We start from the raw sequence: 55,933 nt of genomic DNA, 5'->3' as shown, positions 1-55,933 counted from the left end.
ACCTGTATCTCGGGCGGGCACCCTTCGTCGACGTCACTCCCTTCAGCGTCGACCGCTTCACGGCCGGCGCCGGCATCCGACCCGAAGCCCACGTGGTGTGAACACCCCGACCGGAAAGGCAGGCCGGCAATGATCAGCCCATGGCAACTGCGAGCCTCCTTCGCACAGCGCCTCTCGGACATGTACGGAAAGGAAGTGCCCGCCTACACCACGCTGGTGGAGGTCTCCCGGGAGGTCAACGAACACGTCCTGTGCACGCGGGGCGCCGACGCGGAACGCCTGGGATCCATCGGCCGCGTCACCGCTGAACGGCACGGCGCCATTCGCGTCGGCACGCCCGGCGAACTGCGGCAGGTCGCGCGGATCTTCGGAGCCCTGGGCATGTACCCGGTCGGCTTCTACGATCTGAGGGAAGCGGCCGCCAGCGCCGTCCCCGTCGTTTCCACCGCCTTCCGCCCCGTCGAGAGCGAGGAGCTGGCACGCAACCCCTTCCGGGTCTTCACCTCCTTGCTCACTCCCGCGGACCCGAGGTTCTTCGACCCCGAACTCCGCGCCCGCCTGGAAACCTTCCTCGCCGGGCGGGAGTTGTTCCCCGCCGAGCTGCTGACACTCGCCGACCGTGCGGAGGCGGACAAGGGGCTGTCCGACACCGACGCCGAACGCTTCCTCCAACTCGCCGTGCGTGCCTTCGAGCTGTCCTCCGAGCCGGTCGACCAGGAGTGGTACGAAACCCTTGAGGAGGTGTCCGCCGTCGCGGCCGACATCGGCGGCGTCCGCAGCACACACGTCAACCACCTCACCCCACGCGTTCTCGACATCGACGACCTCTACCGGCGCATGACCGACCGGGGCATCGAGATGATCGACGCCATCCAGGGCCCGCCCCGGTGGCAGGGCCCCGACGTGCTGCTGCGCCAGACGTCCTTCCGCGCGCTCGCCGAGACCCGCCCCCTGCGGACCCGGGACGGCAGTGTCACCAGCGGGGCGCTGCGGGTGCGCTTCGGTGAGGTCGAGGCCCGGGGTATCGCCCTCACCCGCCGGGGCCGCGCTCTCCACGACGACCTGCTCACCCGTCTCGACGAACAGGCGAGTTCACAGCCGCACGCCGACCGCGCCGAACTCGCCGGCGCCCTGTGGGACGAGCACTTCCCGGACAGCGAACAGGAACTGGCCCTTCAGGGCCTGGCCTACTTCACCTACCACCTCGCGCCCGACCGGCCAGGTGACGGAAGCAGGCCGCCGACCGATATCGGCGATCTCCTGCGGCAGGGATGGGTCCGGGCCGAACCCATCGTCTACGAGGACTTCCTGCCCCGCTCCGCCGCAGGCATCTTCCAGTCGAACCTCAGTGGCGAGGGATCGAGGAACACCGCACACGAGGGCGCCGCCTACGACAGCGCATGGCTCTCGCGGGCCATCGGCCGTGAGGTCCTGGACCCCTTCGCCCTCTACGAGCAGCAGCAGAACCGCTCCATCGCCGAGGTCGCCCGTGAGCTGCACCTCGCCGACGGACGTGACTGACCCCCCATCCGCCTCCTGAACAGCCAAGGAGCATCATGACCGACACCGCCCTGCCCACCACCGAGGAACTTCGTGCCCGTGCCCGGGCCGGCCTGGAGCGCATCGGCGTCACCGTCGAAGACGGCACCGACTTCCAGGCCCGTACCCCCCTCACCGGCGAAGACCTCTTCGGCCTGCGCGCCGCCACCGCCACCGACACCGAGGAAGCCCTCGACGCCGCCCGTACGGCCTTCCTCGCCTGGCGCACCACCCCCGCGCCCCGTCGGGGTGAACTGGTCCGCAGGCTGGGCGAGTTGCTGCGCGACCACAAGAGCGACCTGGCCGACCTCATCACCATCGAGGCGGGCAAGATCCGCTCCGAGGCGCTCGGTGAGGTCCAGGAGATGATCGACATCTGCGATTTCGCCGTGGGCCTGTCGCGCCAGCTGTACGGCCGCACGATCGCCTCCGAGCGCCCCGGCCACCGCCTCGCCGAGACCTGGCATCCGCTCGGCGTGGTCGGCGTCATCTCCGCCTTCAACTTCCCCGCCGCCGTCTGGTCGTGGAACACCGCTGTCGCCCTCGCCTGCGGCGACACCGTGGTCTGGAAGCCCTCCGAACTCACCCCGCTGATCTCGCTGGCCTGCGACCGGCTCCTGGCCCGGGCAGCAGAAGAGGTCGGCGCCCCCCGGGACGTGCACCGTCTGCTGCTCGGGGACCGCACGGTCGGCGAGAAGCTCGTCGACGACCCGCGCGTCGCCCTGATCAGCGCGACCGGCTCCACCCGGATGGGGCGGGAGGTCGACCCCCGCGTCGCCGCGAGGTTCGGACGCACCCTGCTGGAGCTCGGCGGGAACAACGCTGCCGTCGTCGCGCCTTCGGCCGACCTCGACCTGGCCGTCCAGGGCATCGTCTTCGCCGCGGCCGGTACGGCCGGCCAGCGCTGCACCACCCTGCGCCGCCTCATCGTCCACCGCGACATCGCCGACACCCTCGTCGCACGGCTTACCGCCGCCTACCGGAAGCTCCCCATCGGCGACCCGTTCGACGAGGGCACCCTCGTCGGCCCGCTCATCTCGCCGAAGGCCCTCGACGCCATGCAGGACGCCCTGACCCGCGTCCAGGCCGAGGGCGGCAAGATCCTCGTCGGCGGCAACCGCCGCCTGGCCGACGCCGCCCCGCAGGCCGGCTACGTCGAGCCGGCCCTCGTGCGGGTCGATTCACAGAACGACGTCGTCCGCGAGGAGACCTTCGCTCCCATCCTGTACGTACAGACCTACGACACGTGGGAGGAGGCCATCGCCCTGCACAACGACGTCCCGCAGGGTCTGTCCTCCAGCATCTTCACCCGCGACCAGCAGGAGGCCGAACGCTTCCTTTCCGCGGAGGGTTCCGACTGCGGAATCGCCAACGTCAACATCGGCACCTCCGGCGCCGAGATCGGTGGCGCGTTCGGCGGCGAGAAGGAGACCGGCGGCGGCCGTGAATCCGGCTCGGACGCCTGGCGCGCCTACATGCGGCCGGCCACCAACACCATCAACTACTCCAGCAACCTGGCACTCGCCCAGAACGTCAGTTTCCTGTGAGGCGCGTCCGCACTCGTACCGGCGGCTGAAAGGACCGGCCCCCGCCCCGGCATCGGCCCGGGGGGGGGCTGGACGCCCTCATCCCCCTGCTTCACGGTGCGGCGGCCACGCGGGGCCGCCGCAGTGACGGAGCAGCCGTCACTCGACGCAGACCAGCCCCAGCAGGCACAGGTGCGCCGGCGACGTGGGCTCGGTCGTCGACGGCGATGTCGTCGACGGCGATGTCGTCGACGGCGAGGAGGGCGCCGGCTGCGTCGTGTCCTGGCCCCCGGACGGGGTGCTCGCGTCGGAGGGCTCCGACGCGGTGGGCGCGCTCGTCGTCGGCGTCGCTTCGGGGCGTGCGCTCGCGGTGTGCGTCTTCTTGGACATCGTGGACGCGGTGTGCGGCGCCGTGCTCGGGGCCGCCTGGGGACGTCCGGTGGCCGCTGTGGACGGCCGGCCGCTCGTTGTCGCCGGGGGCGTCGTGGCGACGTCGGTGTGCTGCGCACGGTCGTCGGACGTGGGCTTGCGGGTATCGCTGTGCCGCGAGGCCCGGGAGTCCGGCCGCTCCGGCATCGAGTCGGCGACCGTGCGCTCCGGGTCCGGCGACGCCGCGGCCGCCTGGGTGTGGCCGGCGGACGGCTTGCCCGGCAGCAGGGAGGCGGTCAGGGCGCCACCGGCGATCGCGAAGGTCGCCGCGGCAGCGGCCCGACGCCGGTGCTTCTTCCAGCGCGCCAGCTGCCGGCGCCGGGCCGCGCGGCCCTGGCCGGTGGAGGAGGGAGTGGTGAAGCCGTCGGCCGAGCTGCCACCCGCGATGGCGGGCGCTTCCGCCGTGTCGGCAATGGCGTCCGTGGAACTGCCGCTGACGCCGACCGGCGCGAAATCGAAGCCGAACGGGTCGTGCTGCGGCCTCGAAACCGCCGTCTCCTGGGCGTCCCATGCCTCCCATGTCGCCGTGGTGGCGTCCGACGGGGCATCGGGACGGTAGCCGGGCGGTGCTATGTCCGGTGCGTAAGCACCACATCCCGGGCACATGAGCGCCCCGTTGAGGTTCCGGCGGCACGACGAGCAGTAGTCCATCGGTGATCTTTCTGCTGACTGCGCCGCCAGGGACGCCGGAGACCTGTTCACATTCGCACGCAATACCGAGCGGCCAGTAACGCTAACGACACACACCGCAGGCGGAGGGAAAATCTTGTGATGCTTCCGTGAAGAGTTTTCCGGTCAAGACCCCACTCCGGACATGTCAGCACGAATCCCGGGACGGCTGCCGGACTTGGCGGCATCCCTGTGCCGTCGGCAGCTCCGATGTGAACGACAGCGGTGGTCACGTCCTGCGGATTCCGTCCTACGGCGCGGTGGTTCAGGATGGTGGATATGGCCGATCCCGGTAGAAGAGCCGAAATGTTCGTCGGTGCCGAGCGCGACCCTCGGTTCACCGGTCCCGCGACCGGCGGCGAGCGACGCATGCTCGTCGACTTCCTGGGCGCCCAGCGCGCGACGCTCCAGCGGAAGTGCACGGGCCTGGAAGCGGAGCTGTCCCGCCGGTCGGTCAAGCCCTCCACGCTCTCCCTGCTCGGCCTGATCCGGCACCTCGCCGATGTGGAGCGACGCTGGTTCCGGAAGGTGCTGGCCGGGCAGGACGCGCCGTCGCTGTTCGCGTCGAAGACGCAGCCCGACGGTGACTTCGACGGTGCGGTGCCCGACCCCTCCGTCATCGCCGCGGCGTGGACGGCCTGGCACGCCGAGGTGGCCTTCGCCGAGCACTTCGTCGCCGGGGCACCCGACCTCGACATCGAGGGCGACGACTCGTGGCGCGGGACGGTGTCGCTGCGCTGGGTGCTCCTGCACATGGTCGAGGAGTACGCCCGGCACAACGGACACGCGGACCTGCTCCGTGAGCGGATCGACGGGGCGATCGGTCTCTGAAGGCGTACGACCGGGGCGCTCCGGGGCCGGCTGCCGTGCAACGACGAGCCCGCCACCTCCGATAGCCACCGGCTATCGCCCGCATTCACAATCAGTGGATGGTGCCCGCCGACGGCCTGGGCGAGCCTGGCCGGGACCGAGTCGACCGGCGAAGGGGCAGGACATGGCCTACGTTCCGCAGCGGCCACCAGTGGCGCCGCACCATCTGCTGAACTTCATCGACGGCCGGTGGACGCCGGCCGAGTCGGGGCAGACCCGGACCAACATCAACCCGGCCGATGTCCGCGACCACCTCGGGGAGTTCGCCGAGTCAGGAGGGGAGGACGCCGACCGCGCGGTGTCGGCCGCCTCGGCCGCCCTGCCCGGCTGGCGGGCACTGGGGCCGATCCGCAGGGCCGCCTACCTCACCGAGATCGGCCGTCAACTCGCCGAACGCAGCGAGGAGTTCGCCACTGCGATCACACGCGAGCAGGGCAAACTGCTGAGCGAGGCGCGTGGCGAGGTGGCCCGCGCCCGAGCGGTGCTCGACTTCACCGCGGGCCAGGCCCGGCTCCTCGGCGGGGTCACCGCGCCCGCCGAGGAGGACCGTACCTTCGCCTACACTTTCCGCCGCCCGATCGGCGTCGTCGGACTGGTATCGCCGTGGAACTTCCCGCTCGCCATTCCGGTGTGGAAGGTCGCACCGGCCCTGCTCTCCGGCTGCACCGCGGTCCTCAAGCCGTCCCCGCTCACGCCGCTGACCTCGGCGCTGCTCGTCGATGCCGCACGGCGGACGGGCCTCCCCGACGGCGTGCTCAACCTCGTCCAGGGCGACGCGGCGGCAGGTGAGGCGCTGGTCGCGCACCCGGACGTGGCGGGCATCAGCTTCACCGGATCGCTCGCCGTCGGTACCGCCATCCACACCGGCGGAGCCCCTCGCCTGTTGCGCACCCAGCTCGAACTCGGCGGCAAGAACGCGGTCATCGTGCTCGACGACGCCGATCTGGACCGGGCGGCGGACGCGGTGGTGGCCGGTGCCTTCGGTCAGGCCGGGCAGCGCTGCAGTGCCACCAGCCGCGCGGTCGTCGATCACCGGGTGCGGGACGCCTTCCTCGACCGGCTGGTCGACCGGGTGGCGCCGATGCGCGTGGGGCCGGGCGACGATCCCGCTTCGCAGATCTGCCCGGTGGTCGACACCGCGCGTATGGAGGCGGCGCTGCACGCCGTCGCCGGTGCGCGGCGGGACGGCGGCAAGGTGCTGTGCGGCGGGGAACGGGCGGACGACCCCGGGCTGCCGGAGGGCTGTTACGTCCGGCCGACCGTCATCCGCGATGTGCCCTGGGACAGCGAGCTGGCACAGGAAGAGGTCTTCGGTCCGGTCCTCGCCGTCGTGGACGCGGACGGCTTCGACGACGCCATGCGGATCGCGAACTCCGTCAAGTACGGGATGTCCGGCACCGTCTTCACCGCCTCCCAGGCTCGCGCGTTCGAGGCCGTGGACCGCTTCGAGGCGGGCATGCTGCACGTCAACCGCCCAGGAGTGGGGGCGTACGCCCATCTGCCGCACGTCGGCGCCAAGGCATCCCAGTACGGCCCGCCCGAATGCTCCCCGCAGGTCTGGGACTTCTACACCCAATGGCACTCGGCCTGCATCAGCTACTGACCACGCAAGTGAAAGGGCCCCGGCTGCCGAACGGCGGCCGGGGCCCGTTGCACGGGACCGGTCAGCGTGCGAGCACCTCCTCCGCCAGCCCGAACGACAGGGTCATGCCCGCGCCTCCCACGCCGTTGACGACCGTCACACCGGGCTCCGGATCGACGACGAGTTCGGTGCGGCCGTCCGGCAGCGACGGGTAGCAGCCCGTCCACCGCTCGGTGATCCGCGGGGCGGGCAGCCGCGCGAAGGTCCGCAGATAGTCGAGGATCGCCTCGTTGATGTCCTCCCCGGCGAACGGGTCGTGAGTGGCGGCGTAGGCGTGGCTGTCGCCGATGGTCAGACGGCCGTCCGCGGTCTGCGACAGCAGGACATGGATCCCGTGCTCGCGGTGGAACGGCAGCTCCGCACGCATCCGGGCCTCCAGAGCGGCCCGCGCCGTACAGTCCGCGAACGCGGCGTAGTGCAGCAGCGTCAGCCCGCCGCACAGCATCGGCCCGAGCTGCCAGCCGTCCGGCTGCACCCCGGTCCGCAGCATCTGCAGCTTGCAGCGCACCAGTCCGCTCTCCGCGAAGACCTGCGGATACAGCGTCGCGAAGTCGTTGCCGCTGCACACCAGGATGCGATCCGCGCGCCACTGCCCTGCGGTGGTGGACAGGTGCGGCGCCGCGATGTCGCGCACGGTCGTGCCGAACCGGACGTCCACGCCGTACTCCTCGACGAGGTGGCCGGCAACCGCCGGGATCGCCCGCCGCGGATCGACATTGATCTCGGTGGGACTCCACATCGCCCCGAGCAGGCCCTCCTCGCGCACCGCGGGGCCACGCCGGGCCGCCTCCGCAGCGGTGATCATGGCGGTGCCGCGGTCGCGGGCCGGTGCGGTCGTGGCGACGAACTCCTCCAGGACCGCCAACTCGTCGGACCGATGGGCCAGATGCAGGGAGCCGGTGGGCGCCGCCCACAGCCCCGTCTTGGCGCTGATCTCCTGCCAGATCTCGCGGCTGCGCAGCGCCCGCCGGTAGATCGCGCCGCGCTGCTGCCCGACCGCCCAGATCATGCCGAAGTTGCGGATCGACGCGCCGACGGCATGCTCGTCGCGTTCGAAAAGTACGACCCGGTCGCCGCGCCGGGCGGCGGCCAGGGCATGCGCCAGTCCGACGATGCCGCCGCCGACGACGGCGGTGTCCACATGGGTGATCGCCATGGGAAGTACCCCTCTCTGAAACACGGGCAGGTGGTCACGAAGAGATGCCACTCCGGGAGCGAGGGGTGGCACGGAAATGGCCGCCGGGCGTCAGGCGGTGGACGGCACGCGGTTCCACTGCGGGAGCATCAGCAGACCGGCCAGGAAGGCGGCGGCGGCGAAGCCGTGGAAGAGGGTGGTGCCGGAGAGGAAGCCGGGCAGCAGGCCGCCGAGGATCGCGCCGACGGAGCCGCAGCCGTTGACCAGCCCGGCGGCCGTCCCGGCACCACCGGCGCTGCCGAAGTCGACGGCGGCGACGCAGGAGATCATCGCGTCGGCGGCGTAGACGGACAGACCGATCACGGCGAGCACGGCGATCATCACGCCCGCACTGCCGGTCGACGTCAGCGGCATGAACAGGATGAGCGCCGCGGTCAGCAGCCCGAGCGCCAGCACACACGGTGGCACCCGCCGCGATCGGAAGACGGTGTCGGAGAGCCATCCGATCAGGACCGGGGCCAGCACTCCGGCCACGCCGAAGGCGATGGGGATGAGGGTGGCGCCCAGATTGCCGACCTCGGGCAGCCGGCGGCTGACGATCACCGGGCCCCACAGCAGAATCGCGTAACGGGCCGGTTTGAGCAGGAAGTAGGCGGCGCCGAGGGTCAGTACCATCCGGTCCTGGAGCGTCTCCCGGTAGAGGGCGAGCGGCGACCGCTTCGCATCCGGTCGCCCCGCAGCGGCCTTCTCGGTGGGACGCGTCGGGCCCGTGGGGTCGGTTTCGGCAGGGCCTGGCTCCGCGAGTCCGGCATGCGCGTCCCCGGGCCGGCCTTCCGCGTCCGCCGGACGGGGATGCGCGGGACCGGCGTCCGGTGGCGTATCGCGCTGGAAGACGAGGAAGGCTGCGAGCACCACGGCCAGCGTCGCCGCCCCGGCCAGGAACGCGGCATGCCAGCTGTCGAAGACCGAGTAGGCCCACCAGCCGAGGAAGGGCGGCGCGGCCAGGCCGCCGAAGGCGTAGTTGCTGCTCCAGATGCCGAGCACCCGGCCGCGTTCGCGCACCGGGAAGAAGTTGCCCATGTTCTTGCACAAGGGCGCCCACCCCGCCGACTGAGCGAGCCCCTGGACGGCCATGGCGCCGCCGAACACCAGCAGGGCGCTGCTGACGCCCATCAGGCAGGAGGCGGCGATCGCGCCGATCATGCCGCCGACCACCACCACCCGCGGTCCGAAACGGTCTGCCCACATGCCCCACAGGAACTGCCCGACGGCGTAAGCGGCGAGATACACCGCGTCGATCACCCCGAGCACCTGCTCGGTCAGCACGCCATGGACTGCGGGGTCGTCAAGGATCCCGAGTTTGGCGACGGAGAACGCCTGTCGGACGAAGTAGAAGCCGGCATACGCGAGCCAGGTGATCGCGAAGATTCGGCGTCGCCAGTGGAGGGTTTTTCGCAGGGCGTCGCGGGTGCTGGTAGGCGGCGGTGGGCCGTGCGGAACGGGCTGCTGTGCGAGGTCGGCCATCGTGGCGTCCTGTCCTCGGCGTGAAGGGTCGGGGAGGCAGCGCGGGGGGTTGGGCGGAGCGGTTCAGCGGTACTGCGGCCAGTGGGGAAGCAGACATGGGTCGGCCCCGGCGCGCGCCTCGGCGGCACGCCGGGGCCGGGGGAGCGGGGAATGCAGGAGGGGGAAAGCGCGGGAAGGAGCTGCCGAACGGAAACGTCAGCCGGTCAGCGGCCGTCCCGCCGCCAGCGCCGTCCCCACCCAGTAGCTGTCGAAGTTGCGCAGCCGGTGCCCGTCGGGCAGCGGCCCGGTCGGCTCGTTCACCAGGAACGGCACCCGTTGCTCGGTCAGCCCGCCGTGCGAGCGCAGCGGCTCGGTGAAGCCGGAGATGTCGTGCCGGTCGGGGGTGGTGCCCAGTGCGGTGTTCCGCTCGGAGATCACGACGAGTTCGCCGATCCGGTCGCCCGGCAGCTCGAAGCGTGCGCACGCCTCCTCCCGGGTCAGCACCGTCGCCACGCCCGCTACGGCGGTCAGCTCTGCGATCAGCGCGGCGGTGGCCGCGGCGTCGGTCGCCGCCGGCAGATGCACCGTGGCGTATGAGCCCAGTGCCCCGTGGTGGACCGTGTACGGGTCGGTGATCGGCAGCACCACCCGCGCGGCGCCCGCGCCCAGCGCACGGTCCAACCGGTCCTGCAAGAACACCACTTGGGCCTCGCCCGCGCCGTCGCTCTTGGCGTTCATCCCGTGGTCGGCGGTGACCACCAGGACGGCGCCGAGCGCGTCGATCCGCGCGAAGTAGCGGTCGAGCATGGCGTAGAAGTCGTTGGCGACGGGCGATCCGGGCGCGTGCTTGTGCTGGATGTAGTCCGTCAGCGACAGATACATCAGCTCCGGGCGGTCCCGCTCCAGGACGTCGACGCCGGCGGCCAGCACCAGTTCGCTCAGCTCGGCGCTGTAGACCGAGGGCAGCTCCATCCCGACGCGTTCCAGGACCTTGTCGATGCCGTGCTCGGCCTCCGTGACCTGGTCGGCCTTCTCCGCCGAGAAGCAGATCCCGCCCTCAAGACCCTGGCCGAGCAGCCGCCGCAGCTTGTCCTTCGCGGTGATGACCGCGACCCGTGCGCCCTGCTGGGAGAACGCCGAGAAAAGGGTCGGGGCGCGCAGCAGCGCGGGGTCGTTCATCATGACCTCGGCGTCCGCCGCCGGGTCGTAGAAGTAGTTGCCGCAGATACCGTGCACGGACGGCGGCACGCCCGTCGCGATCGAGAGGTTGTTGGGGTTGGTGAAGGACGGCATGGTGCAGTCCGCGCGCAGATCGCTGCCCTCGTCGAGCATCCGCTCCAGGAAGGGCATCCGGCCGTCCGCGACGGCCCGTTCGTGATAGGCGTCCTCGCTGCCGTCGATGCACACCACGACGACCGGGCGCCGCGGCCAGGCGTAGTCGCGGCCGTTCACCCGCAGTTGCTCGGCACCGGCTCGGTTCATGTACGGATCCACCCCTGAGGTCGATGTCGCCGGGCGGTCCGATCCGCCCTGCCCCTCATGGGTAGCACCGGCCGTCAGCGCCGTAGAACCACCGAAATCGCTATACCGGCCATAGCCTTTTGCGCGCGGCCCGGCTCCCTGTCCGCGCCCCGGCAGGGGGCTACGCTCGCCGTGTCGGCCGGGTCGGCCGTGTCGGCGCGGCGTGCCTCCGGCGTGAGTGTGCGCGGATGGGCCGGAGCGCCGCCGGTGCTCCGGCCCCTCGGGCAGGCTGGGGCGTCGGGAGTTCCCCTAGGCGGTCGGCCCGCTCCCGTGCCCGGCGTCGAGCCGTCGGCGCCGGTGCTGCGTGAGATAGCCGACCGCGCCGACGGCCAGCAGCAGGATGACGGTGCCGAGCGTGAACGATTCGAAGGCCGTCCGGGAGACGCCCCAGGTGTCCCGGAAGTCGTACTCGATGCCGACCAGCGGTTCCAGGGTGCCGGGGAACAGCGCCACCCAGGAGCCGAGCAGGATCCAGGCGTAGGCCAGCAGGGTGGCGATCGTGAACCCCCCTGAGCCGAAGGGGACACGGTAGGGCCGGTGCACCTCCGGGCGCCGCAGCCGCAGTGCGAGGAGCGACGGCACGACGGCGAGGTAGGACAGCAGCAGCGTGGTGATCGCGACGGTCAGCACCACACCGAAGATGGCGCCGGTGTCCCCGCTCGCCAGCTGCATCGCGGCGACCATGAAGACGGTCGCGGTGACGCCGGAGAGGAGATTCATCAGCACCGGCGTGCCCAGCCGGGCATGGAACTCGCCGAGCCGCCGGCTGAAGAATCCGCCGTCCGCGGCGGCCATCGCCTGCATCCGGTCGGCGACGATCATCCAGGCGCTGCCCTGGGTCAGCAGGCCGAAGACGAAGAGCACCGCGACGGTGGTCAGCAGCGGCCCCCGCCAGTCCCCGTACACCCCGAAGACCAGCCGGGAGGCATCCAGGAAGCCGCCGATGCCGGTGACCCGACCGGCCGGCGCGGCGGACAGGATCGCGAGCACCGGCAGCAGGTAGCAGCAGGTGGCGATGAGTCCGGAGGCGCCGATCGAGACCGGGATGTCGCGCTGTGGGTCGTGCATCTCGTCGCCCGCCGCGTTGGGCGCCTCGAACCCGACGAAGGCGAACAGGAGAACCGGCACCAGCGCAAGGAATCCGGCGCCGGTGGGGGAGAACCCGGCGTCGTCCAGGCCCGGGAAGTCGTGCTGGACGCCGTACGCGACGGCCGTGCCCGTGAAGAAGGCCAGGGAGAGGACTTTGGCCCCGGCGCCGGCCGTGGTGATCCATTTGCCGCGGCGCAGCGAGACGACCGCGGTGAGGATGGCGGTCCAGATGAAGACCAGCTTGAAGGCGTAGTCGGCCGCCGTGCCGGAGCCGAGCGGAGAGACGAAGCCGTCCCACGCCTCGGCGGCGATGAACACCAGGGAGCCGCCGAGCCAGACCGGGTTGGTGACCCAGTAGAACAACGTGGTCAGGGCGGCCGCGAGCCGGCCGAAGGCCAGTTCCACCCAGACGTACGGGCCGCCCTCCTGCGGGAAGGCGGCGCCGGTCTCGGCGAAGATCAGGGCGTAGGGGATCAGGAAGGTCACCGCGACGACGGCGATCCAGGTGGCGGCCTCGCCGCCGCCGGCGGCGATCTGCCCGATCACGTCGAAGGAGATCACGGCGGCGACGCCCATCGCCATGATGTCGAAGCGGCGCAGGCTGCGCTTCAGATGGGGGACGGGGGCTGGGGCGGACACGGCAGGGGCCTCCTGAGGGCGGAGCGGTCCGGTCAGTCGCTGATCTCGCCGGTGGGGCGGGTGCGGGCGAGAACGGACCGCAGCGCGCCGACGGTCTCCTTCGCTTCCGCCTCGGTCATCACCAGCGGCGGTGGGAGCACGATGCTGTGCGCCGAGTCCCGCACGATCACCCCGGTCTCACGCCGGATCACATCGTGCGGCATCCGCTCCGGCAGCATCGGTAGCGGCGCGCGGGTGTCGCGGTCGGCGACCACTCGACGGCCGGCATCATGCCGACCGAACGAACCTCCCCCCCCACGATCTCCAACCCGCCCATCTGGGAACGGAGTTCACGGCGCGACGTGCCAGAGGCGGGCGGGGTCGAGGGGCGTCAGCCGGGTCGCGATTTCGATGGCGCGGTCGTTGCGGATCCCGTTCCTGGCCACCGATCTCTACACCGCCCCGACCCGCCCACCTCGGTGGCGCCGACCTGCCCTGGCTCGTCGGGCTGATCGTGACCGCGCCGCTGTACTACCTCTGGGCACGCTCGCGCGGGATCGGGGAACTCGGTGGCGGACGGGGACGGCGAGGGCGTCCCCTCCGCGGCCCGGCAGCGGTGCAGCGGGCCCGCAGGTCGGGGGAGGCTCTCCGACCCCTGTCCATCGAGGACATGCCCGGCTAGGCTCGCCGCGCTGTCGATCATGAGCTGCCGTGCGGTGCGGGCCGCCGGCCGCCGACCATCGCGGGAGGGCCGTGGAACTCAACCTCCACCGACTGTGGATCTTCATGCAGGTCGTCGAGCACCAGGGCTTTTCCGCGGCGGCGCAGAAGCTGTACATGAGCCAGCCCTCGGTCTCCAACCAGGTGCGCAGGCTGGAGCAGTCGCTGCGGGTCACCCTCATCGACCGCTCCGGCACCCGCGCCAGACCGACGGCCGAGGGGGAGGTCCTGGCCGAATACGGCAAGCGGGTCTTCCTGCTCGCCGAGGAGGCCGTCGCGGCCGTCCAGCAGGTCGGCGGCCTGGTCGCCGGCCGGCTGCTGATCGGCGGCTCCACCACCGTCGGGACCTACCTCCTGCCGTCGCTGCTGGCCCGCTATCAGCGCCGGTACCCGGGGATCGACTGCGATGTCTTCGTCGGCAACTACGAGACCGTGCAGGAACAGCTGCTCGGCGGCGGAATCGGCGTCGCGGTGGTGGCCGGCACGCCGCACGGCGACCGGTTCGTCGTCGAATCCGTCCTGGACGAGCGGCTGGTCCTGATCGCCGCCCCCGGACACCCGCTCGCCGACCGCGCCACGATCCGTCCGGACGACCTCGGTGGCGCCCGGTTTCTGCTGCGCGAGCCCGGCTCGCAGACGCGTGAGCTGCAGGAACAGGTGCTGGCGGACTGGGGCCTCGCGGGTGCGTCGCGGGCGGACATCTGGGGTCCCGAGGCGGTCAAGCAGTGTGTGGCCGCGGGTATGGGCCTCGCCCTGATCTCCGAGCACGCCGTGGTCCACGAGGTGCGGACCGGGGCCCTGCTGACCCTGCCCGTCGCACCGGCCCCCCAGCCCCGCCCCATCAGCCTCGTGCGCCGCCGGGACCGTCTGCTGTCGCCCGCGGAGCGTGCCTTTCTCGACCTGCTGCGCGGGCTGCGGCACTGGCCGGGAGAAAGGGACGAAGCGGACGGCGGCGCTTGCCGGTGCTAGCGATTGCGCGCTAGCGTGGAGGGGTGGCGAAGACACAGTTGAACGTCCGTGTGGACGAAGCCACCGCCGAGACGGCGCGGGAGCGCGCCCTGCAGCGGGGAGTCAGCGTGAACCGCTATATCGAGGAGCTCGTCCTGAAGGACGCAGGAGAGGTCGGCCAGACGTTCGTCGAGGCCGCCTCCGACTTCATGAAGCAGTACGAACGGGTCTTCGCCGAGGAATTCGGCGTGGAGCCGGGCGGCGGCCGAACCGCCACCACGGACCGGGAAGGACAGCCGGGCACCACGTGACACTGCGCATCGATCTCGCCTGGCTCCTTCTGATCGCCGAACACCACACCCCCGGAGACCCCCAGGTCACCGACTGGGGCGCGCTGGTGGCCGCCGTGGGCCGCCACGAAGCGGAGATATTCGGCGTACCCGTCTACACCGAGCCCCAGGACCGTGCCGCGGCTCTCCTCCAACTGCTGCTGCGGGTACCGGCGTTGGAGCGCTCGAACGCGATGTTCGCCACCGCCGTGGCCTACGGCTACCTCGTCGCGAGCGGGCTGAAGATAGCCACCTCCCCCGAGCAGGTCCGCGACCTCGCACGCCTCGTCAAGGAAGGCGAGGCCGACGTCCACGCCATCGCGGAGGAACTGCGCACCTGGACGGTATGAGCGCGCAGGGCCCTCGCCCTCGCGATTCCGCGCCCGCCGCGGCCCGGCTCACGGAGCGGGGCGCGGCCGCGCGACGGTGATGATCTCCGGTGAGTCCGGCGTCAGAGGGCTGCGGTCCCAGTCGCCGTACTGCTCCGCGGCGGTGAGACCGGCGTCGGAAAGCAGCCGGGGTATCGCATCGGCGCCCAGGAAGCGCAGACGGCTCCGGCTCACCCGAGGGCGGTCCGCACCCGGTTCGCCGAACGTCGTCGAGAAGCGGACCACTTCCCCGTCGACGGGCAGCTCCACCTCGTGCGCGACCCGGGCCGTGACGCCTTCGACGTTGGTCACCTCCACCGCCCGGTCCGGCGTCCACCGCTCCCAGGGGCGCACGAGCGGGTTGCGGGTCTCGAAGACGAACCGGCCGCCGTCGCGCAGCGCGTGCCGGATCGTGGCGAGGGCGGTGCGCAGTTCCTCGTCCTCGGTGAGGACCTGGAAGGCGTGGCCGGTCATCACGATCAGGTCGAAGGACGACGCCCGGGGCAGGCGGGAGAGGTCGCCGTGGATCCAGGTGATGTCCCTGCGCCTCCGGGCCCGTGTGAGCATCGCGGCGGCCGGATCGAGTCCGCACAGCCGCCCTCGGTGGCCACTCTCCCGTGCGCGGTGCAGAAGGGTCCCGGTGCCGCAGCCGACGTCGAGGACGGAACCCGCGGACATCACCAGTTCCAGAAAGAAGGGTGTCACCCGGCCCCCAGGGGTTGAGGACGTCGTACCACTCGGCGAGAGCGTCATCGCTGTAGGCGTCATCGACCATGGCGGCAGTGTGGCAGGCCCTGCGTCGGAGTCCCCTTACCCGGCTTCCGCGTACGCCGTGCCCACTGCGGCCGCTGTCGGCCGTCTCCCGCGACCGGCGTCACTCCGCCACGCCGAAGGCGCCCGTGCCGCCGAGTTCTTCGGCCAGCCAGTCGGGGGCCGTGGCGCGGAAGGCGCTCGGCGGCAGCGCGCCCGAGCCCTCCGGCACCAGGCCGAGCAGCGGGGCGCCCGCCACGTCCGCGAACTCCGCGAGGTTGCAGCGGGCCGCCAGATCCGGCGCGACGGGCCAGCTGCCGACGACGACGCCTGGTGAGCGAAGGCCGTACGAGCGCAGCGCGAGAGCGGTCAGCGCGATGGCGTTGAGGGTACCGAGACCGGCCTGGGCGACCACCAGGACCGGAGCGTCCGCGAGCCGGGCGGCGTCGGCGAGGGTGTGGCCCTCCGCGTCGAAGCGCACGAGCAGGCCGCCCGCGCCCTCGACCAGCACCAGGTCGTGCGAGGCGTCCAGCTTGGCCGCGGCCTCCGCGATGTCGTGCGGCAGCACCGGCGGCAGCCCCGCCCGGAGTGCGGCCGTAGCGGGCGCCAACGGCTCCGGGTAGCGGGCGAGTTCGGCGGTGGTGACCGGGCCGGCCAGCCGCTGGACCTCCGCCGCGTCCCCCGGCTCCCGCGCACCGACCCCGGTCTGGGCCGGCTTGAGCACCGCGACCGAACGGCCCCGGGCGAGCGCCGTCGCGGCGATCGCGGCCGTGGTGACGGTCTTGCCGATCTCCGTGCCCGTGCCTGTCACGAACAGCACCGACATGGTGTGCCTCCGAACTCCGCTCCCAGGAGGGCGCGTGGAAAGATGTGGACCTGCGATGGTGAAGGGGGCGGACCGGACCGGCCCGCCCCGGACACTCCGTGTTCAGCCCTCGCGGGCGGCGGCGCACACCGCGGCGCAGATGCGCGCCACGTCGTGGTCGCCGGTGATGTACGGCGGCATCGTGTACAGCAGATCCCGGAACGGGCGCAGCCAGACGCCCTCCCGGACCGCCGCCCGGGTCGCGGCCGCCATGTCGACCTCGTGGTCCAGCTGGACCACGCCGATCGCGCCGAGCACACGGACGTCGCGTACGCCGGGCAGGTCCCGCGCGGCCGCCAGGCCGGTCCGCAGACCGCCCTCGATCCGCTTGACCTCCTGTGCCCAGTCCTGGGAAAGGAGCAGATCGATCGAGGCGTCGGCCACGGCCGCGGCGAGCGGGTTGCCCATGAAGGTGGGCCCGTGCGCCAGCACCGGCAGCTCGCCCTGCGAGATGCCCGCCGCGACGGCCGCGGTGCACAGCGTCGCCGCCAGTGTGAGATAACCGCCGGTCAGAGCCTTGCCGAGGCACATGACGTCGGGCGCGACCCCGGCATGCTCGGCGGCGAACAGCGCCCCGGTGCGGCCGAACCCGGTCGCGATCTCATCGAAGATGAGCAGCACGCCATGGTCGTCGCACGCCTCCCGCAGTACCCGCAGATACGCGGGGGAGTGGAAGGACATGCCGCCCGCGCCCTGCACCACGGGCTCGACGATCACCGCGGCGAGCTCGTCGGCGTGCCGGGCGATCAGCTCACGCAGCTGCGCCGCGTACGCCTCGTCGGGCGCGGCGTCGAAGCCGGGCGGGGGCGCGTCCGCGAAGATCTGGCGCGGCAGCACTCCCTGCCACAGCTCGTGCATCCCGCCCTCGGGATCGCAGACCGACATCGGCTGCCAGGTGTCGCCGTGGTAGCCGCCCCGCCAGGTCAGCAGCCGCTGCTTGCGCGGCTGTCCCAGTGACCTCCAGTACTGCAGGCACATCTTGACGGCGACCTCGACCGACACCGAACCGGAGTCGGCGAGGAAGACGTGCTGCAGCGGCTCGGGGGTGATGTCGACCAGGCGCTTCGCCAGCCGTACGGCGGGCTCGTGGGTGAGCCCGCCGAACATCACATGGCTCATCCGGTCCAGCTGGCAGCGCGCGGCGTCGTTGAGCACCGGGTGGTTGTAGCCGTGCACCGCCGACCACCAGGACGACATGCCGTCCACCAACTCGGTGCTGCCCTCGACCGGTTGGGCCAGCCGCAGGCGTACGCCGGACGCCGACTCGACGAGCAGCGGCTCGGCGCGGCCGGGCATCGGCCCGTACGGATGCCAGACATGCTGCCGGTCGAGCGCGAGCAGTGCGTCGGGGGTGAGCGGCTCAGGCATTGGGCGGGAGGTCGGTGCCGGCGCCGCGGCGGCGCACCGAGACCAGGTCCCGGCGGGTCTCGTCGACGGGTGCGGGCACGGTCGCGGTGGGCTCGGCGGCCGCGATGTCCTGGCCGGCCTCGGCCGGCGCCTCCGCCTCGGCGGACGCACGGTGCTCCGGCAGGGTGGTGGTGTCCGTTCCCTCGACCTCGAACCCGGCGTCCGCGATCATCGCGAGGTCGTCCTTGCCCGCCTGGCCCTCACTGGTCAGGTAGTCCCCGAGGAAGATGGAGTTGACCAGGTGCAGGGCGAGCGGCTGCATGCTGCGGAGGTGGACCTCGCGTCCGCCGGCCAGGCGTACCTCGACGTCCGGGCAGACGAATCGGACCATCGCGAGGATGCGCAGCGCGCGCTGGGGGGTGAGGTTCCACTCCTTGGCGAGCGGGGTGCCCTCGAACGGGATCAGGAAGTTGACGGGGACCGAGTCGGGGTCGAGGTCACGCAGCGCGTAGACGACGTCGACGAGGTCGGCGTCGCTCTCGCCCATCCCGGCGATCAGCCCGGAGCACGCCGACATGCCGGCCGCCTGGGCCTGCTGGACGGTGGAGACCCGGTCGGAGAAGTCGTGAGTGGTGCAGATATCGCCGTATGTGGCTTCCGAGGTATTGAGGTTGTGGTTGTACGCGTCGGCGCCGGCCTCGCGCAGCCGGCCGGCCTGACCGTCGGAGAGCAGCCCGAGACAGGCGCACACCTCGACGCCCTCGTTCTGCTCCTTGATGGCCGAGATGGTCTCCGAGACGCGGTCGACGTCCTTGTCGGTGGGCCCGCGGCCACTGGCCACCAGGCACACCCGCTTGGCGCCGCCGGCCACTCCGGCGGCGGCCGCCTTGGAGGCGTCGTCGGGCTTGAGCCAGGTGTACTTGAGGATCTCGGCCTTGGAGCCCAGGCGCTGCGAGCAGTACGAGCAGTCCTCGGGGCACAGGCCCGACTTGAGGTTGACGAGGTAGTTGAGCTTGACCCGCCGCCCGAACCACTGACGGCGTACCTTCCCGGCCGCGGCCACCACATCGAGCAGTTCGTCATCGGAGGTCGCCAGCACGGCGAGCGCCTCTTCGCGGGTCGGCAACTCGCGCCGCAGTCCCTTGTCCACCAGTGTGTTCAGCAGGTCCATGGCGTTGATCCTGACGTACGCCACCGCCCCCGGCCAAGGAGGATTCCCACAACGAGGGCCGATCGGGGTGTGTGTATCGCCACACCGTGTGCGGGCGGAACGACCGCTAACGTCTATCGACAGCCGACAATCGAGAAGGACGACGATGCCGCAGGATTCCGCGCCGCCGCTGCCGCGCAACGCCGTGCCGGCCGCACCCGCCGAGCCGCTGTCCGTCCCGGACCCGTGGCCGGCGGGCGGCGGGGCCTTCGACTGGATCGACGCGGCGCGCGACGAACGCCGCCGCGCCGGACTCGTGCGCACCCTGCGACCCCGCCCCGCCGAGTCCCCGCTGCTCGACCTGGCGAGCAACGACTACCTCGGGCTCGCCCGGCACCCCGAGATCACGGACGGCGCCGCTCGCGCGGCGCGGCTCTGGGGCGCCGGCGCCACCGGCTCCCGCCTGGTCACCGGCAGCACCGAGCTGCACGCCCGACTGGAGACGGAACTCGCCGATTTCTGCGGCTTCGAGGCGGCCTTGGTCCTTTCCTCCGGTTACGCCGCGAACCTCGCCGCCGTCACGGCCCTCAGCGGCCCCGGCGCCCTGCTCGTCTCCGACGCCGGCAACCACGCCTCCCTCATCGACGGCTGCCGACTCTCCCGCGCCCGCACCACCGTCGTCCCGCACGCCGACCCGCAGGCCGTGCGCGCCGCTCTGTCCGGCCACGACGGCAGAGCGCTGGCGATCACCGATTCGGTGTTCTCCGTCGACGGCGACGCCGCCCCGCTGCCGGGGCTCGCGGAGGCATGCCGGGCGTACGGCGCCGGCCTTCTCGTCGACGACGCCCACGGACTGGGAGTGCTGGGCGAGGGCGGCCGGGGCGCAGCGGCCGCGGCCGGGCTCGCGGGCGACGCCGATGTGGTCGCCTCGGTGACGCTCTCCAAGTCGCTCGGCTCCCAGGGAGGCGCGGTCCTCGGCCCTGCCCGGGTCATCGATCATCTGGTCAACACCGCCCGGTCGTTCATCTTCGACACCGGACTTGCGCCTGCGGCAGCCGGTGGCGCCCTCGCCGCCCTGCAGTTGCTGCGTCGCGAACCGCACCGCGCCGCCCGCGCCGGGCAGGTCGCCGCGGAGCTGCACGCCAGGCTCACCGCGGCCGGGCTCGCGGCCGTACGACCGGACGCCGCGGTGGTCTCCGTACGGGCCCCTTCGCCGGAACTGGCGGTCCGGTGGGCAGCCGACTGCCGCGCGGCCGGACTCGCGGTCGGCTGCTTCCGCCCGCCCTCCGTGCCCGACGGGATCTCGCGTCTCCGGCTCACCGCCCGTGCGGACCTGACGGACGCACAGATCACCGGCGCGGTCGACACGATCGTGGCGACCGCTCCGGTCGCCTGATCGAAGACCGGGCCCGACGCGCCGCAGCGATGTGAACCGCTCCGGGGTGCCGCCTTCCCGGGCGCGGCGGTGCGGCGCCCGAGCGGGGTGGGGCTTGCCGGCTCCGCCGCTGGTCGGCGACCGCCCGGTGGTCCGGACGCGGGTGTGCTGAAGACCCGTCATGTCGCTCAAATACGTTCTCACTTAGCAGAGTTCACTGCTTCGAGCGACAGATATATCCATATCTTGGTGGATCGCCCACTGCACCCCATCGCGGGTGGCAGGCTGTCGCAAGCAGCAGCCCGAGGCCCATCGGTATCCCGGTGGGCATCTCGGCTTCCCGGTCAGTGCGCCGGAGCCGGGCCTCGGTGGGAAGAAGGACGGCGTCGCGCATGGCAGACCACCAGGAATCCTCACTGACCCTGCCGAGCGACCCGGCCTCGGTCACCGCCGCCCGCAGATTCGTCCTCGGAGTGCTCGCCGAATGGGGAGTGCCCACCGACGCCGGGATCGCCGACTCCGTGCGCCTGATCGTCTCCGAACTGGCGACCAACGCCGTTCAGCACACCTTCGGCCAGTCGCCGACGTTCACCGTGGAGATGCGGCTGGAGCGCGACGAACGACTGCGCGTCGGTGTCACCGACAGCCATCCTCGCCGGCCGCGCCGTCTGCCGGCCGCGGTACAGCAGGACAACGGCCGCGGCATGGTCATCATCCGCTACCTCGCCGCGGAAGCGGGTGGTCGGCTCACGGTCGTGCCCACCGACTCCGGCGGCAAGACCGTGTGGATCAGCATGCCGTGGACGGTCGCCGTCGCCTGAGGGCCTGCCCCCTCAGGACGGCTAGGACGGCGGTGCGGCCTGCGCGGGAGCCCCCGAATGCCGGGTGAAGGCGCCGCGCAGCAACGCCCGCAAGGTGTCAGCGGCCGGGTCGCCGCCGCCGGTCCGACAGGCCACCGAGATCGTGCGCCGCAGGTCCGCCGGCTCCAGTCGGCGGACCCCCAGCGGAGTCACCGAACCGGCCGCCATCATCTCCGGCACCACCGCGACACCGAGGCCCGCGCTCACCAGCGCGCACACCACCGCATAGCTCGGCGACTCGCAGCGCACCGCGACGCTCGCCCCCGCCGCCACCAGAGCCGCCTCCACCTCGCGCCGGTTGGGGTTGGCCGGCGCCATGCTGACCAGCGGCTGCCCGGCCAGCTCGGCCAGTGGCAGCCGCCCGGCGGCGGACGACAGCGCATGGCCGGGCGCCGTGACGAGCACCAGCTCCTCGGTCAGCAGCGGCTCCAGGGCCACACCGTCCGGCGCCGGCATCGGATCGCCCGGCACATACGTGTGCGTCAGCGCCAGATCGACCTCGCCGAGCGCCACCGCCGCCATCCCCTGGGGCGGCAGATACTCCGTGACGCTCAGCTCCACGTCGGGGTGGGCGCGCCGGAAGGAGCTCAGCGCGGGCGGCAGCAGATGTGTGCCGGCCGTCATGAAGGTGCCGACCCGCAGCCGGCCGCCGGACAGTCCCGTCAGCCGGGCCAGCTCGTGCCGCGCCAGATCCAGTTCGTCCAGCACCCGACGGGCCCGTACGAGCAGCAGTTCGCCGGCCGCGGTCAGCCGCGCCCCGCGGTGATGGCGTACCAGCAGCGCCGCGCCCGCCTCCCGCTCCAGCTTGGCGAGCTGCTGGGAGAGGGCGGGCGCGGTATAGCCGAGGCGGGCGGCCGCCCGGGTGATCGAACCGGCTTCCGCCACCGCCACCAGTGCCGCCAGTCGCGTCGGGTCGTACATGAAGAACCTCTTAAGGCAGGCACAGAAGATTGCCAATACCTATTAAAGGCCCGGACGGGCGAAGCTGGCACCATGGACGGACAGCTGATCACTTTCACCGGCGTCGCCGCGGGCATGGTCGCGATGCCGGGCGCGGACTTCGCGGTCGTGGTGCGAAACTCACTCGCGTCGCGCCGGGCGGGGGTGGCGACCGCGGTCGGAGTCGCGGGCGGGCTGCTGGTGCACACCACGCTCGCGGTGGCCGGACTCGCGGCGGTGCTCGTCGCCGTGCCCGCGCTCTTCGAGTCCGTCCAGCTGCTCGGCGGCGGCTATCTGCTCTACCTGGGCGCCCGTGCGCTGGTGGCGGTCTTCCGCCACCCCGCCACGGCAGGCGAGGCGAGCGCGTCGGCGGACCCCGCTCAGCCTGAGGGCGCAGCCCAGGGCACGCCTGCACGCCCCGGCGCCGTGCGCAGCCTGCGCCAGGGCTTCCTGACGAACGCACTCAATCCCAAGGCGCCCGTGCTGTTCCTCAGCCTGCTTCCGCAGTTCGTTCCCGCGGGCGAACCGGCACTGCCCCGCACCCTGCTGCTCGCGACCATGGTCGTCGGCCTCGCGCTGGTGTGGTTCCCGGCCGTGGCACTGCTCGTCGACCGCCTCGGCCACTGGCTGCGCCGTCCGCGGGTCACGCGCGCCCTGGAGGCCGCCACGGGAGCGCTGCTGACCGCTCTGGGCGGCACTCTGCTCGTCGAGGTGGCGCTCGCCGCCTGACGGCGTCGCCCGGTCACCTGCCCGACGGCCACCGACAGTTGACCGTGTGTCGTGTATCGGCCGAGGTCAGCCCACCCGCCCATACCGGACGGCGCGGCTCCAGATCTTCTCCAGCCGCACCACCGCCCCTGCCTTGGGCGCGTGCCAGATCCTGCCGCGGCCCGCGTAGATACCGACGTGGTAGATGCCCCGTGAGGAGTGGAAGAAGACCAGGTCACCGGTTCTGCGGACGCCCGCGGGGACGCGCTCGGTGTGGCGATACTGCTCCGCGGCGGTGCGGGGCAGGACCTTCCCCGCACGCTTGAACGAATAGCGCGTCAGGCCCGAGCAGTCGAAGCGATAGGGCCCCTGGGCGCCGTACTGGTAGGGGGACCCCTGCTTCGAGGCGGCGATGCGCAACGCTTTCGTGGAGCGTTGTGCGGCCGCGGCGTCCTCGGTCGCCCCTGGTACCAGCGTCGTTCCTCCGACGGTGATCAGAGCCAGGGCGCAGATGATGCCGGCACGTACCGGCAGGTTCGTGACATTCCTGCGCACGTTCATGCGCAACCCTTCGTCAGCCGCCTGCGAAGGAAGACCTGTCGGGTTCGGGCAGGCGAAGATGCCCGGCCGTGCGTACGGCTTCACCCCAAGGGATCCGCGGCCGTGAAGGCCGGGGCCCCGTCGTGCTCGGGTCCTCCGCTCCTGCCGATCCAAGCAGCGTCGACCGGACATCCGGACGGCGGCAGGATTAGGCGCCCGCCCGAACCGCCCCGTCGCTGTGGCGGGGTCTTGTCGTCGAAGGGATCGTCACGCATCCACCCGCAGAATTCCGAGTTGAAAATGCCGTATGTGACATTCGCCACATACCGGCTAAATGGTGATTTGGGGTTATTTGTCGGGAGTGTCGTAAGAGTCGACGACGTCAGGACCAGGGGGAAAACGCCGAGCACCGCGGGAAGAGGGCGGTGCTCGGCGCAATTCGTCGTCTCCCCGCAAGAGGTGTCGGCGCTGAGCCGTACGTGCGAGCCGAGACCGGTACGTGTCGCGCCGAGCGGCATCCCTGGCGCGCCGCAAGAGGATTCGGCGGTCGCCGGAAGAGGGGTCTGCGAACGTCAGGAGAGGTCTGTTCGCGTCAAGAAGGCGGTGGCGGCGGCAAGGTGACGAGTCGTGCGCGCCGCTCGCCGTCCAGGACGCGCAGCGCCCGGGTGAGCGTTTCCTGATGCAGTTCGCTCTCCCCGCGCTGGTGCATCAGGGTGAGTGCTTCCCGCAGTTCGGCGCTCTTGCCGACCAGCGCCTGGGCGGCGCGCAGTCCGCCGTATGTGGACTCGCCGCGTGCCGGGTTGATGCGGCCCAGCAGGTCCACGACCTCCAGGTACCGGTCGATCAGCTCACCCTCGGCCCGCGTCAGCGCGGGCAGCGGAGGGAGTTCGGGTGGGAGCACGGTCGCTCACCGTGCGCCGAGAGAAGCGGACGACTGCTTGCGGTTGCGGGTGAGGGCGTCGATCAGGCCGTACTCCACGGCGGCGGGCGCGTCGAAGATCTTGTCGCGTTCGATGTCCGCGGCGATCCGCGCCCGAGGCTGCCCGGTGTGCCGCGCCAGCATCTCCTCCAGCAGGTCGCGGGTGCGCAGCAGCTCATCCGCCTGGATCCGGAGGTCGGCCGCCTGCCCCTGGACCGGCTCGCTGAACGCCGGCTGATGGATCAGCACCCGGGCGCCGGGCAGGGCGAGGCGCTTGCCCGGGGCGCCGGCGGCCAGCAGGACCGCGGCGGCGGAGGCGGCCTGCCCCAGGCACACGGTCTCGATGTCGCAGGAGACGAACCGCATCGTGTCGTAGATGGCGGTCATGGCGGTGAAGGAGCCGCCGGGGGAGTTGATGTAGAGCGAGATGTCCTGCTCCGGCGCTGCGTGTTCGAGGTGCATCAACTGCGCCATCACGTCGTTGGCGGAGGCGTCGTCGACCGGGGTGCCCAGGAAGACGATGCGTTCGCTGAGCAGCTTGGAGTACGGGTCGAGGGTGCGGGTTCCCGCGGAGGTGCGTTCGGTGAACTCCGGAAGGACATAGCGGGCCGTCGGTCGCAGCATGTCTGCTCCTTCTTCCGTTAAAAATGTACAGGACGTACATCCCGTTAGAATGGGAGCATGGCCTACGAAATTCCGGTGACGCAAGCCCGGGCAGAGCTCGCGGATCTGATCAACCGCGTCGTCTACGGCAGTGAGCGCGTGGTCGTCACACGCCACGGCAAGCCTCTGGTGGCGCTGGTATCGGCGGCTGACCTGCAGCTGCTCGAGGAATTGGGGAAGCGCGAGGAGGGCGCTGAGGAGGAGCAGGTGATCAGCACGGTCTCCACCGTGCGGCAGCTGCCGTCCGCTCCGGGCGAACGGCGGAGGTTCGGTATCGCGGCAGAACACCGCGACCCGGCCGCCGGGGATCGGCGGCCGGGTCGCGAGAGCTGACCGTTCAGTGCGGAGTGCGGGTCAGGAGCTGAGCTCCCAGAGGGCGTTGGCGATGGCGTCGCTGTTGGTGTCCAGCGCGGTGTCGTCGATGTTCTTCGTCGTGTCGCAGGAGGCGTGGTAGCAGGCGTCGAAGGCCTTGCCCGCCGTGCCGCCCCAAGCCTTCGCCTGCTCCTCGGTCTTGATGTAGTCGGCGCCCGAGAAGAGCCCGCCGACGGGGACGCCGGCGTCCTTGAAGGAAGCGTGGTCGGAGCGTCCGTCGCCCTCGGTCTCGATCTCGGTGGTGATGTTCTTGGTCGCGTACCAGTCCTTGAAGACCTTCTCCAGGCGGGGTTCGTCGTCATAGACGAAGTAGCCGGGGTTGGGCGAGCCGATCATGTCGAAGTTCAGATAGGAGTCGATCTTCGAGGTGTCGGCGCCGAGGCTGTCGACGTAGTTCTTGGAGCCGACCATGCCGTACTCCTCGGCGCCCCACCAGCCGAACCGCAGGTGCTTGGTGGGCTTGAGGCCCTCGCGGGAGACGGCGAGCGCGGTCTCCAGAATGCCGGCGGATCCGGACCCGTTGTCGTTGATGCCGGGCCCGTCCTCGACGGAGTCCAGGTGGGCGCCGGCCATGACGGTCTTGTCCTCGGCGCCGCCCGGCCAGTCGGCGATGAGGTTGTAGCCCTTGCTGCCGCTGTAGTCGAACTCCTGGACCTTGGTGGTGAAGCCGGCCGCGTCCAGCTTGCCCTTGATGTAGTCGATGGATGCCTTGTAGCCGGGCTGGCCGTGGGCGCGGTTGCCGCCGTTGGCGTCGGCTATGGACTGCAGCTTGTCAAGGTGTCCCTTGACGCCGGCTATCGGGATGTCCGGTGCGGCGAGCGGCTGGTTGTTGTCGGCCTGGGCCACGGCGGCGGTGCCCAGCAGGGCGGCCACGGCCGTGCAGGCGCCGGCGGCGATGACCACGCGGCGGGCAGGGCGAAGTGAGCGAATCACGGTGGGGCTCCGATACTGGTGTGGGGGGTGGTGCGGAGCGTGATTTGACGCGCACATGAGAATTGCGATCGTGTCCGGCCTCGTCAAGAGCGGATACCGGACAGTGACGTTCGCAGAGCGGGGCATGTCCGGATTGCGGGGACAGGTCCCCCCGGGTAGCCCGCACTCCCGCTCGCGCCCGGGAGGTGACGGCCCGTCGTGGGGCGGAATACGCCACCGCGCCGGCTCCGGGCCGCTGGAACGGGGATCGGGCCCGGCGCGGACGAGCTGTGATGGACGCCGTGTTACGGCGGGCGTAAGAAGAGGTGCACAGAGGACCCTGGATGTAACGCCGTTGAAATCCCGCCGAACTAGCCTCCGGTTGCGGAGGCGATTGATGGCCAGGCGCTGACAACCGGTTTGCTCCTCCTTTAACCACTGCGTGATACATCTATCGATACGGGTGTGCCCACGCCCGTGACCTGGGCAAACGCGTCCGGGCGGGAAGAATTGTGAGGTGAACCGTATGCAACTGACCCCGCATGAGCAGGAACGCCTGATGATCCATGTGGCGGCGGACGTGGCTGAAAAGCGACGGTCTCGGGGGTTGAAGCTGAACCATCCCGAAGCCATCGCGCTGCTGACCTCACACATCCTCGAAGGCGCGCGGGACGGTCGTACGGTCGCCCAGCTGATGTCCTCGGGACGCAAGGTGCTCGGCCGTGACGACGTCATGGAAGGGGTGCCCGAGATGATCCATGACGTGCAGGTCGAGGCCACCTTCCCGGACGGGACCAAGCTCGTCACCGTCCACGAGCCCATCAACTGACCGCGGGAGAACAGACGATGATCCCGGGACAGATCTTTCCCGCCGACGAGCCGGTCCGCCTCAACGAGGGCCTTCCCCGCACTCGCCTGACCGTCCTCAACGCCGCCGACCGCCCCGTCCAGGTCGGCTCCCACTACCACTTCGCCGAGGCCAATCCCGGCCTCGACTTCGACCGCGCGGCCGCGCACGGCAAGCGGCTGAACGTCGCGGCCGGCTCCGCCGTGCGCTTCGAGCCCGGCATCCCCACCGAAGTCGAACTCGTCCCCATCGGGGGCAAGCGGATCGTCGTGGGCCTGCGCGGCGAGACCGGAGGCACCCTCGGTGTGAGCGCCGTACAGGAGGCCGCCGAGCCGCAGTCCTCAGAAGGTCTACACCGTCGCCGAGTGGGCGGAGAAGCGAACGGAGCCAAAGGTGTCTGAGCTGACCCGCCAGGCGTACGCCGACCTCTTCGGCCCGACCGTCGGCGACCGCATCCGCCTCGCCGACACCGACCTGGTCATCGAGATCACCGAGGACCGCTCGGGCGGGCCCGGGCGCGCCGGCGACGAGGCGGTCTTCGGCGGCGGCAAGGTGATCCGCGAATCGATGGGGCAGTCCCGCGTCACCCGCGCCGAAGGCGCCCCCGACACGGTGATCACCGGCGCGGTCGTGCTGGACCACTGGGGCATCGTCAAGGCCGATGTCGGTATCCGCGACGGCCGGATCACCGCCCTGGGCAAGGCGGGCAACCCCGACACGATGGACGGGGTCCACCCCGACCTCGTCATCGGCCCGGAAACCGAGATCATCGCGGGCAACGGCAAGATCCTCACAGCCGGAGCCATCGACACCCACGTCCACTTCATCTGCCCCCAGCAGGTCGACGAGGCCCTGGCCTCGGGCGTCACCACCCTCGTCGGCGGCGGCACCGGGCCCGCCGAGGGCAGCAAGGCCACCACGATCACCCCCGGGGCCTGGCACATCGCCCGGCTCTTCGAGTCGATGGACTCCCTGCCCGTCAACGTCGGACTGCTCGGCAAGGGCAACACCACGTCCGTCGCCTCGATGCGCGACCAGCTGCGCGCCGGTGTCCTCGGCTTCAAGATCCACGAGGACTGGGGCGCGACCCCTGCCGTCCTCGACGCCTGCCTGGGCGTCTGCGAGGAGAGCGGCGCCCAGCTCGCGATCCACACCGACACGCTGAACGAGGCGGGCTTCCTCGGCGACACCCTCGCCGCCATCGCCGGCCGTTCGGTGCACGCGTTCCACGTCGAGGGCGCGGGCGGCGGCCACGCCCCCGACATGATCGCGATGGTCTCCGAGCCCAATGTGCTCGCCGCGTCCACCAACCCGACGCGACCGCACACCGTCAACACCGTCGAGGAGCACCTCGACATGCTGATGGTCTGTCACCACCTCAACCCCGCCGTCCCCGAGGACCTCGCCTTCGCCGAGTCCCGGATCCGGCCCTCCACCATCGCGGCCGAGGACATCCTGCACGACCTCGGCGCCATCTCGATCATGGCTTCGGACGCCCAGGCGATGGGCCGCATCGGCGAGGTCGTGCTGCGCACGTGGCAGAGCGCGCACGTCATGAAGCGGCGTAGGGGGAGCCTGCCGGGCGACGGCGGCGCCGACAACCACCGGGCCCGCAGATACGTCGCGAAGTACACCGTCAACGCCGCCGTCGCGCAGGGCATCGACCATGTCGTCGGCTCGATCGAGGACGGCAAGCTCGCCGACCTGGTCCTGTGGGACCCGGCGTTCTTCGGCGTCAAACCGCAACTCGTCATCAAGGGCGGCCAGATCGCTTACGCGCAGATGGGCGACGCCAACGCCTCCATCCCCACCCCGCAGCCGATCCTGCCCCGTCCGATGTTCGGCGCCACCGGCCGGGCCCCGGGCAGCAACTCGGTCAACTTCGTCTCCCAGCAGGCACTCGACGACGCGCTGCCCGAGCGGCTGCCGCTGGCGAAGTCCTTCGAGGCCATTCGCAGCACCCGAGGCGTCACCAAGGCGGACATGCGCAACAACGACGCCCTGCCACGGGTCCAGGTCGACCCGGACACCTTCACGGTGACCATCGACGGCGAGCCCGTCGACCCGACGCCGGCCGTCGAACTGCCCATGGCCCAGCGGTACTTCCTCTTCTGATGCGGTCGACCATGCCCCACCCGGAGGGCCGCCGATGAGCCGCGCGGCGCTGCTCGTCCTCGCCGACGGCCGGTTCCCCGCCGGTGGGCACGCCCACTCGGGCGGCGCCGAACCGGCCGTCACCGCGGGCCGGATCAAGGACGCCGCCGGCCTGGAGGCGTTCTGCCGAGGGCGGCTGCACACCGCGGGTCTGGTCGCCGCCGGTCTCGCCGCCGCGGCCGCCGACGGCGCCGATCCGCTCGCCCTGGACGACGCGGCCGATGCCCGTACGCCGGTGCCTGCGCTACGGCAGGTCGCCCGGCGCCTCGGCCGGCAGATGATGCGGGCCGCCCGCGCCACCTGGCCGAGCGCAGACCTCGATGCCCTCGCCGCGGCCCGGCCGCGCGGCGCGCACCAGCCGGTGGTACTCGGCCTCGCCGCCCGGTCCGCCGGCCTGGAACCGCTCGACGCGGCGTACGCCGTGGCCTACGAGAACGTCAGCGGACCGGCCACCGCGGCCGTCCGCCTGCTGAGCCTCGACCCGTTCGACGCCACCGCCGTCCTGGCCCGTCTCGCCGCCGACCTCGACCTGGTCGCGGCACGGGGCGCAGAAGCGGCACAGCGCGTCGCCCATGAGGGAGTCGATGCGCTGCCCGCCGCCTCCGCTCCGCTGCTCGACATCACCGCCGAACAGCACGCGGCCTGGCCGGTACGCCTCTTCGCCTCCTGACCCCACGCCCGCGCCCCGGGCCGCCCGGCCCGTGGCCGCACGAACCCTCCGGAGTGACCATGCATCTCGACCACCAGGACACCTTCCCCCAGCGCCACACCTACAGCGCCGCGAGCACCCGCCGCCCCGACGGCACGCGCCGCGCACTGCGGCTGGGACTGGGGGGACCGGTCGGCACCGGCAAGACGGCGACCGTGGCGGCGCTCTGCCGGGAGCTGCGTGACGAGCTTTCCATCGCCGTCGTCACCAACGACATCTACACCCGTGAGGACGCCGAATTCCTGCTCCGCGAGGCGGTCCTGCCCGCCGAGCGGATCACCGCCGTGGAGACCGGCGCCTGCCCGCACACCGCCATCCGCGACGACATCTCCGCCAACCTCGAAGCCGTCGAGGACCTGGAGGAGGAGGTGGGCCCGCTGGATCTGGTCCTGGTCGAATCCGGCGGCGACAACCTCACCGCGACCTTCTCCAAGGGCCTGGTCGACGCGCAGATCTTCGTCATCGACGTCGCGGGCGGCGACGACATCCCCCGCAAGGGCGGCCCCGGCGTCACCACCGCCGACCTGCTCGTCATCAACAAGACCGACCTCGCGCCCTACGTCGGTGTCGACCTGGAAGGGATGGCGCGGGACGCGAAGGCGCAGCGCGGCGAACTGCCGGTCGCGTTCACCGCCCTGAAGACGCCGAACGGCGTCAAGCCGGTGGCGGACTGGGTCCGCGAGCGCCTGGCGGACTGGACCGCGGGACCGGTATGAGCCTCGTGACCCCCGGCCACACCGATACGCAGGCCGCCACCGCGGTGACGGGTCTGCGTGCCACTGCCCGTATCACCGCCCGCCCCGACGCGCGGGGCACCACCCGCCTGCCCGTCCTGGACGGCGCGGGCCCGTTCGCGCTGCGCCGCATCCGTGCGCACGGCGATCAGGCCAGGGTGTGCGTGGTGGGCGCGATGAGCGCACCGCTCGGCGGAGACCGGCTGGGCATCGAGGTGGTGGCCGAGGCGGGCACCGCCCTGCAGCTGACGACCGCCGCGGCCACCGTCGCGCTGCCCGGCCGCACCGCGGGGCACGCCACCTACGACGTTCGGCTGACGGTGGGGGAGGGGGCGCGGCTGGACTGGCTTCCCGAGCCGCTGATCTCCGCCGAGGGCAGCGAACTGCGGATGACCACGACCGTCGAACTCGCCCCCACCGCACGACTCGTCCTCCGAGAGGAACAGGTCCTCGGGCGCAGCGGCGAGCGACCGGGTGCACTGTGCAGCAGGCTGACGATCCGCCGTGCCGGGCGCACGCTGCTGGACCAGGAGACCGCGTACGGGCCCGGAGCCCCGGGCTGGGACACGTCGGCGGTGCTGGACGGCAATCGCGCCGTCGGTCAACTGCTGGTCGTGGCACCGGAGTTCGACGACAAGCCCATCGAGGTGCGGCTGCTGGGGGATGCGGCGGGCGGCGGGCAGGGCGCCGGACAGGGCGTGCTGGTCCCGCTCGCCGGTCCGGCGGCGCTCGCCACCGCCGTCGCCCCCGACGCGCTGCTGCTGCGGCGCCTGCTGGACGAGGCCGCCGGGAGCGTCACGGCGGGGTGAGGGCGCCGGCCAGGCGCCCTCACCCCGGTCACACCTCCAGGTCGTTCTCCAGCCGGGCGAGCCGGTGCCGGGCCAGAGCCAGGTTGGCGCGCTTGCGGTCCAGGACCAGGTAGAGGAAGAGACCGTTGCCGCCCTTGCCGGTGACCGGGCGGATGAGGTGGTACTGCGAGGTCAGCGTGATGAGCATGTCCTCGATGGCGCCCTGGAGTTCGAGCATTTCCATGGTGCGGAGCTTGGCGCGGACCACATCGGTGTTCCCGGCGGCGGCGACGTTGAGGTCGAAGGTCGCATTGTCTCCGAGCGTGGCGAGCGCCATTCCGCTCGTGTAGTCGACCAGGGCGACGCCGATGGCGCCCTCGATGTTCGACATCGCGTCGGCGAGTGCGGATTCCATCTGAGCCATGACTGTTCGGACCTTTCGGTGGGTTGCGGATGTCCCGGCGGATGCGCGGGAACGCGGGTGTCGCAAGGAGACGGGTGTCACCGCCGTGGCGCGGTGTCCACGAGGGCGCCGATGCGTGCGGCGGCCCTGCGGGCCTGGAGGTGCAGTCGGCCTACGTTGGTGTCCGGGCCGGCCACAGCGGTGAGGACCGCGCTGCTCCCCGCCGAGTAGGCCGCGATGTAACCGCTGGTGCCGCGGGTGAGGGACTCCTCGAACGGCCCCTGCCCGGTCGCCTCGGTGAGGCGCTTGGCGACCCCGATGGCGGCGGCGGTGAGCGCGGCGAGGCCGTCCGGCTCGATGTCGCGAAGGTCGTGGGCGATGACCATGCCGTCCGCGCTGGCCACCATTCCGCCTTGGAAATGGCGTATCTGATCCCGTAACCCGTGCAGTTCGTCCCGTATGAGGGGCTCGATCGTCATCAGTCTCCTTTTCACCGCACGTCTTCTGAGTGCGTGCTTCATGGCCGGGGGCCGCAGGGGGTCACAGGTTTTCCTCCAACGCCGTGCGCAGTCGGACAAGGAGGGCAATATCCGGGTCGGCGGTCTCGGGAAGGCGCGGAACCGGTGGTTGCCAGGTCGGGGTACGGGCCGCTCCGGCGACGGGCGCCGGGTTGTCGTCCAGGCAGGCGCCGGGGCGCCTGCGGGGCAGTGCCTGCGGCGCGTCGGGTACGAGGACCAGGCCGGCGGCGGCGAGCCGGCGGACGTCGAGCAGCGTAACGAACGCCGATCGGCCCAGTGCCAGAGCGAGTTCGTGCGGGGTGCGCCGGCCGTCGGCGTGGGCGAGCAGCCGGCGTTGTCGGCCGGTGGGACGCATGGTGACGGGCCGGGCCGGAGCGTCCAGCGGCACGACGGGGGAGGTGTCGACCGCCGCCCACGGGGCCAGCCGTCCGAGCAGCGCGTGGCGGCGTGCCGTCGCCTGCTGGAGGGCGGCGGCGCCGACGCGGCGGACGACGCCCAGCCAGTGTCCGGCGCCGGGAGTGAAGGACACGTCGTCCGCCATCAGCAGGGGCAGGGCGAAGAAGGCGGCGTCCAGGAGGGCGCCGAGATGGCAGATCTCCAGTTCGCCCTGGGTCAGCAGCCCGGCGTCGACGAGGTGGCGGCCACCGGTGTGCTGTGCGCCCGCGGCGTCGCGGGCGTCCTGCCAGCGTTCCGGCGGCACCTTGCCGGCGGCGGCGAGCCGGGCCCCGAGTCCGGGGGCGGTGGCGCTCTCGACGCAGGCGACGGCGCCGTCGACGAGGTAGAAGCAACCGCTCGGGCCGCGCAGGGCGCCGGTCGCGCCTTCGGCTGCCAGCTGATCGAGCGGGCCGGCCGACGCGGGCGGGCGGGGTATGGGCAGGCCCATGGCTGGTTCCCTCACCGTTGGTGCTGTGTGACGCCGTACGGGCCGCGCGGCGACGGCTGCCCGTACGGGGGCGCTGTGCGGGCGGTGCGCGCTCCGGGCACGGGGCGTCAGTCGGCCACCAGCCCGGCCGCCAGATCGCGCAGTCGTAACCGGGCGACGGCGAGATTGGCCTGTGCGCGGTCCAGCCAGAGGTAGAGATAGGTCTGGCTGTCGAAGGCCGGGTGGACGAAGCGGATGAGGTGGTAGCTGTCCGCCGTGGTGATGATGAGGTCCTCCAAGGGCGACCCGTCCGTGCCCGCGGTGTCGAACGTGGCGTTGCGCGCCACGGCCTGGACCACCTCGGCGGTGTCCGCCGCGGCTGCGTCGTGATCGGCGTGCGGCCCCCGTCCGGCCGTGCCGAGCGTCAGGCCGCTGGTCCAGTCGATCAGTCCGGCGCCCTGCACTCCTGGCACCTCCATCGCAGTGGCCAACACCTGATCGATACCCGGCACTTGGGACTCCTTCGGGCATACGCGCGGACGGGGCAGCTCGGGCAGGGCGGGTCGCACGGGACCGCCTGCGCCGAGGGAAGACGCCGAAGCCCTCCCCTGTGCGGTGTGTGGGAGAGCCTGCACGGAAGGTTACTGAAATCCATGCGGCTGGCACATGCCTGAGGAGCATGTGTACGGCAATTGACGAGTTATCGCCCCTCGGCGGCCCGTTGTCACCCGGTATGGGCGTCTGCGGCGTCTCGGGCGTAACGGCCCGGCGGCACGGTAACGGGAGGAATCCTCCTGCCGTTCGGGGGTCTGACCTCGCACAGCCCTTCGACAACCGAGAAAATCCTACGGGTTGGTAAAGAAACCGCGATCAAACCTATTCAGGAAGGGACAGGAAGAGACAGGATCCTTCTGTAGCTCAGTGATCACCTCCGCCGCAACGGCGCACCATGCAGGGGGAACCACCACGTGAGAAGAACAGCAGCGCTCGGCGCCGCCGGCACCCTGGTGACCGGCACGCTCATCGCCGGAGCGATAGTCGCCACGCCCGCCACCGCGGGCGGGCACCACCCCGGCGGTTCGGCCGAAGCGCGCGGCGTGCAGACCGCCGCCGCACAGGCGGCCAAGAAGGGCATCGACTGGAAGGACTGTCCCGCCGATTGGGGCCTGAAAGCCCCCATCCAGTGCGGGTACGTCACCGTGCCCGTGGATTACGCCAAGCCCAACGGACGCACGATCGACATCGCCGTCGACCGGGCCGTGAGCACCGGCAGCGACAAGGAGCGACAGGGCTCCCTCCTCTACAACCCCGGCGGCCCCGGCGGTTCGGGCATGAAGTTCCCGACCCGGATCACCACCAAGAGCGCCCTGTGGGCCAAGACCGCGAAGGCGTACGACTTCGTGGGCTTCGACCCCCGGGGCGTCGGCCATTCCGCCCCGATCTCCTGCGAGGACCCGCAGGAGTTCGTCAAGGCCCCCAAGGCCGACCCGGTGCCGGACAGTGAGGCGGACAAGAGCGCCCAGCGCAAGCTCGCCAAGGAGTACGCCGACGGCTGCGCCGAGCGCAGCGGCGACCTCCTGCCGTACATGACGACGCCCAACACCGCCCGCGACCTGGACGTGATCCGCGCGGCGCTCGGTGAGAAGAAGCTCAACTTCCTCGGCGTCTCCTACGGCACCTACCTCGGCGCCGTCTACGCGACGCTCTTCCCCGACCACGTGCGCCGGATGCTCGTCGACAGCGTCGTCAACCCCTCGCGCTCGAAGATCTGGTACGAGGCCAACCTCGACCAGGACGTCGCCTTCGAGACCCGCTGGGGCGACTGGAAGGAGTGGGTCGCCAAGAACGACAAGACCTACCACATCGGCAACACGCCGAAGAAGGTCCAGGCGGCGTGGGACAAGCTCCGCGCGACCGCCAAGAAGAGCCCGGTAGGCGGCGTCGTCGGACCCGCGGAACTGACCGGCTTCTTCCAGAACGCGCCGTACTACGACTCCATGTGGGCCCCGGTCGCCGAGGCGTGGAGCGCCTACCTCGACGGCAACGAGAAGCCGCTGATCGAGAACGCCGGTCCGGACCTCGCGGACAAGGCCGGCAACATCGCCTCCGAGAACGGCAACGCCGTTTACACCGCCGTCGAGTGCACCGACGCCAAGTGGCCCACCAGCTGGCAGAAGTGGGACCGCGACAACACCCGCGTGCACGCCAAGGCACCGTTCATGACCTGGTCGAACGCCTGGATGAACCTGCCCTGCGCCACCTGGCCCGCCAAGCAGCAGCGCCCCGTCGACGTCACGTCCGGCAAGGGCCTGCCCAACGTCCTGATCGTGCAGAGCACCCGTGACGCCGCCACGCCCTACGGCGGCGCCGTCGAGCTGCACAAGCGGCTCAAGGGCTCCCGCCTGATCACCGAGCGGGACGCCGGATCGCACGGTGTCACCGGTCAGGTCAACCCCTGCATCAACGACCGGGTCGATTCCTACTTCCTGACGGGCAAGGTCGACGCCGCGGATGTGACGTGCGCCCCGCACGCCACGCCCAAGCCGACCACCTCGCCGGTCAAGACCGCCACCAACCTCGTCTCCGACCTGCTGACTCCCTGAGCGGACCGATGGCACACCGGGCCGGGGCGCCTGCGCCCTGAGCCCGCTGCCTCGACGCCGGAGCTGTCCGCAACGCGTACGGGCGGCCGGGATCCCTCCCGGCCGCCCGTACGGGCGTTCCCGCCGGTTCAGGCCGCGAACATCCTGGTGAACGCGGCCCGGGTGGGGGAGTCCTCCCGGCGGTCCAGCACAGCGAACACCACGCGGTCGAACCGGCCGGCGAACCGGCCGCCGTCCAGCAGATGCGTCGCGAACGCCCGCGCCACCTCGGCCGGTTCATTGCGGAAGACGCCGCAACCCCAGGCGCCGAGCACCAGATGACGGTGTCCGCCCACGGCGGCCACCTCCAGCACACGTTCCGCGCGTGCCGTCAGCGCGGCGGCCACCAGGTCCCTCTCGTCCGGCCGCTGCCGGGCGATGACTCCGGCATTCGGTGCGGCGGCCGTCAAGAAGCCCGCCTCGTACGGCACTTCGCGCAAATTCCCCCGGTCGTCGCGGAAGACGGGCACACCGGGGGAGAGGATCACCCGGTCGCTGTAGAACGGGCTCGGGGCGGCGCGATGCGCGGCGTAGAACTCCGGTGCCTCGCGCACACACGAATACAGCGCGGAACCACGGCACAGCGCCTCCTCCTGGGCCTGCGCACCGTTGAGATAGCCACCGCCCGGATTGCGCGCCGAGGCGAAGTTCAGCACCGCGGGCGGGCCGTCGCCGTCCGCGGCCAGCCGGCCGCCGGCGGTGAGACTGCCTTCCCCCGTCACCTCGAACACGGTCCGCCCCGCCGGGGCGGCCTCTGCGGTGGCGACATCGACGGGGCCCGGCCCGTGGAGCCGGGTGCCCGCACGCGCCCGTTCCACCGACGCCGCGATCTCCACGAGCCGCCCGCTCGGGGCGCGATACGCCCCTGCCGCCACGATCCGCTCAGTCTCCTGCGCCATCCCGCGCAGCCGGGCGCTCATCGTGGGCACCCCCGTATGCGATCTTTCATGGCGATCAAGGTACGGGCCTGCGGTGTGCCCCGCGAGGGGATATCGCGGCCCCCGCCGTCGGTCAGCTCTTGTGCCCGCGCCGTCCGTGGCCGCGCGCCTTCGCCTCGGCCCTCGCCTTGGCCTGCGCCTCGGCCTTCGCCTCGCCGGCGTACGTGTCGACGTACTCCTGGCCGGAGAGGGCGAGGATCGCGTACATGATCTCGTCGGTGACCGTGCGCAGCGCGGTGCGCTCGTCCGCCAAACCTGCGAACCGGGAGAAGTCCAGCGGTGCGCCGAAGCGGATGGTGATCCGCATCGCGCGCGGCAGCCGCCGCCCCGTCGGCTGCGCCTCGAACGTGCCGATCATCGCGCACGGCACCACCGGCACCCCTGCCTTGAGGGCCATCGCGGCGACTCCGGTGCGTCCCTTGTAGAGCCGGCCGTCGTGCGAGCGGGTGCCTTCCGGGTAGATGCCCAGCAGCCGGCCCTTGCGCAGGACGGCGAGACCCGACGTGAGGGCGGCCTCCGATGCCCGGCCGCCGGACCGGTCCACCGGGATCTGCCCGACGCCCCGGAAGAAGGCCGCGGTCAGCCGCCCTTTCAGTCCGGGGCCGGTGAAGTACTCGGCCTTCGCCAGGAAGGTGATCCGCCGCGGCACGATCGCCGGCATCACGAAGTGATCGGCGAACGACAGATGATTACCCGCGATGATCGCCGCGCCCTCATCCGGCACATGCTCGAGCCCCTCGATCCGCGGCCGGAAGAACAGCCGCAACAAGGGCCCTAGGAGTACGTACTTGAGTACCTGGTAGAACACGGAGCTCTCCTTACTCGCCCGGATCGGCTCAACGGCGGCGTTTATCCAGGTCAGCTGGGTGCGCGAGGGGGAAGTGTACGTGGCGGTGCGGACAGGGGTAACCACCCTCGACGGGACTGATGTCCGCGCGGGCCCGTCATGATGACGGCCCGTCAGCTACGGCCCGGTCCCTCGCTCCGGGATGACGGCCGTCATCGAGTCCCCGCCGCTGCCACGTCTCATTCCGACACCCCTGGCCCATCCCATCACCCGACGCGGTCCACCGTCCCCGGAACGAATAGGGGCGCCCCCCCAGCCCTCTGGGGGGATCCTTCACCCGAACGCCACGCACCACGATCTCTCCGAGGGCCGAAGGACCGAGGGACTGAGAGCCAGGGGGCGCCCGGGCCTGTCGGTCCGTGGGCGGGGTCGGGGACGCGGTCCTGGTGGCCCGGGCGGTGGGCGCTCCCGGGACCCGCACCGACTGTCTGATCCGACAGGGAGGTCATACGCTTGTGCTGTGGCGCAGGAGACCGGCCCGCGTGCCGCTGCGGCGGGCGCCCGTGCTCGCCGCGCCGGGACGGCTGGGACGGACGGACTTCCGCCTCCCGTCGGCCCGACCCGCGCGGCGGTCTCATCGAGAGGAGATGAGCCGGGGTGACGCGACGCCGCGCGGCACACGGAGACCGGCCGCAGGGCCCCCTGGGTGGGGCGTACACCGCCACGGCCACTGTCGACGAGCGCGGCATCGTCACGGGGTGGAGCGAGGGCGCCCAGCGGCTCCTGGGCCACCGGTCCGACGAGGTGGTGGGGCGCCCTGCGACGGACCTGCTCGCCGATGAGGAGGACGCCGACGGGTGTACCGCCGACCGCCGGTCCGGTGGGAGCAGGCGGATGGCGCTGCGGCACCGGGACGGCGGCCGGGTGGCAGCGGAGGTGCTCGCGCACCGCGGGGTGGCCGACGGCGGCGGTGTCGAGTGGCTGCTGGTGTGCGCCGGAGCGGAGGAACCGCGCTCGGCGTTCGTGGACACACTCGCGCAGTGGGCGTTCGCCCAGTCCCCCAGGGCTCTGGCGATCTACGACACGGAGCTGCGGGCGGTGCGGGCGAACGCCGACATGGAAAGCGTGGTCGCCATGACCGACGCGCGGATGCGCGGTCGGCGGCTGACCGAGATCATGGCGCACCCCGACGCCGAGAAGATCGAGCAAGCCATGCGCCGCGTGCTGGAGAGCGGCGAGCGGCAGTTTCTGGAGAACCGTCTTCGCACCCCGGGCGAGGACCGCGAGCATGTCCGGGCGGTCTCGCTCGCTCCGCTGAAGGATCCGGGCGGCCGGATACGCGGCGTCTGTTTCGCGGCGCGTGACACGACCGAGGAGCACGTCACCCGGCAGCGGCTGCTGCTGATCAACGAGGCGGGCAGCCGTATCGGTACCACCCTCGATCTCGCGCGCACCGCTCAGGAGCTGGCCGACGTGGCCGTACCCCAGCTCGCCGACTTCGTCACCGTCGACCTGCTGACCTTCCTCCACCGCGGCGACGAACCGCCCTCGGGCCGGCTGACCGGTCCGATCACCATGCGGCGCACCGGCATGCAGTCCGTCATCGGGAACGTCGAGGCCCTGGTCGGGGTGGGCGATATGGCCACCTACCCGGAGTTCTCACCCCCGGCCGAGTGCGTGAGCGCGGGCCGGGCCGCCGTCTACCAGATCACCGACCACTCGATGGCCCGCTGGGCGGCCCAGGACCCGGCCCGTGCCTCGATGGTGCGCGACCACGGCCTGCATTCGGCGATCATCGTGCCGATGCAGGCACGCGGCATCACGTTCGGGATGGCCCTGTTCGCACGCCACAAGAGCCCGCAGCCCTTCGTGGAGGAGGACATGCTGCTGGCCGAGGAAATCACCGCCCGAGCGGCGGTCTGCATCGACAACGCCCGCAGGTACACGCGCGAGCGCACCACCGCGGTGACCCTGCAGCGCAGCCTCCTGCCGCAGAAACTCGCCCGGCAGGCCGCCCTGGAGGTCGCCTCCCGCTATCTGCCCGCTGTCCACGGGGCGGGGGTGGGCGGTGACTGGTTCGACGTGATCCCGCTGTCCGGCGAACGGGTCGCCCTGGTCGTCGGCGATGTGGTCGGCCACGGCATCCAGGCGTCGGCCAGCATGGGCAGACTGCGTACCGCGGTGCACACCCTGGCCGATGTCGACCTGCCGCCCGAAGAGCTGATCACCCACCTCGACGACTTGGTCACGCGGCTGTCCGCCGAGGAGGACGGCGCGGATCCGGCCGCTGCCGGGGTCATCGGGGCCGGCTGCCTGTACGCGGTCTACGACCCGATCACCCGCCGCTGCTCCCTCGCACGGGCCGGGCGCCCACAGCCCTCCGTGGTCGCCCCGGACGGCACCGTCAACATCCTCGACGTTCCCGCGGGACCGGCCCTGGGTCTGGGTGGTCTGCCCTTCGAGGCCGTGGAGGTCGAACTGCCCGAGGGAAGCCTGCTGGCCCTTTACACGGACGGTCTGCTCGGCGTGCACGACCATGCCGATGACGCCGAGGACTCCGCCGACGGGGCCGACGCGGGTGACGAGAAGCAGGGCCGGCTCGACGCCCTGCACACCGCGCTGGCCCGGCCCGCCCCGACGTTGGACGCTCTCTGCGACAGCGTGCTCGATGAGCTGCTGCCCGAACGTCCCGAGGACGACATCGCCCTGCTCCTCGCCCGCACCCGCGCCCTGCGCGACGATCAGGTCGCCACCTGGGACGTCCCCTCCGAGCCGTCCGTCGTGGCCCGTGCGCGGCGGCTCGCCACCGACCAGCTGACGGCCTGGGGGCTGGACGACGCCGCCTTCGTCACCGGCCTGGTGGTCAGCGAACTGGTCACCAACGCCATCCGCTACGGCCAGCACCCCGTTCAGCTGCGGCTGATCCACGGCAGCACGCTGATCATCGAGGTCTCCGACGCCAGCAGCACCGCCCCGCACCTGCGGCGAGCCCGGGTCTACGACGAGGGCGGACGCGGGCTGCTGCTGGTGGCCCAGCTCGCCCGGCGCTGGGGCACCCGGCAGACCCCGACGGGCAAGACGATCTGGGCCGAGCAGACGCTCCCCGTGGCCGAGATGTGAGGGGACACGGCGGGCGTGGACGGCCGTTCCGCGCGGATGCCGGGTTCGAGGATCACCGCGAGTCCGCGGCAGCGCCCGGTGTGCGGAACAGGGCCAGTGTGGCTGCCAGTTCCTGCTGCAGCGTGCCCGCAGCCGCCTGCGCGTCGCCGCGCCGGACGGCGTCCACGAGTGCGGCGTGCGAGGCGTCGCCGTGGTTGGGCTCCTCCTCCCGCAAGGCGGTCAGGCCGAGCAGCTCGACCAGCCCGCTCCGGAGCGTCGGCATGCAGCGCCCGCTCCAGCGCGGCGCAGTCGGTCGGGCCATTCCTCCACCGGTCGCGTGGCGATGACGAAGACGCCGGCGCCCTGTCGGGCCCGGACCAGTCCCATGCCGGCGAGCGCGCGTAGCGCCTCGCGGGCCGTCGAGCGGCCGACACCCAGCTCCTTGGAAAGGACGGTCTCACTGGGCAGCCAGCTTGGTGCCCACGGGCCAGTCGCCGCAGTCGATCTCGCCCTGCAAGCGCTCAATGACCCGCTCCACCAAGGGGCTTGGGCGGACAGTGCCGAGTGGCACGGTCGCTCACCTCCGTTCTCGTCGCCTCGCCTCAGCAACTTGTCTGAGGACCTGAGTTGTGTCTGGTCTACCGATCATGATGCTGCGTGCGCTTCTCCTCCTCGGCTGCCGCGGCGGGGCCTGACGGACCGGCACCCCGCCGCGGCGTTCTCGGCACCGCTGGTCGCCTGCCGACACGAGAAGGACGTCTCCCGTCATGACCTCTGCCGACTTTTCAAGGCTCCGCACCCCTGACGGCCCGCTCCCGGAGGGAGCGCCCGCCTGGAACCCCCAGCGCTCCAGCGCGATGCCGAGCCACCGCTACCGACCCGTCCACGACAAGGTCGACATCGCGCTGACCGGCCGCCGGTGGCCCGAAGCCCGCCTCGAACGCGCCCCGCTGTGGGTGCCGGTCGACCGCAGGGACGGCAACCAGGCCCTGGCCGAACCGATGGACACCGGGCGCTCGGCCGCGGCCGCGCCGAGATCCTCCACGTGGTCCGCGAGTCCGCCACGCTCATGTCGCGGCTGGCCGACGCCCGTCCGGACGCCGACATCCGCTTCGAGTTCTCGCCCGAGGTCTTCATCCTCACCGAGCCCGACTTCGTCCTGGAACTCTGCAACGGCGTCACCGAGCTGTGGCAGGCGTCCCCCGACCGCCCCGTGGTCCACAACCTGCCGGCCACGGTGGAGGTCGCCACCCCCAATGTCTACGCCGACCAGATCGAGTACATGCACCGCCACCTGGAGCGGCGGGATTCGGTGATCCTCTCCGTGCACCCGCACAACGACCGCGGCACCGGAGCCGCCTGCGCCGAACTCGCCGTCCTCGCCGGTGCGCAGCGCGTCGAGGGCTGCCTGTTCGGCAACGGGGAACGCACCGGCAACGTCGACCTCGTCACGCTGGCCCTCAACCTCCACGCGCAGGGCATCGACCCCCAGATCGACTTCTCGGACATCGACGCGGTCCGCGACGTCGTCACCGAGTGCATCCAACTGCCCGTACACCCTCGCGACCCGTACGGCAGCGACCTCGTCCACACCGCGTTCTCCGGCACCCACCAGGACGCCATCAGCAAGGGGCTTGCCCACCACACCCGCCGGGCCGCGGAACTCGGCGTCGGCGAGGGACAGGCGCCCTGGGCCGTGCCCTACCTGCCCATCGACCCCAAGGACGTCGGCCGGACCTACGAGGCCGTCATCCAAATCAACAGCCAGTCCGGCAAGGGGGGCATCGCGCACCTCCTCCAGGCGCACCACGGGGTCGAACTGCCCCAGGCGCTGCGCGCCGACTTCTCCACCGTCGTGCAGCACTGGACGGATTCGGCAGGCACCGAGGCCACCCCCGAGGACCTGTGGACCCTGTTCCGTGACACCTACCTCGCCCCCGGTCACCAGGGCGCGGTCACGATGACCTCCTTCAGCACGGAAGAAGTCGGCGCGGACAAGCACCGGTTCACCTGTGAACTGGTCACCGCTGACGGCCCGCGGCAGTACGAGGGCCTGGGCGACGGTCCGCTCTCCGCGCTGACCGCGGCTCTCGGTGACACCGGAATCGCCGTGGACATCCTCGGCTACACCGAGCACGCCACCACCACCGGCCCCGACAGCCCGGCGATGGCCTACGTCCAATGCCGCGTCGACGAAACGATCGTCCGGGGCGCCGGTCAGGACACCTCGGTGCTCACCGCATCCGTGCGGGCGGTCGTGGCCGCCGTGAACCGCGCGCGCTGACCGGGCACGCTTTCGGTGGCGGGACCACGGAAGTGCGTCCCGCCACCTCGGCAGGCTCCGTGCGGCTCCGCGAGAACGGGGCCGCGGAAGCTCCGTCCGGGCGACCCCACGGCGTGGCCGCTTGTCCGGGGACGCCCGGCGGGGTGCCCTGGGGCGGCCGGGCGCCGCGGTGCCCGAGCCCACGCTCCCGCAGTCGATCCCGCCGTGCCTTTCAGGAGCCCGTGATGTCCGAGAGCCGTTCACGTCTGTTCGCCCGTGTCACCGTCCCCGCCGCCGTGGCGGTGCTGACCGTGTTGGCCGCAACGGCCACCCCGGCCGGCGCGGCCCGGCCGGCGAGCGACGGCGGCCTGTTCCTGACCGTGTCCGACGCCCAGCACACCTGGGTCCGCGGCATCCGGCTCGTCTGCCCCGACACCCGCGGTGACCATCCGCACGGCACGGCCGCCTGCGACGCGCTGACCTGGGCACGGGGCGATCTGAACGCCCTGCGCGGGGAGCCGCACGCGTGCACCAAGGAGTACGACCCGGTCACCGTCACCGCCACCGGGACGTGGCGTGGCGGCTCCATCGACTGGCACAGGGACTTCCCCAGCGCCTGCACCATGGACTCCGCGACGGGACCGGTCTTCCGCTTCTGAAGGCGCGCGCCGATCGGGCGACGCGCGCCGCCCGTCGGGCACCGTCGCGTCACCGCTGGTCAGCGGCTTTGGTACGGGACCGTCCGGCCGCTCATGCCTGCCGCGCGGCCACCACCCCGACCGTCACCAGTGCCAACACCACCCAGGAGAACCAGAGCCAGCCATTGCCGCCCAGTGCCACGGTGTAGGCGGTCGCGACCACCAGGCCCCCCACCGTGCACACGGCCATCGTCTTAGCAGATCCGGGCATACCCGTAACCTCCTCCTGCCGGCCCGGGCACCCACGCCACGGGCCGCGGCCTTGGGACCCATCGTCCCCGGCCGCGGCCCGTACCGCTAGATGTCCTCCGTCCCCGGCGTCACTGCCCCCGGGCGTGAAGCGAGGCAAGGTAGGCGTTGTAGTCCGCCAGGTCCTTGTCCCCGTTGCGGTCGGCGGCCCGGTCCGAGCGCTGGGACTGGCGCTCCTCGGACTTGTACCACTGGAAGACCAGCGCGATCAGCACCACCACGGACGGGATCTCGCTGAAGGCCCAGGCGATGCCGCCCGCCGCCGTCTGGTCGGCCAGCGCCTCGATGCCGAGCGAGGCCGGCGGGTGCGTGTACGTACCCACCATCGGCTCCGAGGCCATCATCAGCGCGATACCGAAGAACGCGTGGAACGGCATGCCCGCGAACAGCTCCAGCATCCGCATCACATAGCCCGGCCGGTGCGGTCCCGGGTCGACGCCCATGATCGGCCAGAAGAAGATCAGGCCGACCGCCAGGAAGTGCACCATCATCGCGATGTGCCCGGTACGCGAGCCCATCAGGAAGTCGAAGAGCGGCGAGAAGTACAGCGCGTAGAGGCTCGCGATGAACAGCGGGATGGTGAAGGCCGGGTGCGTGATGATGCGCATGTAGCGGCTGTGCAGCAGCGCCACCAGCAGTTCCCGGGGGCCCTTGTTGCCGCGCCCGGCGGTGGGCAGCGCGCGCAGTGTCAGCGTGACCGGCGCTCCCAGCAGCAACAGGATCGGCGACAGCATGCTGATGACCATGTGCTGGACCATGTGCACGCTGAACATCGCCATGCCGTAGTCGTTGAGCTTGGTGCACATCACCAGAGCGACCGTCAGGACACCCACGACCCAGGCGACGATCCGGCTCACCGGCCAGGCATCACCGCGCCGCCGCAGACGCACCACCGCCCAGCCGTACAACACCAGCCCCAGCAGGCAGCCGACAAGGAAGAACGCGTCGCCCCCGAACTCCAGACCGCGTCCCAGCGTGAACGGCGGCAGATCCATGTTCATGCCGTGCCCGCTGTGATCCATCCGCTCGCTCCTGATTCGTACCAATACTCCGGCGACCAGACTAGAACCGCCCCCGGCCGATGCCTCGGCCGGGGGCGGTTCGTACAGCGCGGGACTATCGCGCGGAAGTCACAGCACGCACTCGGCCTCGGCGTAGCGCTCCACAGGCACGGTCTTGAGCGTCTCCACCGCCTCCGCCAGCGACACCAGCGTGATGTCCGTGCCGCGCAGCGCGGTCATCATGCCGAAGTCGCCGCGGTGCGCCGCCTCGACGGCGTGCCAGCCGAAGCGGGTGGCCAGCACCCGGTCGTAGGCGGTCGGGGTGCCGCCGCGCTGGACGTGGCCGAGGATGACCGGGCGGGCCTCCTTGCCGAGGCGGTTCTCCAGCTCGACGGAGAGCTGACGGGCCACACCGGCGAACCGCTCGTGGCCGTACATGTCCTTGCCGCCGATGTCGAAGGGCATCGTGCCCTCGCGCGGCTTGGCGCCCTCGGCGACCACCACGATCGCGAACTTCTTGCCGGCGTCGAACCGCGCGGCGACCCGGGCGGTCAGCTCGTCGATGTCGAAGGGGCGCTCGGGCACCACGATCGCGTGCGCACCGGCCGCCATGCCCGAGTGCAGCGCGATCCAGCCGGTGTGGCGTCCCATGACCTCGACGATCATGACCCGCTGGTGCGACTCGGCGGTCGTCTTCAGACGGTCGAGAGCCTCCGTGGCGACACCCACCGCGGTGTCGAAACCGAACGTCACGTCCGTGACGGCGATGTCGTTGTCGATCGTCTTCGGGACGCCGACGATGGGCAGCCCCGCGTCGGACAGCAGCCGCGCCGCCTTCAGCGTGCCCTCGCCGCCGATCGGGATGATCGCGTCCAGGCCCAGCTCCGCGACATGGCCGCGGGCGCGCTCGACGCCGTCACGCAGATGGGCGGGCTGCACCCGGGACGACCCGAGGATGGTGCCGCCGCGCGCCAGGATGCCGCCGACGGCATCGAGGTCGAGCTTGCGGTAATCACCCTCCAGCAGGCCCTTCCAGCCATCCCGGAAACCGATCACCTCATCGCCGTGATCAGCGGTGGCGCGGTGGACGACGGACCGGATGACGGCGTTCAGACCGGGGCAGTCGCCGCCGGAGGTGAGTACACCAATACGCATTGCTCGAAAACCCTCTGCAACTCAACCGGAGGCCCGGACCCCGTCGTCCGGTTGGATCCCGCTCACCCTACAAGCGCGGAGACCCTGGGCACACGTACGCCCGCAGTGCGGACTGCGGGCGTACGAAACGGGAGCAATGCGGGAGAAAGCGGACCAGAGGGCCTGCAGTGGGTCAGGCGGGCTGGGTCGCCGCGGCGATCCGCTCCTGCCGCAGCGCTTCGTACCAGCGGTCGTCGGCCGGCGGCAGCGCGTTGACGTCCAGCGCGAGCTTGATCAGCAGATCGGCGATGTGCGGGTTGCGGGCCATCACCGGGCCGTGCATGTACGTGCCGAAGACGGTGTCGTTCCACGCGCCCTCGTAGCCGTCGCCGACGCCGTTGCCCTTGCCGAACCGCACCTTGGCGAACGGCCGGGCGGTCTGGCCCAGGTGCGTCACGCCCTGGTGGTTCTCGAAGCCGGTCAGCGGCGGCAGCCCCAACTGCGGATCGATATCGGCGAGGACGTCGCCGACACAGCGCTCCGCCTCACCGCGGGTGCTCACCACATCCAGCAGGCCCAGGCCCTGCTGCGGCTCACCGAGGTCGTTGATGAACTCATGACCCAGGATCTGGTAGCCGGCGCACACCGAGAAGACGATGGCGCCGTTGGAGACCGCGCGGTCCAGACCACCGTCGCGGATCAGGCGCTCGGCGGCCAGCCGCTGCGGCCGGTCCTCACCGCCGCCGATCAGGTAGATGTCGCCGGAGGTGGGGATCTGCTGGTCGGACCGCACGTCCAGACGCTGCACATCCAGGCCGCGCTGACGTGCCCGCCGCTCGACGACGAGGGCATTGCCCTGGTCGCCGTACGTGCTCAGCAGGTCCGGGTAGATCCACACCAGCCGCAGGCTGTTGTCACTCATGCTCGCTCTTCCTTGTCCGCGCATCATGCTCAGTTGCCCACGCGACGGCGCAGGTCCTGGAAGGCCGTGTAGTTGGCGATGACCTCGATCCGGCCGGGCGGCGCCATTCGCACCGCCTCATCCAGGCTCTCGCACACGTGGAAGTCGAGCCCGGCGACCTCCAGCCGTACGGCGAGGTCCAGCTTGCGGTCGCCGAGCACGAAGATCGGGTGCCCGGCGAGCCGGGTGTAGTCGACGTCCCACAGCCAGGAGGTGTCCGTGCCGTCCGCGCCGCGGGCGTTCACCGACATGATCACCGGCGTCGGCGGCGGGTCGATCAGCGAGAACGTCTCCAGCCAGCCGGCCGGGTTCTTCGCCAGCAGCAGCCGCAGCTCCCGCTCCATGAAGGTGACGACGTCATAGCGGCCGGCTACCGCCTGCACGGAGTACATCCGCTCCAGCGCGACCTGCGGCGGCACCCCGAACGCGGCAGCGACCGCGGCGGACGTCGTGGCGTTGGCCTTGTTGGCCCGACCTGGGAGCTGCAGCTTGATCGGCCACGCGCTGCCGTGCGGGTCCAGGACGTGGTCGCCGGACAGGGCCCAGCTGGGGGTCGGACGGCGGAAGCCGCACTCCCCGCAGAACCAGTCCTCGCCCGGCCGCTGCATCACGCCACCGCAGGAGGGGCACGACCAGGCGTCGTCCTTCCACTCCTGGCCGGCGGCGACCCACACGACGTTCGCGGACGACGACGCCGCCCAGACGATCAACGGGTCGTCCGCGTTGGCGATGATCAGAGCCTTGGAGCCGGCCAGCCCCTCGCGCCAGTGCTCGGCCAGCATCCGCGTCTCCGCGGCCCGGTCGAGCTGGTCGCGCGAGAGGTTCAGCAGCGCTATGGCCTTCGGCGTCACATCCCGCGCCACGCCGGAGAGGTACTTCTCGTCCACCTCGATGACGCCGAAACGGGCGTCGGAACCACCGGCCAGGGCGGACGTGATGCCCGCCGGCATGTTGGCGCCGAGTGCGTTGGAGACCACCGGGCCGCTGGCCCGCAGCGCTTCAGCGATCAGCCGCGTCGTGGTCGTCTTGCCGTTGGTCGCCGACACCAGGATGACGTCCAAATGCCGGGCCAGTCGGGCCAGCAGGTCGGGGTCGAGCTTGAGTGCCACCCGGCCACCGATCACCGATCCGCTGCCGCGGCCCGCCGCGCGCGATACCGCCGCCGCGGCCTTGCCCGCCGTCACGGCCAGCTTGGCCCGCGGCGACAGCGGCTCCGTGTTGCCTGCCATCGTCCTTGATCCTCCTTGCATCCGGCGCCCTCCTGCCCTGTGGGCTGCCGGTGGAACGCCTCCTCCGCAGCCGACGACCGGCCGGAGGCTTCGGTCGGGGAGCAGCCTATCGAGATCCGGGCGTGAGCCCGAACCCCGCCACCCGTGCCGCGTCATCCGGTATGAGCAGGACCGTACGCTTACCCCCATGCGTCCCCGCACCATCCCGGGCAGTTCAGGCCGCCCGCGCCCCCTGCGCCTCCTCGGCGATCCGGCCCTCACCGAACCCTGCCGGGAGGTCACCGCCTTCGACGGTGAACTCGCCCGGCTGATCGAGGACATGTTCGCGACGATGTACGCCGCCCGCGGCGTGGGCCTGGCAGCCAACCAGATCGGCGTGCCGCTGCGGGTGTTCGTCTATGACTGCCCCGACGACGAGGAACGCCGCCATCTCGGACATCTCGTCAACCCCCGCCTCCTCGAAACCGGCGGTCCCCTCGTGCGCGGCCCGGAAGGCTGCCTCTCGCTCCCCGGTATCGAGGCCGGAACCCCACGGCACGACGAGGCCGTGGTGACGGGCTTCGGCGTCGACGGCGAGCCCAGGAAGGTCGCAGGCAGCGGCTTCTTCGCCCGCTGCCTCCAGCACGAGTGCGATCACCTCGACGGCGGTCTGTACGTCGACCACCTCACCGGGCTGCGGCGCCGGCGGGCGCTGCGCGCGGCGGCCAAGGCGCCCTGGGCGGCGGAGTCCGCACGCTGAGCGGCGGACCCGCGCCCTCCGGCTCAGAAGCCGGGGCCGCTCGCACGGTCCTTGACGAGGGCCAGCTGACCCCACAACAGGTCGGTCAGGTGCTGGACCAACTGCTCGCGCGAGCAGGGGCGTTCGCGTAGCCACCAGTCACCGGCCGCGTGCATCATGCCGACTATCCCGTGCCCCCATACGCGTGCCATCTCCTCGCCGGCCGGTCCGAGGTCGAGCCGGTCACCGATGACCTTGGCCAGTTCCTCGCCGAGCCGGCGGAGCAGGGGAGCGGAGTGCCGTCCGACATCGAAACCGGACTCGGCCTGGTTCGCGTCGTCGGCCGGGTGCATCAGGAACCGGTACACCTGCGGCCGGGTCTCGATCGCGACGAGATAGGTGTCGAGGGTGGCCTCGACGCGGTCCCGGCGCAGCACCGGCGCGTCCAGCGCTGCCCGCAGGCTGTCGAGCAGGGCGTCGGTGTGCCGTACGGCCAGCGCGCGGTACAGCCCGCCCTTGTCGCCGAAGTGCCGGTACAGGATCGGCTTGGTGATGCCGGCCTCCGCGGCGATGGCGTTCATCGACGCTTCCGGGCCGTCACGCAGCACGATTCGTTCCGCGGCCTCCAAGAGCTCCCGCCGCCGCTTTTCGGTCGCCGCCTGCTGGCGACCGAGGTGCTGTGTCTTCTCCATGGTCGTGCTCCCCACCCTTGTGAATCCGTGGCGTTTGCGCAACGTAACACCCACACTCCACGGCGAAATCGGACCCTGGGGAGTTGACATTCCTTACCGGCGAGTAACACACTCTGGGTTACCGCAAGTAACAACAGTTGAGAACGTAGCGCTGGAGGGGTCATGGCCGAGTTCACCATGGAGCTCAACGACGAGCAGAAGGAAGTCCGTGACTGGATTCACGGCTTCGCCGCCGACGTCATGCGCCCCGCCGCCGCCGAGTGGGACGAGCGCGAGGAGACTCCCTGGCCGGTCATCCAGGAGGCGGCCAAAATCGGCCTGTACTCGCTCGACTTCTACGCCCAGCAGTTCTTCGACCCGTCGGGCCTTGGTATCCCGATGGCGATGGAGGAGCTGTTCTGGGGGGACGCCGGCATAGGTCTGTCCATCGTCGGCACCGGTCTCGCCGCGGTCGGGGTGCTGGCGAACGGCACGGAGGAGCAGATCGGCACCTGGGTGCCGCAGATGTACGGCGACGCGAACGACGTGAAGGTCGCCGCCTTCTGCTCGTCCGAACCGGATGCCGGCTCCGACGTCGGCGCGATGCGCACCCGCGCGGCCTACGACGAGGCCAAGGACGAGTGGGTGCTCAACGGAACCAAGACCTGGGCGACGAACGGCGGCATCGCCAACGTCCACGTCGTCGTCGCGGTGGTCGACCCGGACGCCGGCTCCAAGGGCCACGCCTCCTTCATCATCCCGCCGAACACCCCCGGCCTGTCCCAGGGGCAGAAGTTCAAGAAGCACGGCATCCGCGCCTCGCACACCGCCGAGGTCGTCCTGGAGGACGTGCGTATCCCCGGCCACTGCCTGCTCGGCGGCAAGGAGAAGCTCGACGAGCGTCTTGCCCGCGCCCGTGAGCGGGCCAAGAACGGCGGCGAGCGCGTGAAGAACGCGGCGATGGCCACCTTCGAGGCGTCCCGCCCCGCGGTCGGCGCCATGGCGGTCGGCACCGCGCGCGCCGCCTACGAGGAGGCGCTGGAGTACGCCAAGACCCGCTCGCAGTTCGGCCGGCCGATCATCGACAACCAGGGCGTGGCCTTCCAGCTGGCCGACATGCGCACCCAGGTCGACGCCGCCCGCCTGCTGGTGTGGCGCGCTTCCTGGATGGCGACGACCGGCAAGCCCTTCACCTCCGCGGAGGGCTCGATGTCGAAGCTCTACGCGAGCGAGGTCGCCAAGAAGGTCACCGCCCAGGCCGTACAGATCCTCGGCGGCAACGGCTTCACCCGCGAGTACCCGGTCGAGCGGATGCACCGCGACGCGGCGATCTACACCATCTTCGAAGGCACCAGCGAGATCCAGCGCCTGGTCATCGCGCGAACACTGTCGGGTATGCCGATCCGCTAGGGTCAATTCCCTTCAGGGCGCGGGTAGTTCGCCGGGAATGATCTAGGGCCCCACTCCTGCTGGAGTGGGGCCCTTGGCGTTTCCCTGGGCCCTGCGACTGATCGGCGATCGTCAGCTCCATGCGCAACGTCACCTGCGGCGAACACCCTCTATGCCCTGCAGTACACGGCCCGGGCCATCCAGCACCTTGTCCTCGCTCGGTCGCTCGGTCGCTCGGTCGGTCGGTCGGGCGGACGGGCGGGTGTGCCGAACCGCTGGACGTACCCATGGCAGGGCGCATGTAGAGCGGACTCACCTGAAAGCTCCACCTTGATGCGGGGTAGGGCCTTCGGTGCGTCGAGCGCCGGTGGATGCCGCAGTGAGTTATTGCGCCGCGACTACGGCCCGCGGGGAGCGCTCTGGGTGAAAAACTGTCGTCCGTAGTCTCCAACAGGCGCACAGTGCAGCAGAGTTGGTCAACCAGCTCCTTGGAGAGGACTCGTCGCTGGTCCGAGCTGTGAGGGGGTCTGGCTTCCATGATTGAGTGATGCTGTGGATCTGGAGGCTCGGCCAACGCGGGGAAAGGCAACGAGATATGACCGGGGATCGAGAGCCCGACTCCAAGAAGAAGAGCCAGTTCACGTTCACGGACTGGGTCGAGGGTGCGGTGCTGCTCTTCACGGCCGTCGCTTTCGTGCTCTGGCTGATCAAGTAGTTCGTTCGCCGACCTGACAGGGACGGCAGCGGCCGACCTGTGAGCGCGGCGTTCTCGCGCGGCTCGGTCGCGCCTCGAGGCGTGCTCGCCCGGCAGCGCGGGTTGTGGCGGGTTCGCGCTTCACGGGGAGTCGGCTGCGGATCGCCGTTGGTGCACCCGCGAGCCTTGCGCGCTGCGGGTGTCGTCCTGTCCGTCACGTGCGTTGCGGGCTCCGTATGAAGATTTCGGGGACGCCGCCCACTGGCGCCTGACCTGGATCGCGCGCATTGCCGACGCCGGTGCTCCCATGGCGGGGCGCCGGCGTCGGCCTGTTTCGGCACTTCTGCGCGTCCGCAGGAGGTCGCCGCCGGTGCCTGCGAGGTGGCTTGCTGCCCTCCCCGCATGCGCCCTCGCCGCGCGCCCGCGCGCATGGCGCCCGCGCCACCGCGCCCGCGCCTCCCTTCTGCCATGTGGCCTCGCGCCCGCGTCCTCCCACGCACCCAGCATCGCGGACATTCCGGCGCCGCATGGACGGCATCCCCCTTGACGAGTGGATCGTCTCGTTCTACGTTTCTTCCATAAAGCAAAACATTGATTCCATGATGCGGAATTAAGAACCTGGCCTTTCGGCCGGAACTGCCCCTGACAGGTCGACGCAGGAGTACTCGATGCCTCGAATGACAGCCGCCCGCGCTGCGGTGGAGATCCTCAAGCGCGAGGGCGTGACCAACGCCTTCGGAGTGCCGGGAGCGGCGATCAACCCGTTCTACGCGGCGCTCAAGGGCGCCGGTGGGATCGACCACACGCTCGCCCGTCACGTCGAGGGCGCCTCGCACATGGCCGAGGGCTACACCCGGGCCAACCCGGGCAACATCGGTGTCTGCATCGGTACGTCCGGCCCGGCCGGCACGGACATGATCACCGGCCTCTACTCCGCGATCGGTGACTCCATCCCGATCCTGTGCATCACCGGTCAGGCCCCGACCGCGGTGATCCAGAAGGAGGACTTCCAGGCCGTCGACATCGCCTCGATCGCCAAGCCGGTCGCCAAGGCCGCGACCACCGTCATGGAGGCAGCCCAGGTCCCCGGCGTCTTCCAGCAGGCCTTCCACCTGATGCGCTCCGGCCGTCCCGGCCCGGTCCTGATCGACCTGCCGATCGACGTCCAGCTGACCGAGATCGAGTTCGACCCCGAGACGTACGAGCCGCTGCCGGCCTTCAAGCCGACCGCGACCCGCGCCCAGGTCGAGAAGGCCATCACGCTGCTCAACGAGTCCGAGCGTCCGCTGATCGTCGCCGGTGGCGGCATCATCAACGCCGACGCGTCCGAGCTGCTGGTCGAGTTCGCCGAGCTGACCGGTACCCCGGTCATCCCCACCCTGATGGGCTGGGGCATCCTCGCCGACGACCACGAGCTGAACGCGGGCATGGTCGGTCTGCAGACCTCGCACCGCTACGGCAACGCGAACTTCCTGGAGTCCGACTTCGTCCTCGGCATCGGCAACCGCTGGGCCAACCGCCACACCGGCAAGCTGGACGTCTACACCCAGGGCCGCAAGTTCGTGCACGTCGACATCGAGCCGACCCAGATCGGCAAGATCTTCGCCCCGGACTACGGCATCGCCTCCGACGCCAAGGCCGCGCTGGAGCTGTTCGTCGAGGTCGCCAAGGAGCTCAAGGCCGCGGGCAAGCTGCCCGACCGCAGCGACTGGGCCGCCTCCACCCAGGAGCGCAAGGCCGAGCTGCAGCGCCGTACGCACTTCGACAACGTGCCGATGAAGCCGCAGCGCGTGTACGAGGAGATGAACAAGGCCTTCGGCCCGGAGACGCGCTACGTCACCACCATCGGCCTCTCCCAGATCGCCGGCGCGCAGATGCTGCACGTCTACAAGCCGCGTCACTGGATCAACTGCGGCCAGGCCGGCCCGCTCGGCTGGACCATCCCGGCCGCGCTGGGTGTGGCCACCGCCGACCCCGAGACCCCGGTCGTCGCCCTCTCCGGTGACTACGACTTCCAGTTCATGATCGAAGAGCTGGCCGTCGGTGCACAGCACAGGATCCCTTACGTCCACGTCCTGGTGAACAACGCGTACCTGGGCCTGATCCGCCAGGCGCAGCGCAACCTCGACATCAACTTCCAGGTCAACCTGGAGTTCGAGAACATCAACAGCCCCGAGCTGGGTGTCTACGGCGTGGACCACGTCAAGGTCGCCGAGGGTCTCGGCTGCAAGGCGATCCGGGTCACCGAGCCCGACCAGCTGCTGGCCGCCTTCGAGGAGGCCAAGAAGCTCGCCGCCGAGTACCGCGTCCCGGTCGTCGTCGAGGCGATCCTGGAGCGGATCACCAACATCTCGATGAGCGGTTCCGACATCGCCAGCGTGAACGAGTGGGAAGAGATCGCGACCGAGCCGGGCCACGCGCCCACCGCGATCAAGCCGCTGAAGGTCTGACGCAGGACGGAAAGCCCCTGTAGGGGGCTCACGGTCCTCCGCAGGACCCGTGGGGATCGGTGTGCCGGGCGGGGCTTGACCGCCCCGCCCGGCAGTACCACCATCTCGTAGAACAGAAATAGAAATCCGCTATCCGGAAGGAGCGCCGGCCCTTATGGGTTTCACGGACACGCGCTTCAACGTCAATCTGTCGATTTTGTTCACCGAGCTTCCGTTGCTGGAGCGGCCGGCGGCCGCGGCGGCGGCGGGTTTCACGGCGGTGGAGCTGTGGTGGCCGTGGGTGGATGCTCCGGTGCCGGAGCGGTCGGAGCTGGATGCACTGCGTGACGCGCTCAATGACGCGGGGACGCAGTTGGTGGGGCTGAACTTCTATGCGGGGCGGCTGCCGGGTCCTGACCGTGGTGCGTTGTCGGTGCCGGGTGTGGAGTCGGATCGGTTCCGGGCGAATGTGCCGGTGGCGGTGGAGTTCGGGCGGTCGCTTGGCTGTCTGACGTTCAACGCGCTGTACGGCAATCGTGTGGAGGGTGTGGCGGCGGCGGAGCAGGATGCGCTGGCGTTGGAGAACCTGACGCTGGCGGCGCGTGCGGTGGGCGAGGTGGGCGGAACGTTGCTGATCGAGGCGCTGAACGCGCCGGAGTCGCCGGCCTGCCCGATCGTCTCGGCGCCGAAGGCCATCGAGGTCGTCGATGCGGTCAACGCGGCGACGGGGCTGGACAACGCCCGGTTCTTGATGGACCTCTACCACCTGTCGATGAACGGTGAGGACCTCAAGGAGGTCATCGACCGCTACACGGCCAAGACCGCGCATGTGCAGATCGCCGACAACCCCGGCCGTGGCGCGCCCGGTACCGGCGCGCTGGACCTGGCCGGGCTGCTGGGCCGGCTGAGGAAGAGCGGCTACGACGGCTGGGTGGGCCTTGAGTACAAGCCCGGTGACGCGCCCAGCGCGCAGTCCTTCGCCTGGCTGCCGGCCGAACAGCGCCCGGCCCGCTGACGACTGCCCGCTGACGGCCGGCTGCTTGATTCCTCGGGTGTGCTGCCGCGGTGGCGGTGGTCCGGTCGTCGTCCGTACAACGTTTGAGCGTTTGAGTGTGAAAGAGGCTTTGGTATGAGCAAGCTGCCCAAGATCGCGTGGGTCGGGCTGGGGATCATGGGGTCGCCCATGGCCGAGAACCTGATCAAGGCCGGGTACGAGGTGTCCGGCTACACGCTGGAGCAGGACAAGCTGGAGCGGCTGGCGGCGGCCGGTGGCACGGCGGCCGCCTCGATTGCGGAGGCGGTCAAGGACGCCGATGTCGTGATCACGATGGTGCCGGCGTCGCCGCAGGTGGAGGCCATCGCCTACGGTCCGGACGGCATCGTGGACAACGCCAGGTCGGGTGCGCTGCTGATCGACATGTCCTCGATCACGCCGCAGACCTCCATCGACCTGGCCAAGGCCGCCGGTGCCAAGGGCATCCGGGTGCTGGACGCGCCGGTCTCCGGTGGTGAGGCGGGTGCGATCGAGGCGGTGCTGTCGATCATGGTCGGTGGTGAGCAGGCCGACTTCGACGCCGCCAAGCCGATCCTGGAGGCGCTGGGCAAGACCATCGTGCTGTGCGGTCCGCACGGCGCCGGTCAGACGGTCAAGGCCGCCAACCAGCTGATCGTCGCGGTCAACATCCAGGCCTGCGCCGAAGCGGTGGTGTT

General features: G+C 71.1%; 52 protein-coding genes, 3 pseudogenes and 1 riboswitch (1 of these 56 cut by a window edge). Of the genes and pseudogenes, 27 read left to right on the top strand and 28 right to left on the bottom strand.

The features are described 5' to 3' along the window. The 3 genes in view from ACGFZW_RS34615 to ACGFZW_RS34605 are tightly spaced (at most 35 nt apart) and all read left to right on the top strand, a layout consistent with a single transcriptional unit that may run on beyond the window. Window positions 1-101, top strand: the 3' portion of a protein-coding gene (locus ACGFZW_RS34615) for an NAD(P)/FAD-dependent oxidoreductase (protein ID WP_393897280.1). The gene continues 1,075 nt to the left of window position 1, outside the view; the window shows 101 of its 1,176 coding nt (coding positions 1,076-1,176); its start codon lies beyond the left edge, outside the window; it ends in the stop codon at window positions 99-101. A 28-nt stretch (window positions 102-129) separates the two neighbouring features. Further along, window positions 130-1,521: a 2-oxoadipate dioxygenase/decarboxylase family protein gene (locus tag ACGFZW_RS34610; protein ID WP_393897279.1), complete on the top strand. Its 1,392-nt coding sequence runs from the start codon at window positions 130-132 to the stop codon at window positions 1,519-1,521. 35 nt (window positions 1,522-1,556) lie between these two features. Continuing rightward, complete coding sequence (locus ACGFZW_RS34605) at window positions 1,557-3,086, top strand: aldehyde dehydrogenase family protein (protein WP_393897278.1); 1,530 nt, start codon at window positions 1,557-1,559, stop codon at window positions 3,084-3,086. A 138-nt stretch (window positions 3,087-3,224) separates the two neighbouring features. Here the strand turns inward: ACGFZW_RS34605 and ACGFZW_RS34600 are convergent, their stop codons facing one another. Beyond that, on the bottom strand, window positions 3,225-4,100 hold the full coding sequence (locus ACGFZW_RS34600; protein ID WP_393897277.1) for a hypothetical protein: 876 nt from the start codon (window positions 4,098-4,100) through the stop codon (window positions 3,225-3,227). 369 nt (window positions 4,101-4,469) lie between these two features. Here ACGFZW_RS34600 and ACGFZW_RS34595 point away from each other — a divergent pair, with 369 nt between their 5' ends. Together ACGFZW_RS34595 and ACGFZW_RS34590 are read left to right on the top strand one after the other, a co-directional pair. Beyond that, window positions 4,470-4,994 carry a DinB family protein gene (locus ACGFZW_RS34595; protein ID WP_393897276.1) on the top strand — a complete coding sequence of 175 codons (525 nt, stop codon included), beginning with the start codon at window positions 4,470-4,472 and terminating at the stop codon, window positions 4,992-4,994. Between the two features lie 163 nt (window positions 4,995-5,157). Further along, window positions 5,158-6,636 carry an aldehyde dehydrogenase family protein gene (locus ACGFZW_RS34590; protein ID WP_393897275.1) on the top strand — a complete coding sequence of 493 codons (1,479 nt, stop codon included), beginning with the start codon at window positions 5,158-5,160 and terminating at the stop codon, window positions 6,634-6,636. A 61-nt stretch (window positions 6,637-6,697) separates the two neighbouring features. Here the strand turns inward: ACGFZW_RS34590 and ACGFZW_RS34585 are convergent, their stop codons facing one another. The 5 genes from ACGFZW_RS34585 to ACGFZW_RS34565 all read right to left on the bottom strand — a co-directional run bounded on the left by ACGFZW_RS34585 (window position 6,698) and on the right by ACGFZW_RS34565 (window position 12,816). Continuing rightward, the gene (locus ACGFZW_RS34585; protein ID WP_393897274.1) at window positions 6,698-7,831 is read right to left on the bottom strand and encodes a TIGR03364 family FAD-dependent oxidoreductase; all 1,134 of its coding nucleotides are present in this window, start codon (window positions 7,829-7,831) and stop codon (window positions 6,698-6,700) included. Between the two features lie 90 nt (window positions 7,832-7,921). Then, complete coding sequence (locus tag ACGFZW_RS34580) at window positions 7,922-9,334, bottom strand: MFS transporter (protein ID WP_393897273.1); 1,413 nt, start codon at window positions 9,332-9,334, stop codon at window positions 7,922-7,924. Window positions 9,335-9,529: 195 nt separating this feature from the next. After that, entirely contained in the window at window positions 9,530-10,795 is a 1,266-nt protein-coding gene (phnA, locus tag ACGFZW_RS34575; protein ID WP_393897272.1) for a phosphonoacetate hydrolase, read from the bottom strand. A 288-nt stretch (window positions 10,796-11,083) separates the two neighbouring features. After that, window positions 11,084-12,562: an APC family permease gene (locus ACGFZW_RS34570; RefSeq protein WP_393897271.1), complete on the bottom strand. Its 1,479-nt coding sequence runs from the start codon at window positions 12,560-12,562 to the stop codon at window positions 11,084-11,086. A gap of 32 nt (window positions 12,563-12,594) precedes the next feature. Further along, complete coding sequence (locus tag ACGFZW_RS34565) at window positions 12,595-12,816, bottom strand: hypothetical protein (protein ID WP_393897270.1); 222 nt, start codon at window positions 12,814-12,816, stop codon at window positions 12,595-12,597. Window positions 12,817-13,294: 478 nt separating this feature from the next. Between ACGFZW_RS34565 and ACGFZW_RS34560 the strand changes: the two genes are divergently transcribed. The 3 genes from ACGFZW_RS34560 to ACGFZW_RS34550 are packed head-to-tail and all read left to right on the top strand — an operon-like array spanning window position 13,295 to window position 14,888. Next, a complete protein-coding gene (locus ACGFZW_RS34560; RefSeq protein WP_393897269.1) occupies window positions 13,295-14,230 on the top strand; it encodes a LysR family transcriptional regulator in 936 nt (311 codons plus the stop codon). 23 nt (window positions 14,231-14,253) lie between these two features. Further along, window positions 14,254-14,520, top strand: coding sequence for a hypothetical protein (locus tag ACGFZW_RS34555; protein ID WP_393897268.1), 267 nt, complete (start codon window positions 14,254-14,256; stop codon window positions 14,518-14,520). Beyond that, entirely contained in the window at window positions 14,517-14,888 is a 372-nt protein-coding gene (locus ACGFZW_RS34550; RefSeq protein WP_393897267.1) for a fic family toxin-antitoxin system, toxin component, read from the top strand. Before ACGFZW_RS34555 ends, ACGFZW_RS34550 begins: the two co-directional genes overlap by 4 nt. A 48-nt stretch (window positions 14,889-14,936) precedes the next feature. Here ACGFZW_RS34550 and ACGFZW_RS34545 read toward each other — a convergent pair whose 3' ends face one another. From ACGFZW_RS34545 to bioB, 4 genes are all read right to left on the bottom strand, one after another. After that, entirely contained in the window at window positions 14,937-15,611 is a 675-nt protein-coding gene (locus tag ACGFZW_RS34545) for a class I SAM-dependent methyltransferase (protein ID WP_393897266.1), read from the bottom strand. A 169-nt stretch (window positions 15,612-15,780) separates the two neighbouring features. Next, window positions 15,781-16,482: a dethiobiotin synthase gene (gene bioD / locus ACGFZW_RS34540; protein WP_393897265.1), complete on the bottom strand. Its 702-nt coding sequence runs from the start codon at window positions 16,480-16,482 to the stop codon at window positions 15,781-15,783. Window positions 16,483-16,584: 102 nt separating this feature from the next. Next, on the bottom strand, window positions 16,585-17,889 hold the full coding sequence (locus ACGFZW_RS34535) for an adenosylmethionine--8-amino-7-oxononanoate transaminase (RefSeq protein ID WP_393897264.1): 1,305 nt from the start codon (window positions 17,887-17,889) through the stop codon (window positions 16,585-16,587). Continuing rightward, on the bottom strand, window positions 17,882-19,039 hold the full coding sequence (gene bioB / locus ACGFZW_RS34530) for a biotin synthase BioB (RefSeq protein WP_393897263.1): 1,158 nt from the start codon (window positions 19,037-19,039) through the stop codon (window positions 17,882-17,884). Before bioB ends, ACGFZW_RS34535 begins: the two co-directional genes overlap by 8 nt. A gap of 145 nt (window positions 19,040-19,184) precedes the next feature. Here bioB and ACGFZW_RS34525 point away from each other — a divergent pair, with 145 nt between their 5' ends. Then, window positions 19,185-20,414 carry an 8-amino-7-oxononanoate synthase gene (locus tag ACGFZW_RS34525; protein WP_393897262.1) on the top strand — a complete coding sequence of 410 codons (1,230 nt, stop codon included), beginning with the start codon at window positions 19,185-19,187 and terminating at the stop codon, window positions 20,412-20,414. Between the two features lie 371 nt (window positions 20,415-20,785). Beyond that, window positions 20,786-21,214: an ATP-binding protein gene (locus ACGFZW_RS34520; RefSeq protein ID WP_393897261.1), complete on the top strand. Its 429-nt coding sequence runs from the start codon at window positions 20,786-20,788 to the stop codon at window positions 21,212-21,214. 21 nt (window positions 21,215-21,235) lie between these two features. Here ACGFZW_RS34520 and ACGFZW_RS34515 read toward each other — a convergent pair whose 3' ends face one another. Next, entirely contained in the window at window positions 21,236-22,174 is a 939-nt protein-coding gene (locus ACGFZW_RS34515; RefSeq protein ID WP_393897260.1) for a LysR family transcriptional regulator, read from the bottom strand. A gap of 72 nt (window positions 22,175-22,246) precedes the next feature. Here ACGFZW_RS34515 and ACGFZW_RS34510 point away from each other — a divergent pair, with 72 nt between their 5' ends. Then, window positions 22,247-22,921 carry a LysE family translocator gene (locus tag ACGFZW_RS34510; RefSeq protein WP_393897259.1) on the top strand — a complete coding sequence of 225 codons (675 nt, stop codon included), beginning with the start codon at window positions 22,247-22,249 and terminating at the stop codon, window positions 22,919-22,921. Between the two features lie 66 nt (window positions 22,922-22,987). On the opposite strand, the gene ACGFZW_RS34505 is transcribed toward ACGFZW_RS34510, so the two are convergent. From ACGFZW_RS34505 to ACGFZW_RS34495, 3 genes are all read right to left on the bottom strand, one after another. Further along, a complete protein-coding gene (locus tag ACGFZW_RS34505; protein ID WP_393897258.1) occupies window positions 22,988-23,461 on the bottom strand; it encodes a C40 family peptidase in 474 nt (157 codons plus the stop codon). 3 nt (window positions 23,462-23,464) lie between these two features. Next, window positions 23,465-23,630, bottom strand: a riboswitch (cyclic di-AMP (ydaO/yuaA leader). A gap of 402 nt (window positions 23,631-24,032) precedes the next feature. Then, window positions 24,033-24,341 carry a hypothetical protein gene (locus tag ACGFZW_RS34500; protein ID WP_393897257.1) on the bottom strand — a complete coding sequence of 103 codons (309 nt, stop codon included), beginning with the start codon at window positions 24,339-24,341 and terminating at the stop codon, window positions 24,033-24,035. A 6-nt stretch (window positions 24,342-24,347) separates the two neighbouring features. Then, window positions 24,348-24,983 carry an ATP-dependent Clp protease proteolytic subunit gene (locus ACGFZW_RS34495; protein ID WP_393897256.1) on the bottom strand — a complete coding sequence of 212 codons (636 nt, stop codon included), beginning with the start codon at window positions 24,981-24,983 and terminating at the stop codon, window positions 24,348-24,350. 57 nt (window positions 24,984-25,040) lie between these two features. Between ACGFZW_RS34495 and ACGFZW_RS34490 the strand changes: the two genes are divergently transcribed. Further along, a complete protein-coding gene (locus tag ACGFZW_RS34490; RefSeq protein ID WP_393897255.1) occupies window positions 25,041-25,355 on the top strand; it encodes a type II toxin-antitoxin system Phd/YefM family antitoxin in 315 nt (104 codons plus the stop codon). Between the two features lie 21 nt (window positions 25,356-25,376). Here ACGFZW_RS34490 and ACGFZW_RS34485 read toward each other — a convergent pair whose 3' ends face one another. Further along, window positions 25,377-26,327, bottom strand: coding sequence for a M28 family metallopeptidase (locus ACGFZW_RS34485; protein ID WP_393897254.1), 951 nt, complete (start codon window positions 26,325-26,327; stop codon window positions 25,377-25,379). Window positions 26,328-26,832: 505 nt separating this feature from the next. Here ACGFZW_RS34485 and ACGFZW_RS34480 point away from each other — a divergent pair. The 6 genes and pseudogenes from ACGFZW_RS34480 to ACGFZW_RS34455 all read left to right on the top strand — a co-directional run bounded on the left by ACGFZW_RS34480 (window position 26,833) and on the right by ACGFZW_RS34455 (window position 31,559). Next, window positions 26,833-27,135, top strand: coding sequence for an urease subunit gamma (locus tag ACGFZW_RS34480; protein WP_393897305.1), 303 nt, complete (start codon window positions 26,833-26,835; stop codon window positions 27,133-27,135). 17 nt (window positions 27,136-27,152) lie between these two features. Continuing rightward, a pseudogene (locus ACGFZW_RS34475) lies at window positions 27,153-27,455 on the top strand (urease subunit beta); the annotation flags it as partial. A gap of 91 nt (window positions 27,456-27,546) precedes the next feature. Further along, window positions 27,547-29,268, top strand: a complete 1,722-nt coding sequence (locus ACGFZW_RS34470) for an urease subunit alpha (protein ID WP_393897253.1) — start codon at window positions 27,547-27,549, stop codon at window positions 29,266-29,268. Between the two features lie 34 nt (window positions 29,269-29,302). Then, a complete protein-coding gene (locus ACGFZW_RS34465) occupies window positions 29,303-29,977 on the top strand; it encodes an urease accessory protein UreF (RefSeq protein WP_393897252.1) in 675 nt (224 codons plus the stop codon). A 59-nt stretch (window positions 29,978-30,036) separates the two neighbouring features. Continuing rightward, window positions 30,037-30,732, top strand: coding sequence for an urease accessory protein UreG (gene ureG / locus ACGFZW_RS34460; RefSeq protein WP_393897251.1), 696 nt, complete (start codon window positions 30,037-30,039; stop codon window positions 30,730-30,732). Then, complete coding sequence (locus ACGFZW_RS34455) at window positions 30,729-31,559, top strand: urease accessory protein UreD (RefSeq protein WP_393897250.1); 831 nt, start codon at window positions 30,729-30,731, stop codon at window positions 31,557-31,559. Before ureG ends, ACGFZW_RS34455 begins: the two co-directional genes overlap by 4 nt. Before the next feature lie 28 nt (window positions 31,560-31,587). On the opposite strand, the gene ACGFZW_RS34450 is transcribed toward ACGFZW_RS34455, so the two are convergent. The 4 genes from ACGFZW_RS34450 to ACGFZW_RS34435 form a co-directional block, all read right to left on the bottom strand. Then, entirely contained in the window at window positions 31,588-31,962 is a 375-nt protein-coding gene (locus ACGFZW_RS34450; protein WP_393897249.1) for a hypothetical protein, read from the bottom strand. 77 nt (window positions 31,963-32,039) lie between these two features. Beyond that, a complete protein-coding gene (locus ACGFZW_RS34445) occupies window positions 32,040-32,420 on the bottom strand; it encodes a roadblock/LC7 domain-containing protein (RefSeq protein ID WP_393897248.1) in 381 nt (126 codons plus the stop codon). Window positions 32,421-32,481: 61 nt separating this feature from the next. Further along, window positions 32,482-33,342 (bottom strand): hypothetical protein, encoded by an 861-nt coding sequence (locus tag ACGFZW_RS34440; protein ID WP_393897247.1) that lies wholly within the window; start codon window positions 33,340-33,342, stop codon window positions 32,482-32,484. A gap of 107 nt (window positions 33,343-33,449) precedes the next feature. Then, on the bottom strand, window positions 33,450-33,833 hold the full coding sequence (locus tag ACGFZW_RS34435; RefSeq protein WP_393897246.1) for a hypothetical protein: 384 nt from the start codon (window positions 33,831-33,833) through the stop codon (window positions 33,450-33,452). A 456-nt stretch (window positions 33,834-34,289) separates the two neighbouring features. Between ACGFZW_RS34435 and ACGFZW_RS34430 the strand changes: the two genes are divergently transcribed. Then, window positions 34,290-35,924 carry an alpha/beta hydrolase gene (locus tag ACGFZW_RS34430; RefSeq protein WP_393897245.1) on the top strand — a complete coding sequence of 545 codons (1,635 nt, stop codon included), beginning with the start codon at window positions 34,290-34,292 and terminating at the stop codon, window positions 35,922-35,924. 128 nt (window positions 35,925-36,052) lie between these two features. Here the strand turns inward: ACGFZW_RS34430 and ACGFZW_RS34425 are convergent, their stop codons facing one another. After that, window positions 36,053-36,883, bottom strand: a complete 831-nt coding sequence (locus tag ACGFZW_RS34425; RefSeq protein ID WP_393897304.1) for a TIGR02452 family protein — start codon at window positions 36,881-36,883, stop codon at window positions 36,053-36,055. A 91-nt stretch (window positions 36,884-36,974) separates the two neighbouring features. Beyond that, window positions 36,975-37,709: a lysophospholipid acyltransferase family protein gene (locus tag ACGFZW_RS34420; protein ID WP_393897244.1), complete on the bottom strand. Its 735-nt coding sequence runs from the start codon at window positions 37,707-37,709 to the stop codon at window positions 36,975-36,977. Window positions 37,710-38,345: 636 nt separating this feature from the next. Here ACGFZW_RS34420 and ACGFZW_RS34415 point away from each other — a divergent pair. Continuing rightward, window positions 38,346-40,808 carry a SpoIIE family protein phosphatase gene (locus tag ACGFZW_RS34415; protein ID WP_393897243.1) on the top strand — a complete coding sequence of 821 codons (2,463 nt, stop codon included), beginning with the start codon at window positions 38,346-38,348 and terminating at the stop codon, window positions 40,806-40,808. Between the two features lie 52 nt (window positions 40,809-40,860). On the opposite strand, the pseudogene ACGFZW_RS34410 reads toward ACGFZW_RS34415, so the two are convergent. Continuing rightward, a pseudogene (locus ACGFZW_RS34410) lies at window positions 40,861-41,358 on the bottom strand (FadR/GntR family transcriptional regulator). A 196-nt stretch (window positions 41,359-41,554) separates the two neighbouring features. Here ACGFZW_RS34410 and ACGFZW_RS34405 point away from each other — a divergent pair. Together ACGFZW_RS34405 and ACGFZW_RS34400 are read left to right on the top strand one after the other, a co-directional pair. Continuing rightward, a pseudogene (locus ACGFZW_RS34405) lies at window positions 41,555-43,071 on the top strand (2-isopropylmalate synthase). A gap of 224 nt (window positions 43,072-43,295) precedes the next feature. Continuing rightward, window positions 43,296-43,709: an SSI family serine proteinase inhibitor gene (locus ACGFZW_RS34400; protein ID WP_393897242.1), complete on the top strand. Its 414-nt coding sequence runs from the start codon at window positions 43,296-43,298 to the stop codon at window positions 43,707-43,709. A 91-nt stretch (window positions 43,710-43,800) separates the two neighbouring features. On the opposite strand, the gene ACGFZW_RS34395 is transcribed toward ACGFZW_RS34400, so the two are convergent. The 5 genes from ACGFZW_RS34395 to ACGFZW_RS34375 all read right to left on the bottom strand — a co-directional run bounded on the left by ACGFZW_RS34395 (window position 43,801) and on the right by ACGFZW_RS34375 (window position 48,322). Continuing rightward, window positions 43,801-43,959 (bottom strand): hypothetical protein, encoded by a 159-nt coding sequence (locus tag ACGFZW_RS34395; protein ID WP_393897241.1) that lies wholly within the window; start codon window positions 43,957-43,959, stop codon window positions 43,801-43,803. A gap of 109 nt (window positions 43,960-44,068) precedes the next feature. After that, on the bottom strand, window positions 44,069-45,019 hold the full coding sequence (locus tag ACGFZW_RS34390; protein WP_393897240.1) for a cytochrome c oxidase assembly protein: 951 nt from the start codon (window positions 45,017-45,019) through the stop codon (window positions 44,069-44,071). 108 nt (window positions 45,020-45,127) lie between these two features. Continuing rightward, window positions 45,128-46,153, bottom strand: coding sequence for a 6-phosphofructokinase (locus ACGFZW_RS34385; protein ID WP_393897239.1), 1,026 nt, complete (start codon window positions 46,151-46,153; stop codon window positions 45,128-45,130). Window positions 46,154-46,325: 172 nt separating this feature from the next. Then, window positions 46,326-47,054: a type 1 glutamine amidotransferase gene (locus tag ACGFZW_RS34380; protein ID WP_393897238.1), complete on the bottom strand. Its 729-nt coding sequence runs from the start codon at window positions 47,052-47,054 to the stop codon at window positions 46,326-46,328. Window positions 47,055-47,083: 29 nt separating this feature from the next. Continuing rightward, on the bottom strand, window positions 47,084-48,322 hold the full coding sequence (locus ACGFZW_RS34375) for a MurT ligase domain-containing protein (RefSeq protein WP_393897237.1): 1,239 nt from the start codon (window positions 48,320-48,322) through the stop codon (window positions 47,084-47,086). Window positions 48,323-48,509: 187 nt separating this feature from the next. Here ACGFZW_RS34375 and def point away from each other — a divergent pair, with 187 nt between their 5' ends. After that, complete coding sequence (def, locus tag ACGFZW_RS34370) at window positions 48,510-49,061, top strand: peptide deformylase (protein WP_393897236.1); 552 nt, start codon at window positions 48,510-48,512, stop codon at window positions 49,059-49,061. Between the two features lie 23 nt (window positions 49,062-49,084). Here the strand turns inward: def and ACGFZW_RS34365 are convergent, their stop codons facing one another. After that, a complete protein-coding gene (locus ACGFZW_RS34365; RefSeq protein ID WP_393897235.1) occupies window positions 49,085-49,732 on the bottom strand; it encodes a TetR family transcriptional regulator in 648 nt (215 codons plus the stop codon). A gap of 162 nt (window positions 49,733-49,894) precedes the next feature. Here ACGFZW_RS34365 and ACGFZW_RS34360 point away from each other — a divergent pair, with 162 nt between their 5' ends. The 4 genes from ACGFZW_RS34360 to ACGFZW_RS34345 form a co-directional block, all read left to right on the top strand. Further along, window positions 49,895-51,121, top strand: coding sequence for an acyl-CoA dehydrogenase family protein (locus ACGFZW_RS34360; RefSeq protein ID WP_393897234.1), 1,227 nt, complete (start codon window positions 49,895-49,897; stop codon window positions 51,119-51,121). Window positions 51,122-52,471: 1,350 nt separating this feature from the next. Continuing rightward, window positions 52,472-54,244, top strand: a complete 1,773-nt coding sequence (gene gcl / locus ACGFZW_RS34355) for a glyoxylate carboligase (RefSeq protein WP_393897303.1) — start codon at window positions 52,472-52,474, stop codon at window positions 54,242-54,244. Window positions 54,245-54,398: 154 nt separating this feature from the next. Further along, window positions 54,399-55,238, top strand: coding sequence for a TIM barrel protein (locus tag ACGFZW_RS34350; RefSeq protein WP_393897233.1), 840 nt, complete (start codon window positions 54,399-54,401; stop codon window positions 55,236-55,238). A 114-nt stretch (window positions 55,239-55,352) separates the two neighbouring features. After that, window positions 55,353-55,933: NAD(P)-binding domain-containing protein (locus tag ACGFZW_RS34345; RefSeq protein WP_393897232.1), on the top strand; the 581-nt coding region annotated here is incomplete at its 3' end.

Source organism: Streptomyces sp. NPDC048248, assembly GCF_043201875.1.
In the GTDB taxonomy this organism is placed as follows: Bacteria; Actinomycetota; Actinomycetes; order Streptomycetales; family Streptomycetaceae; genus Streptomyces.
The sequence above is the reverse complement of the archived record's forward strand: the minus strand, read 5'-3'. Positions and strand labels throughout refer to the sequence as shown.

Bases quoted from the DNA above. Each gene is read 5' to 3' on its own strand.
- ACGFZW_RS34610 (WP_393897279.1), top strand. From the start codon at position 130: ATGATCAGCCCATGGCAACTGCGAGCCTCCTTCGCACAGCGCCTCTCG.
- ACGFZW_RS34605 (WP_393897278.1), top strand. From the start codon at position 1,557: ATGACCGACACCGCCCTGCCCACCACCGAGGAACTTCGTGCCCGTGCC.
- ACGFZW_RS34600 (WP_393897277.1), bottom strand. From the start codon at position 4,100: ATGTGCCCGGGATGTGGTGCTTACGCACCGGACATAGCACCGCCCGGC.
- ACGFZW_RS34595 (WP_393897276.1), top strand. From the start codon at position 4,470: ATGTTCGTCGGTGCCGAGCGCGACCCTCGGTTCACCGGTCCCGCGACC.
- ACGFZW_RS34590 (WP_393897275.1), top strand. From the start codon at position 5,158: ATGGCCTACGTTCCGCAGCGGCCACCAGTGGCGCCGCACCATCTGCTG.
- ACGFZW_RS34585 (WP_393897274.1), bottom strand. From the start codon at position 7,831: ATGGCGATCACCCATGTGGACACCGCCGTCGTCGGCGGCGGCATCGTC.
- ACGFZW_RS34580 (WP_393897273.1), bottom strand. From the start codon at position 9,334: ATGGCCGACCTCGCACAGCAGCCCGTTCCGCACGGCCCACCGCCGCCT.
- phnA (WP_393897272.1), bottom strand. From the start codon at position 10,795: ATGAACCGAGCCGGTGCCGAGCAACTGCGGGTGAACGGCCGCGACTAC.
- bioD (WP_393897265.1), bottom strand. From the start codon at position 16,482: ATGTCGGTGCTGTTCGTGACAGGCACGGGCACGGAGATCGGCAAGACC.
- ACGFZW_RS34535 (WP_393897264.1), bottom strand. From the start codon at position 17,889: ATGCCTGAGCCGCTCACCCCCGACGCACTGCTCGCGCTCGACCGGCAG.
- bioB (WP_393897263.1), bottom strand. From the start codon at position 19,039: ATGGACCTGCTGAACACACTGGTGGACAAGGGACTGCGGCGCGAGTTG.
- ACGFZW_RS34525 (WP_393897262.1), top strand. From the start codon at position 19,185: ATGCCGCAGGATTCCGCGCCGCCGCTGCCGCGCAACGCCGTGCCGGCC.
- ACGFZW_RS34520 (WP_393897261.1), top strand. From the start codon at position 20,786: ATGGCAGACCACCAGGAATCCTCACTGACCCTGCCGAGCGACCCGGCC.
- ACGFZW_RS34515 (WP_393897260.1), bottom strand. From the start codon at position 22,174: ATGTACGACCCGACGCGACTGGCGGCACTGGTGGCGGTGGCGGAAGCC.
- ACGFZW_RS34510 (WP_393897259.1), top strand. From the start codon at position 22,247: ATGGACGGACAGCTGATCACTTTCACCGGCGTCGCCGCGGGCATGGTC.
- ACGFZW_RS34505 (WP_393897258.1), bottom strand. From the start codon at position 23,461: ATGAACGTGCGCAGGAATGTCACGAACCTGCCGGTACGTGCCGGCATC.
- ACGFZW_RS34495 (WP_393897256.1), bottom strand. From the start codon at position 24,983: ATGCTGCGACCGACGGCCCGCTATGTCCTTCCGGAGTTCACCGAACGC.
- ACGFZW_RS34490 (WP_393897255.1), top strand. From the start codon at position 25,041: ATGGCCTACGAAATTCCGGTGACGCAAGCCCGGGCAGAGCTCGCGGAT.
- ACGFZW_RS34480 (WP_393897305.1), top strand. From the start codon at position 26,833: ATGCAACTGACCCCGCATGAGCAGGAACGCCTGATGATCCATGTGGCG.
- ACGFZW_RS34465 (WP_393897252.1), top strand. From the start codon at position 29,303: ATGAGCCGCGCGGCGCTGCTCGTCCTCGCCGACGGCCGGTTCCCCGCC.
- ureG (WP_393897251.1), top strand. From the start codon at position 30,037: ATGCATCTCGACCACCAGGACACCTTCCCCCAGCGCCACACCTACAGC.
- ACGFZW_RS34455 (WP_393897250.1), top strand. From the start codon at position 30,729: ATGAGCCTCGTGACCCCCGGCCACACCGATACGCAGGCCGCCACCGCG.
- ACGFZW_RS34450 (WP_393897249.1), bottom strand. From the start codon at position 31,962: ATGGCTCAGATGGAATCCGCACTCGCCGACGCGATGTCGAACATCGAG.
- ACGFZW_RS34445 (WP_393897248.1), bottom strand. From the start codon at position 32,420: ATGACGATCGAGCCCCTCATACGGGACGAACTGCACGGGTTACGGGAT.
- ACGFZW_RS34440 (WP_393897247.1), bottom strand. From the start codon at position 33,342: ATGGGCCTGCCCATACCCCGCCCGCCCGCGTCGGCCGGCCCGCTCGAT.
- ACGFZW_RS34425 (WP_393897304.1), bottom strand. From the start codon at position 36,883: ATGAGCGCCCGGCTGCGCGGGATGGCGCAGGAGACTGAGCGGATCGTG.
- ACGFZW_RS34400 (WP_393897242.1), top strand. From the start codon at position 43,296: ATGTCCGAGAGCCGTTCACGTCTGTTCGCCCGTGTCACCGTCCCCGCC.
- ACGFZW_RS34395 (WP_393897241.1), bottom strand. From the start codon at position 43,959: ATGCCCGGATCTGCTAAGACGATGGCCGTGTGCACGGTGGGGGGCCTG.
- ACGFZW_RS34390 (WP_393897240.1), bottom strand. From the start codon at position 45,019: ATGGATCACAGCGGGCACGGCATGAACATGGATCTGCCGCCGTTCACG.
- ACGFZW_RS34385 (WP_393897239.1), bottom strand. From the start codon at position 46,153: ATGCGTATTGGTGTACTCACCTCCGGCGGCGACTGCCCCGGTCTGAAC.
- ACGFZW_RS34380 (WP_393897238.1), bottom strand. From the start codon at position 47,054: ATGAGTGACAACAGCCTGCGGCTGGTGTGGATCTACCCGGACCTGCTG.
- ACGFZW_RS34375 (WP_393897237.1), bottom strand. From the start codon at position 48,322: ATGGCAGGCAACACGGAGCCGCTGTCGCCGCGGGCCAAGCTGGCCGTG.
- def (WP_393897236.1), top strand. From the start codon at position 48,510: ATGCGTCCCCGCACCATCCCGGGCAGTTCAGGCCGCCCGCGCCCCCTG.
- ACGFZW_RS34365 (WP_393897235.1), bottom strand. From the start codon at position 49,732: ATGGAGAAGACACAGCACCTCGGTCGCCAGCAGGCGGCGACCGAAAAG.
- ACGFZW_RS34360 (WP_393897234.1), top strand. From the start codon at position 49,895: ATGGCCGAGTTCACCATGGAGCTCAACGACGAGCAGAAGGAAGTCCGT.
- gcl (WP_393897303.1), top strand. From the start codon at position 52,472: ATGACAGCCGCCCGCGCTGCGGTGGAGATCCTCAAGCGCGAGGGCGTG.
- ACGFZW_RS34350 (WP_393897233.1), top strand. From the start codon at position 54,399: ATGGGTTTCACGGACACGCGCTTCAACGTCAATCTGTCGATTTTGTTC.